General features: G+C 73.0%; 32 protein-coding genes, 2 tRNA genes and 1 riboswitch. Of the genes, 16 read left to right on the forward strand and 18 right to left on the reverse strand.

Going from position 1 to position 41,056, the window contains the following annotated elements; translation table 11 throughout:
* The coding region (locus R7226_RS18445) for a YceH family protein (RefSeq protein ID WP_318598714.1) at window positions 1-627 on the reverse strand (627 nt) is incomplete at its 3' end.
* Window positions 628-700: 73 nt separating this feature from the next.
* Here R7226_RS18445 and R7226_RS18450 point away from each other — a divergent pair.
* From R7226_RS18450 to R7226_RS18460, 3 genes are all read left to right on the forward strand, one after another.
* Window positions 701-1,003: a hypothetical protein gene (locus tag R7226_RS18450; RefSeq protein WP_318598715.1), complete on the forward strand. Its 303-nt coding sequence runs from the start codon at window positions 701-703 to the stop codon at window positions 1,001-1,003.
* A 14-nt stretch (window positions 1,004-1,017) separates the two neighbouring features.
* Window positions 1,018-2,217 carry an aminopeptidase gene (locus R7226_RS18455; RefSeq protein ID WP_318598716.1) on the forward strand — a complete coding sequence of 400 codons (1,200 nt, stop codon included), beginning with the start codon at window positions 1,018-1,020 and terminating at the stop codon, window positions 2,215-2,217.
* A 53-nt stretch (window positions 2,218-2,270) separates the two neighbouring features.
* A tRNA-Ser gene (locus R7226_RS18460) sits at window positions 2,271-2,359 on the forward strand.
* Between the two features lie 18 nt (window positions 2,360-2,377).
* Here R7226_RS18460 and R7226_RS18465 read toward each other — a convergent pair.
* From R7226_RS18465 to atzF, 3 genes are read right to left on the reverse strand one after another with little or no spacing between them, the layout of a single operon-like run.
* Complete coding sequence (locus tag R7226_RS18465) at window positions 2,378-2,725, reverse strand: type II toxin-antitoxin system PemK/MazF family toxin (protein WP_318598717.1); 348 nt, start codon at window positions 2,723-2,725, stop codon at window positions 2,378-2,380.
* Window positions 2,725-2,940, reverse strand: a complete 216-nt coding sequence (locus tag R7226_RS18470) for a ribbon-helix-helix domain-containing protein (RefSeq protein WP_318598718.1) — start codon at window positions 2,938-2,940, stop codon at window positions 2,725-2,727. The genes R7226_RS18465 and R7226_RS18470 overlap by 1 nt, the downstream gene beginning before the upstream one ends.
* Window positions 2,941-2,962: 22 nt before the next feature.
* Window positions 2,963-4,774 carry an allophanate hydrolase gene (gene atzF / locus R7226_RS18475; RefSeq protein WP_318598719.1) on the reverse strand — a complete coding sequence of 604 codons (1,812 nt, stop codon included), beginning with the start codon at window positions 4,772-4,774 and terminating at the stop codon, window positions 2,963-2,965.
* A gap of 18 nt (window positions 4,775-4,792) precedes the next feature.
* Here atzF and R7226_RS18480 point away from each other — a divergent pair, with 18 nt between their 5' ends.
* The 4 genes from R7226_RS18480 (at window position 4,793) to uca (ending at window position 10,922) form a co-directional block, all read left to right on the forward strand.
* Window positions 4,793-5,557 (forward strand): GntR family transcriptional regulator, encoded by a 765-nt coding sequence (locus tag R7226_RS18480; RefSeq protein WP_318598720.1) that lies wholly within the window; start codon window positions 4,793-4,795, stop codon window positions 5,555-5,557.
* A 174-nt stretch (window positions 5,558-5,731) separates the two neighbouring features.
* A complete protein-coding gene (locus R7226_RS18485; RefSeq protein WP_318598721.1) occupies window positions 5,732-6,574 on the forward strand; it encodes an urea amidolyase associated protein UAAP1 in 843 nt (280 codons plus the stop codon).
* Window positions 6,571-7,227 (forward strand): urea amidolyase associated protein UAAP2, encoded by a 657-nt coding sequence (locus tag R7226_RS18490; RefSeq protein ID WP_318598722.1) that lies wholly within the window; start codon window positions 6,571-6,573, stop codon window positions 7,225-7,227. The genes R7226_RS18485 and R7226_RS18490 overlap by 4 nt, the downstream gene beginning before the upstream one ends.
* Window positions 7,228-7,304: 77 nt before the next feature.
* Window positions 7,305-10,922, forward strand: coding sequence for an urea carboxylase (gene uca / locus R7226_RS18495; protein ID WP_318598723.1), 3,618 nt, complete (start codon window positions 7,305-7,307; stop codon window positions 10,920-10,922).
* Window positions 10,923-11,207: 285 nt separating this feature from the next.
* On the opposite strand, the gene R7226_RS18500 is transcribed toward uca, so the two are convergent.
* A complete protein-coding gene (locus R7226_RS18500) occupies window positions 11,208-11,435 on the reverse strand; it encodes a hypothetical protein (protein ID WP_318598724.1) in 228 nt (75 codons plus the stop codon).
* Between the two features lie 64 nt (window positions 11,436-11,499).
* A complete protein-coding gene (locus tag R7226_RS18505; protein ID WP_318598725.1) occupies window positions 11,500-12,177 on the reverse strand; it encodes a sterol desaturase family protein in 678 nt (225 codons plus the stop codon).
* Window positions 12,178-12,359: 182 nt separating this feature from the next.
* Between R7226_RS18505 and R7226_RS18510 the strand changes: the two genes are divergently transcribed.
* Window positions 12,360-13,184 carry a hypothetical protein gene (locus tag R7226_RS18510; protein WP_318598726.1) on the forward strand — a complete coding sequence of 275 codons (825 nt, stop codon included), beginning with the start codon at window positions 12,360-12,362 and terminating at the stop codon, window positions 13,182-13,184.
* A gap of 382 nt (window positions 13,185-13,566) precedes the next feature.
* A complete protein-coding gene (locus tag R7226_RS18515) occupies window positions 13,567-15,105 on the forward strand; it encodes a calcium-binding protein (protein ID WP_318598727.1) in 1,539 nt (512 codons plus the stop codon).
* A gap of 61 nt (window positions 15,106-15,166) precedes the next feature.
* Here the strand turns inward: R7226_RS18515 and R7226_RS18520 are convergent.
* The 5 genes from R7226_RS18520 to R7226_RS18540 all read right to left on the reverse strand — a co-directional run bounded on the left by R7226_RS18520 (window position 15,167) and on the right by R7226_RS18540 (window position 22,780).
* Window positions 15,167-15,238 (reverse strand) — tRNA-Val (locus R7226_RS18520).
* A 63-nt stretch (window positions 15,239-15,301) separates the two neighbouring features.
* Window positions 15,302-16,471 carry a glycosyltransferase family 4 protein gene (locus R7226_RS18525; RefSeq protein ID WP_318598728.1) on the reverse strand — a complete coding sequence of 390 codons (1,170 nt, stop codon included), beginning with the start codon at window positions 16,469-16,471 and terminating at the stop codon, window positions 15,302-15,304.
* Between the two features lie 125 nt (window positions 16,472-16,596).
* Entirely contained in the window at window positions 16,597-20,271 is a 3,675-nt protein-coding gene (locus R7226_RS18530; protein WP_318598729.1) for a LamG-like jellyroll fold domain-containing protein, read from the reverse strand.
* 69 nt (window positions 20,272-20,340) lie between these two features.
* Window positions 20,341-21,561 carry a hypothetical protein gene (locus tag R7226_RS18535; RefSeq protein ID WP_318598730.1) on the reverse strand — a complete coding sequence of 407 codons (1,221 nt, stop codon included), beginning with the start codon at window positions 21,559-21,561 and terminating at the stop codon, window positions 20,341-20,343.
* Window positions 21,562-21,658: 97 nt separating this feature from the next.
* Entirely contained in the window at window positions 21,659-22,780 is a 1,122-nt protein-coding gene (locus tag R7226_RS18540; RefSeq protein ID WP_318598731.1) for a GNAT family N-acetyltransferase, read from the reverse strand.
* Between the two features lie 20 nt (window positions 22,781-22,800).
* Between R7226_RS18540 and R7226_RS18545 the strand changes: the two genes are divergently transcribed.
* Window positions 22,801-23,922 (forward strand): glycosyltransferase family 4 protein, encoded by a 1,122-nt coding sequence (locus R7226_RS18545; RefSeq protein ID WP_318598732.1) that lies wholly within the window; start codon window positions 22,801-22,803, stop codon window positions 23,920-23,922.
* 45 nt (window positions 23,923-23,967) lie between these two features.
* Here the strand turns inward: R7226_RS18545 and R7226_RS18550 are convergent, their stop codons facing one another.
* From R7226_RS18550 to R7226_RS18560, 3 genes are read right to left on the reverse strand one after another with little or no spacing between them, the layout of a single operon-like run.
* Window positions 23,968-25,008 (reverse strand): 50S ribosomal protein L11 methyltransferase, encoded by a 1,041-nt coding sequence (locus tag R7226_RS18550; RefSeq protein ID WP_318598733.1) that lies wholly within the window; start codon window positions 25,006-25,008, stop codon window positions 23,968-23,970.
* A gap of 22 nt (window positions 25,009-25,030) precedes the next feature.
* A complete protein-coding gene (locus tag R7226_RS18555) occupies window positions 25,031-26,227 on the reverse strand; it encodes a GNAT family N-acetyltransferase (protein WP_318598734.1) in 1,197 nt (398 codons plus the stop codon).
* Between the two features lie 10 nt (window positions 26,228-26,237).
* Window positions 26,238-27,740, reverse strand: a complete 1,503-nt coding sequence (locus tag R7226_RS18560; RefSeq protein ID WP_318598735.1) for a flippase — start codon at window positions 27,738-27,740, stop codon at window positions 26,238-26,240.
* 108 nt (window positions 27,741-27,848) lie between these two features.
* Here R7226_RS18560 and R7226_RS18565 point away from each other — a divergent pair, with 108 nt between their 5' ends.
* Both R7226_RS18565 and R7226_RS18570 read left to right on the forward strand, forming a co-directional pair.
* A complete protein-coding gene (locus R7226_RS18565; RefSeq protein WP_318598736.1) occupies window positions 27,849-28,892 on the forward strand; it encodes a glycosyltransferase in 1,044 nt (347 codons plus the stop codon).
* A 16-nt stretch (window positions 28,893-28,908) separates the two neighbouring features.
* Window positions 28,909-30,024 (forward strand): glycoside hydrolase family 5 protein, encoded by a 1,116-nt coding sequence (locus R7226_RS18570; protein WP_318598737.1) that lies wholly within the window; start codon window positions 28,909-28,911, stop codon window positions 30,022-30,024.
* Window positions 30,025-30,052: 28 nt separating this feature from the next.
* Here R7226_RS18570 and R7226_RS18575 read toward each other — a convergent pair whose 3' ends face one another.
* Window positions 30,053-30,850: an FkbM family methyltransferase gene (locus R7226_RS18575; protein ID WP_318598738.1), complete on the reverse strand. Its 798-nt coding sequence runs from the start codon at window positions 30,848-30,850 to the stop codon at window positions 30,053-30,055.
* 123 nt (window positions 30,851-30,973) lie between these two features.
* On the opposite strand from R7226_RS18575, the gene R7226_RS18580 reads away from it, so the two are divergent.
* Genes R7226_RS18580 through R7226_RS18590 form a run of 3 tightly spaced genes read left to right on the forward strand, consistent with a single transcriptional unit; the run spans window position 30,974 to window position 35,147 of the window.
* On the forward strand, window positions 30,974-32,512 hold the full coding sequence (locus R7226_RS18580; RefSeq protein ID WP_318598739.1) for a polysaccharide biosynthesis tyrosine autokinase: 1,539 nt from the start codon (window positions 30,974-30,976) through the stop codon (window positions 32,510-32,512).
* A gap of 9 nt (window positions 32,513-32,521) precedes the next feature.
* Entirely contained in the window at window positions 32,522-33,949 is a 1,428-nt protein-coding gene (locus tag R7226_RS18585; RefSeq protein ID WP_318598740.1) for an O-antigen ligase family protein, read from the forward strand.
* Between the two features lie 10 nt (window positions 33,950-33,959).
* On the forward strand, window positions 33,960-35,147 hold the full coding sequence (locus R7226_RS18590; RefSeq protein ID WP_318598741.1) for a glycosyltransferase family 4 protein: 1,188 nt from the start codon (window positions 33,960-33,962) through the stop codon (window positions 35,145-35,147).
* A 61-nt stretch (window positions 35,148-35,208) separates the two neighbouring features.
* On the opposite strand, the gene R7226_RS18595 is transcribed toward R7226_RS18590, so the two are convergent.
* Window positions 35,209-37,131 (reverse strand): hypothetical protein, encoded by a 1,923-nt coding sequence (locus R7226_RS18595; RefSeq protein ID WP_318598742.1) that lies wholly within the window; start codon window positions 37,129-37,131, stop codon window positions 35,209-35,211.
* Between the two features lie 8 nt (window positions 37,132-37,139).
* Window positions 37,140-37,214: riboswitch (cyclic di-GMP riboswitch) on the reverse strand.
* 298 nt (window positions 37,215-37,512) lie between these two features.
* Here R7226_RS18595 and R7226_RS18600 point away from each other — a divergent pair.
* Complete coding sequence (locus R7226_RS18600) at window positions 37,513-38,478, forward strand: NAD-dependent epimerase/dehydratase family protein (RefSeq protein WP_318598743.1); 966 nt, start codon at window positions 37,513-37,515, stop codon at window positions 38,476-38,478.
* Between the two features lie 39 nt (window positions 38,479-38,517).
* On the opposite strand, the gene R7226_RS18605 is transcribed toward R7226_RS18600, so the two are convergent.
* Together R7226_RS18605 and R7226_RS18610 are read right to left on the reverse strand one after the other, a co-directional pair.
* On the reverse strand, window positions 38,518-39,678 hold the full coding sequence (locus R7226_RS18605; protein WP_318598744.1) for a glycosyltransferase: 1,161 nt from the start codon (window positions 39,676-39,678) through the stop codon (window positions 38,518-38,520).
* A complete protein-coding gene (locus tag R7226_RS18610) occupies window positions 39,675-40,847 on the reverse strand; it encodes a glycosyltransferase (RefSeq protein ID WP_318598745.1) in 1,173 nt (390 codons plus the stop codon). Before R7226_RS18610 ends, R7226_RS18605 begins: the two co-directional genes overlap by 4 nt.
* Window positions 40,848-41,056 lie beyond the last annotated feature (209 nt).

Consider the following 41,056-nt stretch of genomic DNA (forward strand, 5'->3'; position numbering starts at 1 on the left):
CGCCGCGGGGCCGGCGGCGGGCGCGGCGGCCGCGGGAACGGAGGCGGATGCCGTGTACGCGGCGGGGCCGGACGCGGCCGGCGCCGATGACGCGGCGACGGGAGCCGGGCGCATCGGCGGCGCGGTCGCGACCTGCTCGGCCTCCTCGCCGCCGAGCAGCTGCTGGTAGCGCTCCTCCTTTTGCCCCGGCCGCCGCTCCAGGCGCGCGACGCGGCCGGCGGCGATCAGCGCGTCGAGCGTCGCGTGGACCGCGGTGAGGTCGTCGAAGTGCTGCATCCGCTCGACGCGCTGCTTCAGCTCGCCGGGCGTCTGCGGGCCGCGCAGCATCAGCACCGCCAGCAGCGCGATCTCGTCGCGTCTGAGCCCGAGCGCCTCGTCGAGCAGGTGGCGGTACTTGGCGGCGCGACTTCCGTGGCCGCTGGTCAGGCGCGTCCAGCCGCGGCGGTAGAGGTGCTGCAGCGCGTCGCGGATGACGCTCTCGTCGTACTGCACGACCGGGTCGCGATTGGTCGACTGGTTGCAGGCGAGGCGCAGCGCGTTGAGCGAGAGGGGATAGGCGTCCGGCGTGGTCCGCTGCTTCTCGATGAGGCAGCCGAGCACGCGGATCTCGACGGCATCCGGATCCATGCGCGGGAGACTACGGCAGCGCGCGCGGGCGCACGAGGCGCCGCGGACGCCGGACCGGTAGCGTTCCGTGGTGATGGCTCGACGTCTCCTCCCTCTCGCCCTGCTGGCCGCGCTCGCGATCGGCGGCTGCTCCTACGGCACGAAGGCCGACATCACGCCCGAGCAGAGAGAGGCGCGCGCGGAGCTCGTCCAAGCTGCCAAGGGGTTCGACGATCACGAGCTCTCGCGTCTGTGCAGAGGCCTCTACCCGAGTGACTTCCTCACCAACGAGGATGACTACCCGAGAGAGGACGAGGACCACAGAACGCCCGCGGAGACCGACGAGATCAGAGCACTCGTCGCCAGAGCGGGCTGCGACGTCCCCTCGCCGAAGTAGCCGCTGAGCACGCGATGTCCGACGCCACGACGCTTCAGCGCCTCGCGGAACTGCTCGTCGGCTTCGGCGCCAATGTGCAGCCGGGCCAGGTCGTCGCGGTCAGCTCGGAGATCGGCAAGGAGCCGCTGACGCGCGCCGTCGCGGCGAGCGCGTACAGAGCCGGCGCCAGCTTTGTCGAGGTCACCTACTCCGACATCCACGTGCGCCGCGCGCGGATCGAGTTCGGCAGCGACGAAGCGCTCGAGACCGTCCCGCCATGGCTCGGCGAGCGGATCCTCAGACTGGGCGACGCGCGCGCAGCTCGCATCGCGCTGACCGGCCCGGTCGAGCCGGGCCTGCTGGAGGACCTCGACCCGGCGCGCGTCGGGCGCGACAAGTCGCAGGCGCTGCGCGAGGCCGGCAAGGTCGTCAACGAGCGCACGACCAACTGGACGATCGGCCCCTGCCCGACGCCCGGCTGGGCCGCGCTCGTGCACCCGTCGCTCGAGCCCGACGCGGCGCTCGCGAAGCTGTGGGAGGAGATCGTCCACGTCTGCCGCCTCGACACCGACGACCCCGTCGCCGCGTGGAGAGAGCGGATGGCGACGCTCGTCGCCGTCTCCGGCCGCCTGACCGACGCCCGCTTCGACGCGATCCACTTCGAGGGACCGGGCACCGACCTGACGATCGGCCTGCTGCCGAGCAGCAACTGGATCAGCGCGGCCTTCGAGACCGCCGCCGGGATCCCGCACGCGCCGAACCTGCCGTCGGAGGAGGTCTTCACGACCCCCGACCCGCTGCGCGCCGACGGCATCGTGCGCTCGACCAAGCCGCTGCTGGTCGGCGGCGCGACGATCAGAGGGCTGACGGTCCGCTTCGAGGGCGGCCGCGCCGTCGAGATCGACGCCGAGCAGGGGGCGGAGACGCTGCGCGAGCTGACCTCGCACGACGACGGCGGCGTCCGCCTCGGCGAGGTCGCGCTGGTCGACCGCGAGGGGCGCATCGGCCCGCTTGGGACCGTCTTCTACGACACGCTGCTCGACGAGAACGCCGCCAGTCACATCGCGCTCGGGCGCGGCTTCGACTTCGCCGTCGGCGAGGACGACGTCGCGCGCGTCAACGACAGCCTGATCCACATCGACTTCATGATCGGCGGCGACGACGTCGACGTGACCGGCATCACCGCCGCCGGCGAGCGCGTCCCCGTGCTTCGCGGCGGCGCCTGGCAGGTCTAGCGAGCGTCGCGGGCGCCCGGCCTGTACCCTTCACCGTCGCCGTAACACAGCACGGAGAGGTGCCGGAGCGGCTGAACGGGCACGACTGGAAATCGTGTGACCGGGGTAACTCGGTCCGAGGGTTCGAATCCCTCTCTCTCCGCTTTTCTCGGGCGCGTCGCTACAGCGCCAAATGCAGTCGCAGCGCCTCGTCGAGCGAGGTCATCGTGCCGGCAGGGAGCCGCCCGAGCAGGGGACCGATGCGCTCGGTCGCAACTGAGCGGACCTGTTCGGCTTGGGCCTTCGAGTCCAGTGAGAGGCCGCTGCTGCCGGCCGGGATCAGCACCTGGAAGGGGTAGACGCGGGTCACGTTCGAGGTGACCGGGACGACGGTGAGGACGCCGCGACCGAGTCTCGCCGCAGTCGCGTTGGCGGCATCGTTGCTGACGATGATCGCCGGGCGCCGCTTGTTCGCCTCGGCGCCGCGAACCGGCTCGAACTCGACCATCCGCACGTCCCCGCGGCGCATCAGAGCCCGTCGCCGGTGGTCGACTCCCATGCCTCGGCGTCGCCGCCTTCCTCCCACTCCTGCCAGGCGGCGCCGTAGGCGTCGTTCAGCTCGGACAGGCGCAGGGCACGTATCGCCTGCTGGAGCGCAGCTGAGCGAGACGGGAAGGCATGCGTCGCCGCGTATTCGTCGAGGAAGCGGACGTCATCGTCGGGCAGGCTCACGCTGAGCTTCATACCGCCGATGCTACCAGCGGTACTACCCGCTCGCCACAGTCTCGCCAGCGGTAGCTGCCGTGTAAGCCCGCCAGCCGCCGTGGGCGGTGATGTCGGGGGCGTCGGGGAGGACGTCGGGGGAGCAGAGGAAGCCGGTCACGAGGCGGCCGTCGGCGAGGCGGACGGGGCCGAGCGAGAGCGGGAAGGCGAGCAGCGTCAGCAGTCTGCCGAGACCGGCGGGCGGGAGCGCCCACAGCTCGCCCGCGAGGCCGCCGGCGCCGGCCGGGTCGGCGACGAGGCCGGGGCGCGGCGGGGCGAGGTGGGAGAGCGCCAGCATGCGGTAGCCGGTGTCGGTCGTGACCGGGTCGAGCGGACGGCCGCCGAGGCCGCGCAGCTGCGGCTCCAGCGGCATGCCCGACATGTGCGCGCCGACGACGAGCAGCTCGATCTCGTCGGTGGGGGCCGCGCCGGAACCGGGGGCGGTTGCCGCGAGGGCGTCGGAGGCTGCGGCGGCAACCTCCTCGCCGGTGAAGCGCGCGCCGATCGCCAGCAGCGCACGGTCGGAGAAGGCGGGGCCGAGCAGCATCGCGCTCGCCGGGCCGCCGTCGGCGCGCAGCGGGCCCGGCAGCGCGAGCGCCGCCAGGTCGAGCAGGTTGGCGTTGTGGGTGAAGCGGCCGAGCAGTGCGTTGCGCGCAAGCGGTTCGGCGGCGTCCTCGGCGACCGTCACGAGCGTCGGGATCGTCGGCAGCGCGATCGCGTCGAGGCGCTCGCGCGCGAACAGGGCGCGCGTGGCGGCGCGCAGCGCCTCCAACTCGTACTGCGCCTCGAACGCCGCGACCGCCGACGGCTCGAACCCTCTGACGATCAGCTCGCGCGTCACCGGCAGCACCTCGTCGAGGTGCTCGCGTATGAACGTGCCGACCGCCGCCGCCCGCTCTGCCACCCACGGGCCGCCGTACAGCAGCTCGCCGGCGCGCATCAGCGGCGCCGCGTCGACCGCGACGACCTCGGCGCCGCGCGCCGCCAGCTGCTCGCAGGCGGCGGCGAAGGCATCGCGCGCGAGCGCGTCGCCGGCGAAGTCGGCGGGCGAGAGGGCGGGGACGCCGACGCGGGGCATGGCGGGCGAGGCGGCCGGCGCGGCGACGCCGAGGTTGGGCGCCGGGGAGGCGACGACGGACGGCGCCTCCCGGCTGAACGGATCCTCGGGATCGAACGCCGCGATCACGTCGAGCACGCGCGCGGCATCGCGCACGTCGCGGGCGAAGATCGAGACGCAGTCGAGCGAGCGGCAGGCGGGTACGACGCCACCGGTCGAGACCAGGCCGCGCGAGGGCTTCAGGCCGACGATCCCGTTCAGGGCAGCCGGCACACGACCGGAGCCGGCCGTGTCCGTGCCGAGCGCGATGTCGACGGCTCCCCCGGCGACCGCGATCGCCGAACCGGAGCTGGAGCCGCCCGGCACGAGCGTCGGGTCGAGCACGTTGCGCGGCGTCCCGTACGGCGAGCGCGTGCCGACGAGGCCGGTCGCGAACTGGTCGAGGTTGGTCTTGCCGATCAGGATCGCGCCGGCGTCGAGCAGCAGCTGGACCGCGGGCGCGGTGCGGGACGCGACGCGCGCGAACGCGGGACAGGCGGCGGTCGTCGGCCAGCCCTCGACGTCGATGTTGTCCTTGACGCCGAAGGTCATGCCGAGCAGTGGCAGCTCGGCGGGGTCGGCCGCGGCCAGCTCCACGGCGCGGGCACGCAGTTGCGCCTCGTCCGCGAGCGCGATCCACGCGCCCGCCTGGTCGGGGGCCGCGGCACGTTCGCGCGCCGCGAGCGCCACCGCTGTGAGATCGATCGTTCCGTCGGCCATTCGTCTAAAGTATGACCAATGCGCGATCCTGTCCAGTCGTCTTCGCAGAGCGGTGTCGAACGGTTGGAGACGCGCTCGCTGTCGGAGCGAGCGCGCGACGCGCTGCTGGAGGCGATCCAGGCTGACCGCTTCCCCGACGGCCGCCTGCCGCCCGAGGCCGAGCTGTCGGTGCTGCTGGGCGTCAGTCGCACGACGCTGCGCGCGGCGCTGACGAGCCTGGAGGCCGACGGCGTCGTCTCGCGCCGTCGCGGCCGCGGCACCTTCGTCAACACGCACCTGCTGCGCTCGACGATGCGGCTCAACCGCCTGATCCCGTTCACCGCCCTGATCGCGCAGTGCGGCCACGAGCCGTCGGTCGATCCGCAGGAGCATCGCTTCGCGACTGTCCCCGCAGAGGCCGCCGGACCGCTCGGAATCGCTGAAGATGCAGCATGTCTGATCGTCGAGCGGCTGCTGCGCGCCGGCGGGGAGCCGGTCATCAGGGTCAGTGACACGATCCCGCTCGGCCGCCTCAGAGTGGCGCCGTCGGAGATCCGCGAGGCCGATTCCACCTTCACCTTCGTCGAGCGCAACTGCGTCGCCCCGATCGACTACGCGACCGCCGAGATCGTTCCCCGCGTCGCCGTCGAGGGCGACCCGATCGGGCTCGAGCTGGCGGCCGGGGAGCCGTACATCGAGCTGATCGAGACGCACTTCTCGCGCGATCACGAGACGATCGCCTTCTCGCGCGTGAGCGTCAACGACCGCTACGTGCGCCTCTCGCTGCTGCGCCGCGACGCGTAGCCGCCCGCTTTCGCCAGATGGCGCAGCGCCCGGGTCGGATCTTCGTCCATATGTAGAACCAGTCCGACCTTGGTCATACCTATCCTCGCTAGGTATGACCAATCAAGCAGAGCGGCTCCCCCGGTCCGCTGCGCGGCGGGCATGGGCGACGGCCGGGCCGGCGGAGGCCAGCAGATGAGCTCGACGACGGCGACGACGCACGGCGCCCGTGACCATGCGCGCGCCCAGGCCGGCGCGACGGCCGAGGCGATGCCGGTGCTGCCGGCGCGCTCGGCGAGCGGCCTGCCAGACGGGGTTCCGCAGGAGCGGCTGACGTGGGCCGAGACGGTCGCCGGCGGCGGCTACGCCAGCCGCGTGCTGGCACGCGGCACGACGCTGCGGCTGACCGACCTGCACGGCGACGCGTGCGCGCATGTGCTGCTCTACAACGCCGACCAGCCATGGGAGCGGCTCAACGTCGCCGACACCGTCAAGGTCCCGTGGCAGGCCTATCTCGGCGCCGGCCACCCGCTGCTGTCCGACCAGGGGCGCGTGCTCGCGAGCATCGTCGCCGACACCTCGGGCCACCACGACGCACTCTGCGGCACCTCCAGCAGGGACGCCAACGCGCGTCGCTACAGCGCCGACGGCGGCCTCGCCCACGGCCCCGCGCCGGCCGGCCGCGAGCTGTTCGTGCTCGCTGCCTCCAAGCACGGCCTCGCCCCGCGCGACATCCCGCCGAGCCTCTCCTTCTTCCAGGGCGTGAAGGTCGAGCCCGACGGCGCGCTGCGCTTCGACGGCTCGGCCGGCGCCGGCGCCCACGTCGAGCTGCGCGCGGAGCTGCCGCTGGTCGTGCTCGTCGCCAACGTCCCGCACCCGCTCGACGGCCGCGACAGCTACACCTGCTCGACGCTGGCGCTGCACGCCTGGCGCGACCGCCCGACGCAGCCCGGCGACCCGCTCTGGAGCGCGACGCCGGAGTCCGAGCGCGCCTTCCTCAACACCGCCGACTACGCCGACGCGCGGGGGCTCGCATGACCCCCGCGGAGCCCGCTCAGGAGCAACAGCTCGGCACCCTCCCGGACGGTGCGATCGTGCTCGACGAGACCGTGCCGGCGCGCGCGCCGTGGTCGGCCGTCGTCGAGGCGGGGCAGCTGCTGAGCATCGTCGACCTCGGCGGCAACCAGGCGGTCGACTGCATCCTCTACGACGCGCACGACCGCGAGCAGCGCTACAGCGCCGCCGAGACGATCGCGCAGCAGGGCTCGATCTTCCTCACGACCGGCAGCGTGCTGCGGACGTTCGAGGGCACCCCGCTGATGACGGTCGTCGCCGACGAGTGCGGCCGCCACGACACGCTCGGCGGCGCCTGCAGCAAGGAGTCGAACACGCTCCGCTACGGCCACCACACCAAGCATCAGCACGCGTGCGTCGAGAACTTCCTGCGCGAAGGCGCGAAGTGGGGCCTCGGCAAGCGCGACCTCGTCTCGAACATCAACTGGTACATGAACGTGCCGGTCGAGCCGGACGGCACGCTCGGGATCGTCGACGGGCTCTCCTCACCTGGGCTGACGGTGACGCTGCGGGCCGAGCGCGACACGCTCGTGCTCGTCTCCAACTGCCCGCAGGTCAACAACCCCTGCAACGGCTTCGACCCGACGCCGGTGCGGATGGTGGTCACGCAGCCGTGAGCATCGAGGATTCGGAAGTTCCCGGTCGCGGTGGTCCCGTGGCGGGCCGTCGTGGAACTTCCAGTGCAAAGCTTGCTTTGCTCGTCGCCAACCGCGGCGAGATCGCCTGCCGCATCATCCGCAGCGCGCAGGCGCGCGGTCTGCGCACCGTCGCGGTCTTCTCCGACCCCGACCGCGGCGCGCCGCACGTCGCGCTCGCCGACGCCGCCGTCCACGTCGGAGCGGCACCTGCGCGCGAGTCGTACCTGCGCGCCGACCGCATCCTCGCGGCGGCGCAGGCGAGCGGCGCCGGCGCGATCCATCCGGGCTATGGGCTGCTGTCGGAGGACGCGGCCTTCGCGCGCGCCGTCGAGGCGGCCGGGATCGCCTTCGTCGGACCGACGCCCGAGCAGCTGGAGCAGTTCGGCGACAAGCACCGTGCGCGCGAGCTGGCGCGCGCGGCCGGCGTGCCGATGGTGGAGGGCAGCACGCCGCTGCCCGGCGTCGCGGCCGCGCTCGCCGCGGCGGCGGAGATCGGCTATCCGGTGATGCTGAAGGCGACCGCGGGCGGCGGCGGGATCGGGATGGCGCCCTGCCACGACGCCGCCGAGCTGGCCGACGCCTTCGCGCGCGTCGAGCGGGTCGCCGCCGCCAGCTTCGGCGGCGGCGGGATCTTCCTCGAGCGGTGGGTCGCGCGTGCCCGCCACGTCGAGGTGCAGGTCTTCGGCGACGGCGCCGGCCGCGTGCTCGCGCTCGGCGACCGCGACTGCTCGCTGCAGCGGCGCAACCAGAAGGTGATCGAGGAGGCGCCCGCTCCCGCCCTCCCCGACGCGCTGCGCGAGCGGCTGCACGCTGCCGCCGTGGCGTTGACCGCCTCGGTCGCCTACCGCTCCGCCGGCACGGTCGAGTTCCTCTACGACGCCGAGCGCGAGCAGCTCTCGTTCCTGGAGGTCAACCCGCGTCTGCAGGTCGAGCACCCGGTCACCGAGGAGGTGCGCGGGATCGACCTGGTCGACTGGATGCTGCGGCTGGCGCAGGGCGACGCCGGGATGTTCGACGCAACTGAAGCGCCCGCCCGGGCGCTCGCCGCGCACGCGGTCGAGGCGCGTGTCTACGCCGAGGATCCCGCGCACGACCACCGGCCCAGCGCCGGCCTGCTGACGAACGTCGAGCTGCCCGCCGATCTGCGCGTCGACGGCTGGGTGACGACCGGCACCGAGGTCTCGACCGCCTACGACCCGCTGCTGGCGAAGCTGGTCGCGACCGGCGCCACGCGCGCCGAGGCGATCGCGCGACTCGCCGACGGCCTCGCGCGCACCCGCATCGACGGCGTCCGCACCAACCTCGGCCTGCTGCGCGCGGCGCTCGCCGCCCCCGACTTCGCCGCCGCCCGCCACTCGACCGCCACGCTCGCGACCGTCCACGACGACGAGCCGCGAATCGAGGTCGAGCGCGCCGGCACGCTGACGACCGTGCAGGACTGGCCCGGTCGCATCGGCTACTGGATGGTCGGCGTGCCGCCGTCGGGCCCGATGGACGACCGCTCCTTCCGTCTCGGCAACCGCGCGCTCGGCAACCCCGAGGGCGCCCCCGGCCTCGAATGCACGCTCGACGGGCCGGCGCTGCGCTTCACCGCCGCCACCACGGTCTGCGTGACCGGCGCGGAGGCGCAGCCGCTGCTCGACGGCCAGCCGGTCCCCTGCTGGGAGCCTGTCGACGTACCGGCCGGAGGGCTGTTGGAGGTCGGCGCGCTGCGCGGCCGCGGCCTGCGCGCATACGTGCTCGTCGCCGGCGGCCTCGACCTGCCGCGCCACCTCGGCAGCGCCGCGACCTTCACGCTCGGCGGGATGGGTGGCCACGGCGGCCGCGCGCTGCGCGTCGGCGACGTGCTGACGCCGGGCGGCGCGCCGAGCGGCACGCGGGAGCAGGCTGAGGCGATCGCGCTCCCATCCGACGGTGCCTGGGAGATCGCCGTCACCGAGGGGCCGCACGCCGCGCCCGAGTTCTTCACGCGCGCGGACGTCGAGCAGTTCTACGCGACCGCGTGGGAGGTCCACTTCAACTCCGCCCGCACCGGCGTGCGGCTGATCGGTCCGCGCCCGCGCTGGGCGCGGCCCGACGGCGGCGAGGCCGGCCTGCACCCGTCCAACATCCACGACACGCCGTACGCGATCGGCGCCGTCGACTTCACCGGCGACCTGCCGATCCTGCTTGGTCCCGACGGCCCCAGCCTCGGCGGCTTCGTCTGCCCCGCGACGGTCGTGACGGCGGAGCGCTGGAAGCTCGGTCAGCTGCGGCCGGGCGACACGGTCCGCTTCGTGTCGGTCGCCGAGGAGGCAGCGGCGGAGCTGCGCGCCGCGCTGCCGGCACCGGCGTCCGCCGCGCGCCCTGCCGCGCCGCCGCGCCGCCCGCTCCGCGCCCTCGCCCCGGCGCCCCGCGACGACGGCATCCTCGCGCGGCGCGACGCGACGCCGGACACACCGGCCGTCACGTACCGCCGCGCCGGCGACGACAACCTGCTCGTCGAGTACGGGCCGATGGTGCTCGACCTCGGGCTGCGGATGCGCGTCCACGCGCTCGCCGAGCGGATCGCCGCCGAGGCGCCGCGCGGGCTGCTCGACGTGACGCCGGGGATCCGCTCGCTGCAGCTCCACGCCGATCCCGACCTGCTGCCGCCGCGGCGGCTGCTCGCGCTGGCGCAGTCGCTCGAGCTGGAGCTGCCGGCGACGCGTGAGCTGCAGGTGCCGAGCCGCACCGTCCACCTGCCGCTGTCGTGGGACGACCCCGCCACGCGCGAGGCGACCGCGCGCTACATGGCCGGCGTGCGCGCGGACGCGCCGTGGTGCCCGTGGAACATCGAGTTCATCCGCCGCGTCAACGGGCTCGACAGCGTCGAGGACGTCCACCGCACCGTCTTCGGCGCCGACTACCTCGTGCTCGGCCTCGGCGACGTCTACCTCGGCGCGCCGGTCGCGACGCCGCTCGATCCGCGCCACCGCCTCGTCACGACGAAGTACAACCCGGCACGCACGTGGACGCCGCAGAACGCGGTCGGGATCGGCGGCGCCTACCTCTGCATCTACGGCATGGAGGGGCCCGGCGGCTACCAGTTCGTCGGGCGCACGGTCCAGATCTGGAGCGGCTACCGCGCGGCGGCGGCCTCCTTCGAAGCGGACACGCCGTGGCTGCTGCGCTTCTTCGACCGCATCCGCTGGCATCCGGTCGCGGCCGACGAGCTGCTGGAGCTGCGGGCGGAGATGGACGCCGGCCGGCTGGAGCTGGAGATCGAGCAGGGCAGCTTCACGCTCGCCGACCACCTCGACTTCCTCGAGCGCGAGCGCGACGACATCGACGCCTTCCGTGCACGGCAGACGGAGGCGTTCGCGGCCGAGCGCGCCGCGTGGCAGGCGGCCGGCGAGTTCGATCCCCGTCCCGAGCCGGTCGCGGCCGTGCCGGGCAACGGCGCCGGTGCCGGCGCGCTCGTGCTGCCGCCGGGCGCGGTCGCGATAGAGGCGCCGCTGTCGGCCAGCGTCTGGCTCGTCGAGGTCCGCCCCGGCGACCGCGTCGACGCCGGCCAGCGACTGCTGACGCTCGAGGCGATGAAGATGGAGACGGCGCTGGAGTCGCCGGTCGCGGGCGAGGTCGTCGACGTGCTCGTCGGCGTCGGCGACCAGGTCAGTCCGGGCACTTCGCTCGTCGTCGTGCGCGCGAGCTGATCGCGCGCCCAGGTGCCGCCGGCGTCCCGGCTCCGCAAGGGGAGTAGGAGCCGGGACGCCGCAGGTGCGGCGTGTCGGGAGGCGCGGCTTCGCCCGCCGTGGGGGAGACGGCGGTTCGCGGCGTCGCAATCGGCTCGCCTGCACCGAGCGCCCCTGACGGCGACGAAGCTACCCGACTTCCGGAGTGTCGCCAATGGCGATGGCGCCGGCCGTACGACAGCCGCCATCGAACAACTCGGATGTGGGAAGCGGTGTGGCGTCGCGCGCCGGTCGCGCGCCGGTGCCTCAGCGCGGGATGCGGCGCTGGAGCGCTCGCTCGATCCGCTCGACGCGGCCGCGCAGCTCCTCCAGCTCACGATCCTGACGGTCGACCTGGGGCAGCTGCGAACTCTGCGCCAAGCGCGCGATCGTCGCCTCGCGGATGTACTGCGCGGTGGCGATGCCGTCCCGCTCGCAGACCTCCTTCAGCTGAGCCCATGTCTCGCCCGAGAAGCGGACCGTGGTCGTGTGCACGGACCCACGCTAGAGCGTGAGTCGGGGAAATGGAGGGCCGATATCGCCTGTCGTACGACAGCCGCTATCGCTGTGTGGGATTCCGCCGAGAACCGCCTGTTGCGGTCCCGAAGACGTGATCCCAGAATGGCGCGCTGACGCCATACCCCTTGTCGTGCTCCCTGAAGTGGTGGCGCATGTGCGCCTCGTGCAGCTTGCGCGGGATCCACGCCGTCGGCTTGCGGCCGCCGGGCAGGTGGTGGAGGTAGTAGTGCGTCAGGTCGTAGAAGAGGTAGCCGCCCCAGAAGCCGGCCGACGCGGCGTACGCCTCGGGCGTGCCGAGCACGGCCACGAACAGCGCGAAGAAGAGCGCCGCGAGCGGCACGCTGACCGACGGCGGCATCACGAGCCGCAGCGGGTCGTTGGGGTGGTCGTGGTGGACGCCGTGGATGATCCAGTGCAGCCGCGCTCCGATGCCCTCCTCGGGCTCGAAGTGGAAGACGATCCGATGCAGCCAGTACTCGGTCAGCGTCCAGAAGAGGTAACCGCCGGCGACGAACAGCGGGATCTGCCACAGCGTCATCTGGTCGATCGAGAGCGCCAGCGCGATCGCGATCGCGGGACCGAAGATGAAGGCCGGAACGCTCCAGTGGACGCGCGAGAGCTTGTCGAGCAGGTTGGACTCGAACATGCGAGGCGACGCCTTCAGGATCTCTGACCGTCTGAGGCCGGCCAGCTCGTCACGGCGCGGATAGGTCGCCATCGTCGATCACGCTCCTTTCGTCCCCTTCGTGGTGCAGCGCGTGAGGGCCCCCTAACGATACTCCTCGCGTGAGAAGGGGCAGGCCGCTGGCGTCCTGACTCTGGATGAGGACGAGCCTATCGAAGGGACCGGGCGCACGAACTTCTTCCCACGCGGGCCAGATCTCGGGGTAAGCTCGGTACATGCGTGTTTTTCAACCGATCCGCGGCGCCGCACTGCTGGTGCTCGTGGCGGCCGGCGGCCTCCTCGGCGCCTCCGCGCCCGCCGGCGCGAGAACCTCAGTCGCGCTCAGCGGCGCGGTCACGCCGGCGCTGACCGGCTTCCCGACGACGCCGCAGAACGTCAGGCTGACGATGGAAGGCCGCATAGTCGGCGACGACATCGACGGCGTCTTCCCGGCGACGACGACGAGAATCGTGATGTCGTTCACCCACGGCGCGCGCGTCAACGGCAGATACTTCCCGAGCTGCGATCCGGTGCGGCTGGCGGCGCTCAGAGGCGCGCCGAGAGCGTGCCCGCGCGGCTCCAAGATCGGCGAGGGCTGGGCCTTTGGCACCGCGATCAGCGTCACGGCGAGACTGAAGATGGACGTCTACAACGGCCCTGGCGGCCGCTCGATGCTGTTCTACTTCGCGACGGACAACCCGGTCGTGATCCGCGACATGATCAACGCGCCGTTCACGGCGCTGCGCGGCGGCAGATACGGCTTCCGTCTGACACTGCCGGTGCCGCCTGGGCTGCAGGAGCTCAGCGACGGCATGGTGACGTCGCTGAGACAGTTCAAGGCGACCGTCGGCGGGATGACGGTCAAGGTCAGAGAGCGCGGCCGAGTCGTCAGACGCGGCTTCATCGAGGCGATGACCTGCCCGCCGGGCGCGCTCGTGACGGTGCGCGGCGAGTTCACCTTCCAGACGGCCCCGCCGGCGGCGACCGACTCCTACCTCGGCTGCGGCCAGGCGCCGCCGTTCGGGCCGGAGTTCCCGGCGTCGGTGCCCGGCTCCGCCTGAGCGGCGCCGGCGCGGACGGGGCGGGACCGGCCCCGGAAATCCCGGTCCCGCCGCGTCGCTCGCATCCCTCCGAATCCCGCAACGGACCACACCGAAAGAAGGGCGAAGGGCCGAGCCCAGTTGCCTGGACCCGGCCCTTCAGAGGAGGAGATGGACATGATGATGCGCCACTCGGGGGCCGCTCACCTTGGCCCGATGGCGAAGGTTTCGTGGTGATTTCTCTCCGCCGTACCGGCCGCGCTCTCGCTCGCTGACCGCGCTCGCGCCGCGTCCGGCCGCGCATTCGCGTCCGCTCTGACCACGCTCGCTTCAGGCGCGAGACCCTCCAGTAAGGTGGCGCGCCGGGAACGAATCCCCCACATTTCCCGCGAAAGGACTCGCGATGCCGTTCAGATCGCCTGCCGTGCCCCGCATGCTGGCGCTGAGCGCCAGTGCTGTGCTCACCGTCCTCCCCGCAGCGCCGGCGCTCGCCGCGCTCTCGGACACGCCCCCTCGCGTGCAGGCGACGACCGTGACGAGAACATTCGACTTCACCGGCAGCCCGCAGCAGCTCGATCTGCCCGACGACGTCAGATCGGTCCGCGTCGAGGCGGTCGGCGGCAGAGGCGGCGGCAACTACGGCCAAGGCCAGTGCCAGGGCGGCGGTGCCGGCGGCCGCGGCGCGCAGATCGTCTCGACGGTGCAGCTGCCCGCCGGAACGCGCTCGCTGCAGATCTTCGTCGGCGGCAACGGTGACAACGGCCACACGATCGGCCCCGCGACGGGCGGTTGGAACGGTGGCGGCGCCAGCGGCAGCGGCCTCGGCGCCGGCGGCGGAGGCGGCGGCGCCTCCGAGGTGCGCACCGCCGGCGCGAACCCCTCGCGCCTGGTCGTCGCGGCCGGCGGCGGTGGCGGTGGCGGCTGCGCCGAAGAGCACGTCGGCGCCGGCGGCGACGGCGGCGCCAACGGCGGCAACGGCGGGACCTCGCTCTTCTACCAGTCGTACGGGCGCGGCGGCGGCGCCGGCACCAACGCGAGCGGCGGCGGCCGCGGCGGCGACAGCCCGGGTGCCGGCGACGGCGTCGGCGGTGCCGTGCTGGTCGGCGGTCGCGGCGGCTACACCGTCGTCGGCAGCTCCGGCGGCGGCGGGGGCGGAGGCTACTTCGGCGGTGGCGGCGGAGGCGGGGGCGGCGGCGGTGGTGCCGGCGGCGGCGGTGGCGGCAGCAGCTTCAGCGTCGCCGCCTCCAGCGGCGGCACCGGCGATCGCGCGCGGGTGACGGTCAGCTGGGAGCAGGCGACGCCTCCGAGCGACCCCCGCCTCGAGTGCAATCGCGGAGTCTCGGGCCGTGTCGGCGAGAGCTGGACGGGCGACAGAATCCACATCTGCAACGCCTTCGGCTATCCGGTCGTGCCGCTGTCGATCGTCGACGGCGCGCTGCCGCCCGGAATCACCTACAGCCGCTTCCCCGCGCCGGACGGCATCTGGGTCGTGCTGCAAGGGACGCCGACGAGGGCCGGGACGTTCAGATGGACCTTCAACCTGCCGGTGCGGGGCGGCTCGGGATACACGATCCCGATCGAGGCGACGATCGCGCCGGTGACGGCCAGCCGCCGCGGCGACACGCTGACCGGCAGCGCGCGCGCCGAGACGATCGACGGCAAGGGCGGCAACGACCTGATCGACGGTCGCGGCGGCGACGACCGCCTCTTCGGCGGCGCCGGCAACGACCTGCTGCTCGGCGGAAAGGGAGACGACCGGCTTCACGGCGGAGCGGGGATCGACCGGCTCGACGGCGGCCCCGGCGCCGACCGCATCGACACCCGCGACGGCAGCCGCCGTCGCAACGCCGATCACGTCAGCTGCGGCGCCGGTCGCGACCTCGTGATCGCCGACCGCGGCGACAGGGTCGCGCGCGACTGCGAGAGCGTCAGACGCGGCTGAACGGCCTGCTCGAAACGACGAAACCCCGCCGCCGGCGGGGTTTCACGTTCGTCCTGCTGGATGGGCGCGGGTGGTTTCGAACCACCGACCTCTCGCGTGTGAAGCGAGCGCTCTCCCACTGAGCTACGCGCCCTCTGACCCGCATTGTATGGGTCGCGCGCCTCGCGTGCTGAGCCGCGGGCGCTGCCGCGTGGGCTCAGCGGCGCGGCGCGGCCAGCAGCCGTTCGTAGAGCGCGATCGTCGTGGCGGCGATCGCGTCCCAGCCGAAGCGTTCGTCGGACATCGCGCGCCCGGCCTCGCCGCGGGCGCGGCGCTCCTGCGGGCCGGCCTCGATCACCGCGCGCAGCGTCTGCGCCAGCGCCTCCGGCGTCGCCGCCGGGCACAGCCAGCCGCTGCGGCCGTCCTCGACGTACTCCGGCAGGCCTCCGACGGGGTACGCGACGACCGGCCGCGCGTAGCCGTAGGCGAGCAGCAGCACCCCGCTGGCGCTGGCGCGCTGGTACGGCAGCGCGGCGACGTCGGCGGCGGCGAACAGCGGCCCGACCTGCTCGCTCGGGACGAATCCCTCGCGCACCGTCACGCGCTCGCGCAGGGCCGGCTCGGCGAGCAGATCAGCGACCTGCGCCAACACCCCCTCGTCCTTGCCGGCGAGCACGACGTGCAGCGCGGGCAGCTCGCGCGCGGCCAGCAGCAGATCGCGCACGCCCTTGTCAGCGCGCAGCTGGCCGAACAGCAGCGCGACCGTCGCGTCTGCCGGCAGCCCGAGCGCGGCGCGCGCCGCGGCGGGGTCGGCGTCCGGCGCGCCGCGGCGGGCAAGGCCGCCGTACTCGCCGTGCGGGATCACCGTCGCCTTCGAGGCGGCGAGCGGCGAGAGCAGCGTGCGGTCGAACTCGGAGTGGACGATCAGCCCGGCGGCGCAGCGGTCGGTCAGCTCGCGCGAGCGGGCGTAGGCGCGTTCGCCGCGTTCGAAGGTGTTGTGCGGCGTCCACACCAGCGGCCGTCCGGCGGCGCGCACCAGCAGCGCCTGCAGCGCGCCGAGCGGCGCCCACTCGCCGCCCTGCACGTGGACGACGTCGGCGGCCCGCGCCAGCCGCAGCACCGGCGCGTTCGCGGCAAAGTGGGTGGCGCCGTTGACCGCCTTCGACAGCCGCAGCCGCCGCACCGCGCGGCCGGCGGCGCTGCTCCCGCGCACGTACGGGAAGAGACGGTGGAGGCGAACGCCGGGGGCCGGGGGATAGCGATGGTCACGCGCGGTCGCGACGTCGACCTGCCAGCCGGCGCGGGCGACCGCTGCCGCCAGCTCGCCGCTGTAGTCGGCGACCCCGCCGCCGCCACCCTCCTCGACCAGCAGCAGGCGCCGGCTCATCGTCGTCCTTCGCGCGGTCGCACCGCGCGGAGGTTAGATGGTCGGCGCGGCGGCCGCACCACGCGGCGCGCCCGTTCGTCGCGCCTGCAGCACGCCGCGGCGCGGCCGCATGCCGCGCCGCTCGCTCAGCTTCTCGTGCCGGCGTCGTAGTGCGCTCTGACGCGCGTGGCGTCGAGCACCGTTCTGTAGACGGCAACCTCGTCGACGGTTCCGTTGAACCACTCCGAGCCGCCGTCCCATGAGGCGATCGTCAGCGGGTTCGCCGTGACGGTCGCCGCGCCGGTCTGCGCGCGGCTGGTGACCTGCGTGCCGTTGACGTACAGCCGCTGGTTGACGCCGTCGTAGGTCGCAACGACGTGGTAGGTCGTGCCGGTCACGATCGCGCCCGCCGCCAGCTGCAGCCGGCGGCGCATGCCGCTCTGCATGACGGTGAACTCCAGTCTCGTGCCGTTGAACTGGAGCGAGTACGCCTCCGGCTTGGTCACGACCGAGGCGAAGCTGCCGCTCGACGGGATTCTCGTCGGCTTGATCCACGTTTCGAGCGTGATCGCACTGGTGAGGTCGAGCGAGTTCGCGTCGGCGACTCTGACGGAGTTCGATCTGCCGTTGAAGGTGACGGCGGAGTTGCCCGTCACGGTCGGAAGCAGGCCGGTCGCGCCGAGCGTCGGGCTGCCGACGTACGTGCCGCCGTTGGCGCCCTGCACGTCGGCGGCGACAATGCCCGAGCTCTCGCCCAGCCGCCACCACGAGACCGGCGCGTCGGCGCTGACGACGCTTGCGTACGAGGTCGCCGCCGGCGGCGTCGCGGAGACCGCGTTGGACCATGCCGAGCTGGTGTCGCCGGACTCGGCGCGGACGCGGTACCAGTAGGTCGTGCCGGCGCTGACGGTCGTGTCGGCGTATGACTGGACGTTGGCCGCGAGCGGGATCGTCGTCGGCGAGGAGAAGTCGGAGCTGGTGCTGCGCTGAAGCGTCTGACCGCTTTCGGCGCTGGCGTTGTCGCTCCAGGCGACGTCGATTCTCGTCGCCGAGGCGGCCGTCGCGGTCAGGCCGCTGGGGGCGGCGAGCCCCGGCTTGCCGGCGTTGTAGTGGGCGGCGATCCGCGACGCGCTGAGCGCCGTTCTGTACAGCGCGACCTCGTCGACCGTGCCGGCGAACCACTCGTTGATGCCGTCCCAGCTGCCGATTCGCAACGCGTTCAGGTTGCTGTCGATCGGGCCGCTGCGAGCGGTCGTGGCGACCAGCACGCCGTTGATGTAGAGCCGCAGGGCGCTGCCGTCGTAGGTGCCCGCGAGGTGATAGGTGTTGCCGGCGACGATCGCGCCGGCCGGCGCTCTCACGCGAACGTTCTGGCCGGCCTGCACGAACAACAGCTCAACGTACGGTCCGTAGAACTCGAGCGTATAGGCATCGGTCTTCGTGACGATCGAGCGGTAGACGCCGGTCGCCGGGATGCTCGTCGGCTTGATCCACGCCTCGATCGTCAGCGCGCCGGTGATGTCGAGCGTGCCGGTATGGCCGGCGCGGACCTCCGACGATCTGCCGTTGAAGCCGGCGGCGACGTTGGTCGTCGAGGCGAGCAGGCCGGGGACGCCCTGCGTCACGGCCGAGTACTGGCCGGGGTTGGCGACCGTCTCGTCGCCGGCGATCGTGCCGCTCGTCTCGCTCAGCCGCCAGTAGGAGACGGGGAGGTCGGCGAGCACCTCGGCGCGGTAGGAAGCCGGCTCCGGTGTCGAGGCGTGCACGACGTCGGACCACGGCGAGGACTCGCTGTCGGTGACCGCCTTGACGCGGTACCAGTAGGTCGTGCCCGCGGCGAGGCCGCCGTCGAGCAGCGTCGTCGTGTTGGCGGCCAGTCTCTGGCTCGTCGGCGACGTGAACGCGGCGTCTCTGCTGCGCTCGACCACGACGCCGGTCTCACCGGTCGAGTTGAGATGCCATCTCAGCTCGATCTGCGAAGTCGAGGTCGCGGCCGCGGTGAGGTTGTCGGGCGCATCGAGCGTCGCCGTCGAGGCGGCGTCGAAGTGCGCTCTGACCTGCGCGGCGCTCAGCGTCGTGCCGTAGACGGCGACCTCGTCGAGCGTCCCTCTGAAGAACTCCAGCGTGCCGTCCCAGGAGGCGAGCTGCAGGGGGTTGTTGGTGACCGACGCGGCGCCGGTCAGCGCCACGGTCGCGACCTGCGTGCCGTTGACGTACAGCCGCTGGTTGGCGCCGTCGTAGGTGCCGACGACGTGGTACGGGCTGCCCGCGACGATCGTCCCGGCCGGGGCCTGCACGCGGCGACGGGTGCCGCTCTGGATCACGGTGAACTCGAGTCTCGGCCCGTTGAACTGGAGCGTGTACGACTCGGCCTTCGTGAGGATCGAGGCGAAGTTGCCGCTGGACGGGATGCTGCTCGGCTTGATCCACGCTTCGAGCGTGATCGCCGATCTGAGGTCGAGCGAGTTGGAGTCGTTGACCCGGACCGTGCCGTTGACGCCGTTGAACGCGGCCGACTTGTTGCCGGTGTCGCCGCCGATCAGCGACGGCTCGCCGTAGGTGACGGTCCCGCCGTAGATGCCGGCGTTGGCCGACTGCTGGTCGACGGCGGGGCTGCCCGACTGGTCAGCGAGCCGCCACCACGAGACCGGCGCGTCGGCCGCGACGGCTCTGCCGTAGGCCGATGTCGGCTGTCTCGGCGGCGTCGGCGGCTGGTAGTCGATCGTGTCGGTGATGACCGGGCTCCAGCGGCCGGCGTTGTCCTGGAAGAGGATGCAGACGGTGCGCTCGCCGGTGCCGTCGTGGCCGCCGTAGCTTCTGTTCGCCAGATCCCAGTTGAGCGTCTGGTAGTTGGAGTCCTCGGAGGTGTTCGAGAAGGTCGCCCAGGTGACGCCGTCGTTGGAGACTCTGACCGTTCTCACTCTGCTGACGTCGTCGCGGCCGAGCACGTCGAGGCGCACCTGCGACGTGGTCGTGACTCTGTCGACGTGGTTGATCGTGACCGTGCCGCTGGGAGCGTCGCTGTCGACGATCTGGCCGCCGGAGATGACGAAGGTCGTCATCGCCTCGTTTCTGAGCGGGCTCTCGCGGTCCGCGTCGCCCATCCCCTCGCTCTCGGCGACGAGGTTCTCAGGGTCGGTGACCGAGCGCAGCACGTACGTGCCGTCGGCCAGTCTGCTGGTGCCGAGGTCGACCCACTGCTCGGAGCGGTAGTAGTCGTATGTGTCGCCCCAACCGGTCGAGAGGCCCTGCGCGATCACGTTGTTGGCGTCGGGCATGCACTTCTCCGGCGGGTACTGCTCCGGCCAGACGGCGTACGGCGTCGTGAGCGCGAACTCCTCGTCGGTGACGCAGCTGGTCGTCTTCGTGCCGACGAGGTCAGGCGCGCCGACCGTGCGGCCGCTGGCGACCCACGCGTCGAACTCTCTCTTCGTCCACAGCTGGTACTCACCCCAGTGGTCGAAGTGGTAATGAACGTGGACGTCGTGGTAATAGAGCGTGCTGCCCGTCAGCAGGATGTCTCTGAATCCACCGAGGTCGTCGTAGACGCGCTGATAGGCCTGGCCTGACGGCGGATTCAGTCTCTGATTGATCGTCGCGCGGATCTCGACCGGCCCCTCGCCCGCGTTGTAGACGGTGTTGGAGAAGCGCAGGACGTTGTGAATCACGCCCGATCTGTCGACGCTGACGTCGGTTCTGTCGAGCTGCAGGTTGCGCGGCGGCATCGTCCGCATGTCGGGGTAGAGCGTGGTCGCGGCCTGGGCGGCGGCGGGCACGGCCAGCGCGACGCCGGCAAGCAGGATGATGAGGAATGAGCGCATTTTGGATCTCTGACAGTGAATCCGACACACCGCTTTGTCAAGCGGTAGGCGGTGAGGTGCGAGAGTTCGCTAGCGGTCCTTGCGCAAACGCGCAGGTACGCGCCGCCCCGCGATCGTGCTGACCCAGGCCAGCCCGGGGCCGGGATCGCGCATGTTCAGCACGCCGACCTCGCCGGCTCCGAACCACGGCCGCACCAGCTGCGCGGCGAGCGCCGGCCGCCGCCACGCCGGCACCTCGCGCAGCAGGCCCCTGCAGACGCGCACGTCGATGTCCGGCACCACGATCCGCACGCCCTCGCGCGGCGTCGGCGCCGGGCCGAGCGGCCGGCCGGCGAGCGCCGCGACCAGCCGCGGCGTCGCCTCGGCACCGCAGGCGTCGCCGAGCCCCCACTGCGCGGGCATCCGCACATTGACCTCCAGGAACCAGCGCTCGCCGGTGACGGCGTGGCGCTTCGTCTCGACGCCGGCGACGCCGACGAAGCCGGCTTCGTCGAGCACGCGTCTGGCCAGCGCGGTCGTCTCGACCAGCGGCGAGGAGACGCCGAGCGCCGTCGCTCCGAAGCCGCGCGGGTACTGACGCAGCTTGCGACAGCCGAACGCGACCGGGTAGCTGCCGTCGGCGAGCCGCACGAGGATCGCCTCCTCGACATCGTCGTCACCGCCCGGGATGTACTGCGACAGCAGCATCCCGAGACCGTCGGCGAGCGGCTGGGCGAGCAGCTCGCGCGCCTTCGCGGCCTCCTCCACCAGGAAGGTGCGCTCCTCCCCGTACCTCATCCGCCACTCGTGCGACAGGATCGGCTTCACGACGCACGGCCACGGCGCCTGCGCGAGCGCCGCCTCGAGCTCGGCGGCGTCGTGGATGCTCGTCGTCCACGGCACGTTGACGCCGGCGCGGCGCGCGATCGCGTCAGCCGTCTGCTTGTCCATCAGCGCGAGGTGGCTGCTGCCGCGCGCACGCTCGAACGCGAGCAGGTTGGCCGGCAGCTCGTCGCGCGCCTTGACGAGCAGCTCGCTGCCGCGGTCGGTCGCGGGCAGCACGACCGTCTCGCCGCTGCTCGTCGCGATGCTGCGCAGCGCCGCCAGCCAGCCGGCGCCGCCGTCGAACGGCTCGACGACCGACTCGACGCCGCGGCTGCGCGTCTCCCACGAGTGGCCCGGCTCCGTCACGACCGTCACGCGTCCCCCGCGCGCGACCATGCGGCGCGTGACCGCCAGACCCGCGCTGTGCGGTTCCAGCACGACCACGTGGGGCCAGGGGACCGGCGGAGGGGCAGCGGGGGCGCTCATCATCTGATCGGACATCCGGGGTTTGGCGGCGGGAGTCTAGGGCAGCGTCAGCGGCTGCGCCATTGCTCGAAAACCCCGTGGAGCAGGAAAAAGAGCGTCAACGCGCCCGGCGCACGAGGCGCCGGATCTGCTCTTGGCGCGTCGGCGGCATGCGGCGGACCGCCTCGCGCGCCGCGTAGCGCAGGTGCTTGGGCGCACGCCACAGGCGGATCGCCGGCCACTGGCGGCCGCGCGGATAGAGCGTGCACCACAGCAGCGGGCGGTCGCTGTCGGCCAGTCGCTGCTTGTACTCGCTGGTGCCACCGCCGAGGTCGCCGTGCAGGACCCCGTCGGCGGCGCCCTGCTCCAGCGCGACGAGCATCGCCTTGTTGCCGGGCCACACGTGCGCCCAGGCGGGATCGAAGCCGCCGCTCCAGAAGGCCATCGTGTCACCGGCGCGCAGCGCCAGCTCGGCGCCGATCGGCCCCGTCGGCGCCTCCAGCAGCACGACGCCGATGCGCTCGTCGGGCAGCGCGCTGGTCGCCTCGGCGATGATGCGGCCCGACTCGGCGGGGACGGCCGAGCCGCCCTGCTCGTCCCAACGCTGGTGGTGGAGCCGCATCAACGTCTCGACGGCCGCCGGCTCGCGCGTGACGCGCGTCTGAACCTGCTCCTCGGTGAGCCGTCTGTCAGCCCGGCGCGTTTGCTTGCGGTAGCCCTTGCCACGGCGCGCGAACCAGCCGTCGAAGTCGCCGCCGACCTCGATCCACGGCGCCTCCATCTCGACGTCGCGGCGCTGCTGGGGCTTCAGGCGGCCCGGCCACGCGGCGCGCAGCAGCGCCGGCCACGGGTCGTCGCGATCGACCCCCTCGAAGACGACCGCGGCCGGCGGCGGGTCGAGCGTCTCGAGCGCCTGCGCCAGCGGGCGCGCGACGGCCTGCTCGGTGCCGGCGCGCGCGAGCACGCCGATGCGGTGCGAGAAGCCGGCGGCCAGCAGGCGGTACTCGGCGAGGCCGAAGCGGCCGACCTGGGCGAAGAAGGGCGCGACGGCGACCAGCTCGCCGTCGTCGTGGACCAGCACGACGCGCAGCCGCGTCTCGCCCGTGCGTCCCTCGCGCCACCACGCGAGCATCCACGCCGGCGCGCAGAAGGGCCGCCCGTGCGCGACCGCCAACGCGTCCCAGGCTTCGAGATGGGGCGCGAGCGCGGCCGGGTCGTCGATCACCTGGGTGCTGAGCACTCCGGATAGTATGCCGGCGCGTGTCCGCGAATCGCATCGTCTCCCTCCAGACCACGAGCGAGCGCGGCGGCGCCGAGTACGCCAACGCCGATCTGCTCGAAGCGCTGCGCCAACGCGGCCACGACGTGCTCCTGCTGACGAACGTGCCGGACATCGCGGCCAAGACGCAGGTGCCGGTGCAGGCGATCGACCTCGGCCCGAAGCTGTCGCGCCGCAGCATCCGCCGCGTCGCGCTGGAGACGCCGCGCACGCTGTGGCGGATCGCGCGAGCGCTGCGCGCCGCGGGACCCGTCGGCGTCACCTTCGTCCACTTCAAGAAGGAGCAGCTGCTCGTCGCGCTGCTGCCGAGACGGCTGACCGGCGAGATCGTGTGGGCCGAGTGGGGGCCGGTGCCGCCGAACCTGCGCAGCGGGATCCCGCGCCGGCTGTACGCGCTGGCCGCGCGGCGAGCGCGCGCGATCATGGCCGTCTCCGAGGGGACGCGGCAGACGGTGATCGACGCCGGCGTGCCGGCCGAGAAGGTCGTCGTGGTGCCGAACCTCGTCGACGTCGACGAGGTCGAGTTCGACGCCGCCGCGCGCGAGCGGCTGCGCGCGGAGTGGGGCGCCGGCGAGCAGACGACGGTCTTCGGCTGCATCTCGCGCTTCCAGGTCCGCAAGCGCAACGACGTCGTGATCGACGCGATGGAGCACCTCGACGGCGACGTGCTGATGGTGCTCGCGGGCGAGGGCGACCAGGAGCCGGCGCTGCGCGAGCGCGCCGCGCCGTTCGGCGACCGCGTCCGCTTCGCGCCGAACGTGCGCGGCCACGTCGAGGCGTTCCTGTCGGCCTGTGACGCGCTCGTCTTCGCGCCCAGCCCGACCGAGGGCGCGCCGCGCGTGATCGTGATGGCGCAGCTCGTCGGGGTGCCGGTGATCGCGACCGACCCAGAGGGAGCGCTCGGCCTGATCCCGCCCGGTGGCGGCACGATCGTCTCGCCCTCGCACGACCCCGCCGCGCTCGCGGCGGCGCTCGCGGAGTACCGCGACGATCCAGAGCGGCGCCGCCGCGAAGGCACGACCGGCCGCGCCGAGATGCGCGCCTCGCACGATCCCGAGCGGACGCTGCAGGCCGTCGAGCGCGCCTTCGGGCTGCGGTCCTAGCCGGACGCGCGGCGCTCGTCGCGCCGCGCCCGGACGGTTGCCGGCCTACTCGCCGCCGGCGGGGTGGACGGTGACCGTCCACTCCCACGTCGACGGCGCCGACAGCTCCTTCGCCGCCAGCGCGAACTCCAGTTCGTCGCCGGCTCTGACCGGCCGGCTCTCGACGCGCAGCAGCGGCCCGCCCCAGTGCGTGTACGGGTCGGCCGGGCTGGAGCTGATCGCAAGCTCGTCGTCGAAGGCGGCGGTGAAGTAGACGACGAAGCCGTCGAGGACCCCGTCGCTGACGACCTTCCGCCGCCACGAGATCTGCTGCGGCAGGTCGGCGGTCGTGGCGGTGTGCAGGTCGACCGAGACGACCGCCTCGGTCGCCGTCAGGAACTGCTCGAACGGGAAGGGCCGCAGCACGGTGTAGTGGTAGGACTGCGGCTCTCTGCGCGCGAACGGCTCGAGCGCGCGGAAGTCGATCCCGTGCAGTCTCTGCTGCCACGCGTACGGACGCCGCGCGCCGTCTCTGACCTGCACCGGCTCGATGTAGAGCGCCAGTCTCGCGGGCAGGATCAGGCCGCCCGGCTTGAGCACTCTGTCGCGCAGCTCGCCGACGTTCTCGACGACGCGCTCGTCGAACAGCGCCTCGCCGATCTGCTCGTGGACGATCACGTCGACCTTCTCCGGCAGCTCGAACTCGCTGCTGTGCATGCGGTGCAGCTGGACGTTGTCGATGTCGTTGTCGGCGGCGACCGCCTCGGCCGCGTCGGCCATCGGGCCGTGCTCGATCGCGTGCACCTGTCTGGCGCCGGCGCGCGCGGAGAAGAAGGCGAGCACGCCCGAGCCGGTGCCGAGGTCGACGACGACGTCGCCGTCTCTGACGTGCTTCTCGATCGCGGCGTGGTAGGTGTCGACGCGGATCGGGTCGCCCAGCATGTGGTCGTGCTGAGCCATCCCGCCGAAGAGGTTGCGGTTGCGCAGCGAGTAGACGAGTCTGCGGACGCGGTCGTTGCGCGCCGCCGCCTCGTAGGTCTTGCCGAGCAGGCTGCGCGCGGCCGCCTTCGCTCTGGCCGCGTGGTCGTTCGTCCGTGTCGGCGCCATGGCGCCGGATCGTAGCGCGTCGTCAGGCGTCCGACGAGGCGCGCGATATCCGTCTGCGCAGGTCGCGCAGGCGGTCGCTCTGCTCGTCGTCGAGCACGCGCTTGGCGAAGTCGCGCAGCTCGCGCGAGGCGACCATCGGCGCCACGCGCGCGAGGGTCAGCGGCAGCCGCCGGCCGGGCAGCAGCAACAGGCTCCAGGCGACCGGGTCGCTGCCGTCGGCGAAGCGCAGCTTGTACGGCTGCTCGCCGGGACCGAGGTTGAGGCGCTGGTCGCCGCGCTCGAAGCACTCCTCCAGCGCGTCGAGGATCCCCAGCATCGCGGGACGCAGGCGCGCGTGGCGCTCGTCCCAGCCGCCGTTGCAGTAGACGACCTCGCCGCCGGCCTCGCCGAACAGCTGCGCCGAGATCGGCTCGCCGTCGAGCTCCAGCACCCGCAGGCGGAAGCGACCGCTGTCGAGCAGCTCGCGCCCGACCTGCACGAACAGCTCCTGCTGGCTGGCGACGTCCGAGAGGCTCGACGAGCCGCGCCCCTCCCAGCGGCCGAGGTGCAGTCTCAGGAAGCTGGCGACGTCGTCGGCGAGCGTCTCCTGGGTCGCGGCGCGCGAGATCCCGCCGGCTCTGGCGAAGTCGCGTCGCATCCGCCGCATCTGGCCGCGGAAGTTCGAGCTCTTGGAGGCGAGCCAGGCGTCGAACGAGCCGGCCGCGAGCGAGACGGTCGGCCGGCCCTGGACCCAGTACTGGCGCAGCACGGGGCGGACGCGGCCGGGCCACTGCAGGCGCAGCGCGGTCGGCCACTGCGTTGCGACCGGCATCCCCTCCAGCGCGATCGCGTCCGGGCGCGGCGTCGCCTCGGCGAGCACGCCCGCGGCGGCGGCCGCGACCTCCCACTCGCGCCCGGGGACGGCGAGCGGGCTGATCTCCGGCGTCGCGCCGGTCAGCAGGCGGTAGTCGACGCGGCCGCGCGGCGGCTGCTCGGTGCAGAACGGCACGAGTCCGACGAGCGCGCCCTTCTCGCGCACGGCGACGACGCGCGGCACCGTCTCCGGTGCGCGCAGGTTGCGCCACTCCGCCAGCACCCAGCCCGGGGCGGCGAGCGGCATCCGCATCGCGACCGCGAGCGCGTCCCACTCCGCCGTCAGCGCGTCGAGCGCGGCGTCGTCGGTGAGCAGCTCTGCGTCGAGCTGACCGGACTCGCGTGCCGCTCTCTCGAGGCCAGACACCCCTGGCACCCTACGCGACGGCGTCGTCGGCCGGGGCAGAGCCGCGCAGCGAGCGCAGCTCGTCGAGCTTGACGACGCGCAGCGCGAAGAGGCCGCCGACGTAGACGAGCAGGCCGATCAGCCCGGCCGGGAAGAGCCCGAGGAAGGCGGTCAGCTCCATCGCGCCGACCATCACCGCGGTGACCGCGACGACACGCGCGATCCGCCATGGGACGATCGGCAGCCGCAGCGCGAGCAGCGCCGTGCCGAGCATCAGCACCATCGTCAGCCACTCGGTCGAGACGGTCGCCCACGCCGAGCCGTAGGCGCCGTGCGCGGGGATCAGCAGCAGGTTGAGGCCGACGTTGGCGAGCGCGCCGATGCCCGAGTAGAGCGCCAGCCGCCAGTGCAGGTTCAGCAGCGGCGCGAGGAAGCCGGCCATCGTGCCGTAACAGATCGAGACGAAGGCGATCATCAGAATCGGCAGCAAGCCGGCGGTGCGCGCGAACTCCGGCCCGTACAGCAGCTCGACGATCTCGTCCGAGAGCGCGACGGTGACGGCGAGGATCGGCAGCGAGATCACCGCCATGTAGTCGGCGCAGATCTGCACCAGCCGCCGCACGCGCGCGGGATCGCTGCGGTGGACGGCCGACAGCACTGGGAAGAACGACGACATCAGCGCCGCCGGCAGGAACATCAGCGGCGTGAGGAAGCGGTAGGCGGCACCGTAGATGCCGGCCTCGTCGGGGCCTGAGATCTGCAGCAGCAGGACGGCGTCGATCTGGTAGTAGACGGTGATCAGCACGCTCGCGATCCCGAGCGGGATCGCCGTGCGGCTGAGCTGGCCCCACAGCTTGCGACCCTCGCGCCAGGCGATGTGCGCGTAGCGGCGCGTCGTCCAGATCTGCAGCCCGGAGATGATCGCAAGCACCACGACGTAGGCGATCGCGAACGCCACGACGGTCGCGCCGGTGAGATAGAAGGCGAGGCAGACGCCGAGCCAGATGAAGCTCTGCAGCACGCTGAAGGAGAGCGCGAGCCCGGAGCGCAGGCGCGACTGGAAGACCGCCATCAGCGCGTTGGCGCCGGTCGAGAAGATCGTGAAGCAGAGGATCCAGCCGACCAGGTGGCCGTCGCGGTGGTTGTCGAGGAAGATCGGGATCGAGGCGGCGCAGATGATCGCCGCGATCAGCGACAGCATCCCGCGCGCGCCGGCGAGCGCGCCCAGCCACTCGGCCTCGCGCTCGGGCTCGGCCGACATCTTCTGCATCGCGACCGTCGTGAAGCCGAGGTCGGTCAGCGCCGCGAAGATCCCGACGTAGGCGCCGACGGCGCTCCAGACGCCGAAGCCGTCGGGGTCGAGCGTGCGTGCCGCGAGCGACACGGTGATGACGCTGATCGGCATCGAGATGCCCCGTGCGATCAGCTGGATGACGACGTTGGAGGCGATGCGCTGGCCGCCGGCAGCACCGGCCTCTCCGGCAGCGCCCCCGTGCAGCAGGCGCCGCGGGAGCGCTCGAAGCTGACCGATCATGTGTGGAATACTCTCGCACCCTTGCGCACTCTCGTCGTCCTGCCCTTTTCGCTCCGGGCCGAGGGAGGAGCTGCCGAACGCTGCGCGATCGGTCTGCTTCGCGGTCTCTTGGAGCTTGGCGTCGACTGTCAGGCGCTCGTCGCGGAGACGCGCGACGTCGTCGACGACGCCCCACCGGCCGATCTGCCGGTGGAGGTCATGCAGTTCGAGCACCCGTCGCTGCTGCGCACGCGCGCGCAGCGGTTCATAAAGCCGCACGACCTGTTCGCGCATACGCCCTTCCTCGGCCGCGTGCGGCAGCTCGCGCGCGAGGCCGACGTCGTCCACTGCGTCGGCCTCCAGAGCGCGACGCTGATCCCGCGGATCGACCGTCCGGCGCTGGCCCAGATCGACTGCGACTCCAAGCGCGACCGCGACATCGGCAGGCCGTGGACGGCGAACGGCAAGACCGCGATCGAGCTGCGCCGCGCCGAGCGGCGCGTCTTCCGCCAGGCCGACTGGCTGCTTGCCAGCTCCGACGAGGTCGCGCGCGACTTCCGCCACCGCGCTCCCGCCGGCACCCACATCGCCGTCGGCCCGCTCGCGCTCGATCCGCGGCACTACGAGGGGCGCGCGCCGCTGGAGCAGCCGGTCGCGGGCTTGATCGGGACGGCCGAGTGGCCGCCGACCGCCAACGCCGTCGAACGGCTGCTGCGCGACGTCTGGCCGCTCGTGCTGCGTGACCGGCCCGGCGCGCGCCTGCGTCTCGCCGGCCACGGGATGGTGCGCGAGACCTTCGCGCACCTGCCGGACCTGCCCGGCATCGAGTGGTGCGGACGCGTCGACTCGGCGACCGACTTCCTGCGCGGGCTGGGGCTGCTGCTGTACCCGCTCGGTCGCGGCAGCGGCGCGAAGATCAAGGTGCTGGAGGCGCTCGCGCTCGGCCTCCCGGTCGTGACGACGCCCGACGGCGCGGAGGGGGTCATGGGCCGCGGCGGGCTGACCGTCGAGACCGACGACGCGCGTCTGGCCGGCGCGGCCGTGACGCTGCTCGACGACGTGCAGGTGCGCCGCGCCGCCGGGGAGGCCGCCTACCGCACCTTCGTCGAGCACCACGCGCCGGCGCCGGCCGCTGCGCCGGTGCTCGACCTCTACCGGCGCATGGTCGCCTGAGCGGGTGGGTCGCGTCGTGCTCGCCGCACTCGTGCTCGGAGCTTTGGCGTTCATCGCCGGCAGCATCGGCGGCGACGGCCGCGCCCCGGCACCGGTCGTGCTGCCGGCGGTGCCGGCGAGCGCGCCGCCGCTGAACGTCGGCCTCGTCGCCAACTCGCTCGGCGTGCGTGGCAACCACCGCGCCGCCGAGCAGGCGCGCGTGCGCACCGCCGGGGTTCGCTGGATCCGCGAGGAGCTGCCGTGGAACATGGTCGAGCCGTGGCGCGGCGCACGCCGCTGGCAGCGGACCGACGAGCTGTTCGTCTCCGCCGCGCGGCGCGGTCTGCGCGTGCTGCCGCTGCTGCTCGGCTCGCCCCGCTGGGCGGCCGGCGACGATCTCTCGCTGCCGGCAAACCCCGACGACTTCGGCGCCTTCGCCGCGCGCGCTGCCGCCCGCTACGGCCCCGGCGGCAGCTTCTGGCGCGCCCACCCGCGGCTCGACGCGCGCCTGGCCCCGGTCTGGTTCGAGCTGTGGAACGAGCCGTACCTGGAGGCGTTCTCAGTCGGCGGCGTCGACCCGGCGCGCTACGGCCGGATGGTGCGGTCGGCGCTGACGGCGGGCCGCGGCGCCAATCCGCGCGTCAGATGGCTGATGGCGGCCGACCTCGTCTACGAGACGCCCGACGGCACGCGCGCCGACTGGCTCGACGCGCTGATGGCTGACGACCCCGGGCTGCTCGCCAGCGTCGACGGCTTCGCCGTCCATCCCTACAGCTTCTTCGCGCCCGGCGAGGAGGACGACACCTCGCCGCCGTTCCGCTTCGCCCGCGTCGGCACGATCGCCGACGAGCTGGCCGCGCGCGGCGCCTCGCGCCAGCCGCTGTGGATCACCGAGCTGGGCTGGAGCACCTGCGACCGGCGCCCCGACTGCGTCGACGAGCACGAGCAGGCACGCCGGCTCGCGCTCGCCTTCACGCAGGTCCGCACGACGTACGCACGGCGGGTGCGGGCGCTGTTCGTCTATCACCTGCGCGACTTCCCCAACCGCGCCGAGAGCGACCGCGAGGCCCACTACGGGCTGCTGCGCACCAACGGCTCGCGCAAGCCGGCGTGGTCGATCGTGCGGGCGGCGGCGCAGGCCGCGTCGCGATAGCGCCGCGCGCGGGCGGGTTCGGTTCGCGCTAGGTGGCCGGGACGGCCACGAAGTTCCAGATCGGCTCCGGGAAGACCGCCTCGAAGCCGTCGCGCGTGTACGGGCCGGTGCCCTCGAAGTCGAAGATCCGCAGGCCGGCGCCGTCGAGCAGGTCCCACAGCTCGCCCGGCTTGGAGCCGTACAGGTCGGCGCCGCCCATGCCGTGCTCGAACAGCACGTACGGCTTGTGGCGCGTGAGCGTCTCGGCGGCGCCGCGCATCACCAGCAGCTCCGCGCCCTCGACGTCGATCTTGATCAGCGACGGGACGTAGCCATCCGGCAGCGCGTCGTCGAGCTTCTCCAGCTTGACGGGGATCCGCTCGACCTCCTGCGCGTCGGCCGGCAGGTCGGCGCGGCGGCGCAGGCCGCTGTAGGCCGGCGCGTTGAGGACGTGCGTGAACTCGGCCTCGCCGGCGGCGTCGGACGCGGCCGCTCTGCGCACGTCGACGCCGGGAAAGCGCGCGACGAGGTCGGCGTTGAGGCCGGGGATCGGCTCGTAGGCGATGTGTCTGCCCAGCGGCGCGACCTTGACGATCGTCTCCAGCGTGGCGCCCTCGTTGGCGCCGACGTCGATCGCGTTGGAGTTCGTCCGCAGCAGCGACGACAGCAGCAGGTGCATCGCGTGCTCGTCGCGCAGCTCGCGTCGCCAGGCGGGATCGAACGCCGAGCGCGCCTCGCGCACTCTCGCGACGAACTCGCGCGCCTGCTCCTCACGGCCGCTGCGGATGACGGCGGCGCGCGCCCCGCGCTTGACGGCGGAGAGGCCGGATTCGATCGGAGAGCCCATGATGGCGGCGGATGGTAGTACAGGCGTCCGGCGCATCGCTACCGGCCGGCCGGTCGACCGCGTACGATTTCCGGATGCGTCGCCCTTCCTCGCTTGGTCGCAATGGCTGAAGCAGCCTCCCCCTTGGCCGAGACCGAGAGCGGTCGCGACGAGCGCGACACGCTCGCGACGGCGCTGCGCGTGCTGCGTCGCCGCTGGCTGATCGTCGTCGGCGTCGTGATCGTCTGCATGGCGGCCGCCGGCGCCCGCTACGCCAGCACGACGAAGAGCTACGAGGCGACCGCGAACGTCGCGTTCGACGTCTCTTCCCTGCCTGACGCGGCGCTGCAGGTCAGCCGCGGCAGCGGCGATCCCGAGCGCGACGCCGCCACGAACGTGCTCGTCGCATCCTCCTCGCAGGTCGCCGAGCTGGTCAGAAGAGAGCTGAGATCGCCGGCCGACCCGCAGACGCTGCTGAGCGCGATCGACGTCGAGGCGGCGCCGAACGCGAACGTGCTCGACATCACCGCCAGCACCAGCGACGCGGTCTACTCGGCGAAGCTGGCCAACTCGTTCGCAGATCAGTACATCGAGTTCGAGACGGCGTCGCAGCTGTCGGCGATCGACGCCGCCGAGAGAGACCTGCAGACGCAGATCGACGCGCTGCCGGTCAACTCGCCCGATCGCGCCACGCTCGAGCAGTCGCTGCAGCGCCTCAACGGCCTGCGCGCGGTCGCGACCAGCGGCTCGCAGGTGATCGGCCGCGCCAGCCCGCCGGGCTCGCCGTCGGGCTCCAGCCTGCCGCGCACGCTCGTGCTCGGCGCGATCCTCGGCCTCGCGCTGGCGCTCGCGATCGTCTTCCTGCTGGAGTCGCTCGACCGCCGCGTCACCTCGATCGAGGAGCTCGAGCGCGAGTACCGCCTGCCGGCGCTGGCGGCCGTGCCGCAGGACAGCTTCAAGCCCCACCGCGGCGCCGTCCGCGACGCGCAGCTGGAGCCGTATCGGATCCTGCGCAGCGCGCTCGACTTCGCCGCGGTCACGCGTGAGCTCGACACGCTGCTGGTGACGAGCGCGATCTCGGCCGAGGGCAAGACGACCGTCGCCGTCGAGTTGGCGCATGCGATCGCGCTGACCGGCCGCAACGTCGCGCTCGTCGAGTTCGACCTGCGCCGCCCGACGCTCGCGAAGCGCTTCGGGCTCGACCCGCGCGAGGGCGTCACGAGCGTGCTGACCGGCCAGGAGGACCTTCAGGACGCGCTCGTGCGGCCGCTGCACGACCTGCCGAACCTCGCCGTGCTGCCCGCCGGCCAGCTGCCGCCCAACCCCTCCGAGCTGCTCGGCGCGCCGAACGTCGCCGAGCTGCTGGAGGAGCTGGCCCACAGCGAGGGCACGGTGATCGTCGACGCGCCGCCGCTGAACCCGGTCGCCGACGCGCAAGTGCTGCTCAACAACCCCGCGATCGACGGCACGATCATCGTCGCGCGCGCCGGTCACACGACGCGCGACGACGTCCGCCGCGCCGCCGGCACGCTCGCCCGCCACGTGCTGCAGCCGGTCGGCATCGTCGTCACCGGCATCCGCGACGGCGGCCGCTCCGCCTACGCCGCCGCCGGCCCCGGCCAGGCGGTCTTCGAGCCGGCGCGCGAGAAGAGAGCGTCGCGGGGGCGCCGCACCCGGCCGTAACCCTCGCGCATGGCCGCGCGACGCCCTCAGATTCGTTCCGCAGCGAGCATCCAGTCCGGGCTGCTGGCGGCCGGCATCACGATCGCGGCCGGCGCGATCGCGCTCGTCGGCGCGCGCAGATTCGGACTCGTCGGCGTCGGTGCGCCGCTGCTGCTCGTCGGCGCCGTCCTGCTGCTGCTGCGGCCGGTCGCCGCGGTCGCGACCGTCGGCGCCGTGACGATCTTGCTGGAGGGACCGGCCTCCGACGCGCCCGGCCAGCGTCTCTACGAGCAGGTCTTCGCGTCGCTGACGCCGCTCGACCTGTTGGTCGCGGTCGCCGCGATGGCGGTGCTAGTCGACGCCGCGCGCAGCCGCCGGCCGCTGCGGCTGCCGGCGGCGCTGGCGCTGCCGTTCGGGCTCGCGCTGCTGGCGATGGCGGCCGGCGTCGTGACCGCGACGGGCGTCGGGGTCGGGCCCAGAGACGCGCTGCTGGCGTTGCGCATCCCCTTCCTCGTGCTGCTGCTGGCGACGCTCGTCGTCAACCTCGGACTTGACCGCGAGCAGGCGACCAAGCTCGTCGTCGGGCTGCTCGCGCTCGCGATCGTGAAGGCGATCCTCGGCGTGCTGCTGGTCGCCTCCGGCGGCGGGACGCAGATCGAGGGCGAGACGACGATGACCTACTACGAGCCGACCGCCAACTGGCTCGTGCTCGTCGCGCTGCTGGGGCTGATCGCGGCGCTGCTGGGCCGCACGAGACTGCCGACGTGGGCGCTGCTGGGGCTGCCGCTGCTGATCGCCTCGCTGGTGCTCTCCTACCGCCGCTCGTTCTGGATCGCGGCGGTGCTCGGGCTGGTGCTGGTGCTGCTGCTGGCGACCACGCCGAGCGGCCGGCGAATGCTGCTGCCAGTCGGCCTGCTCGTCGCCGCGGCGGTGTGGGTGCTCGGCTCGGTCGGCTTTCAGGCCCAGACGCCCCTGGCCAGACGCGTCGAGTCGTTGGCGCCGGCCAGACTCCAGGCGAACAAGGAGGACCGCTACCGCCTGGATGAGCGGGCCAACGTCGTCGAGGAGCTGCGCGACCATCCGATCACCGGGCTCGGCGTCGAGGTGCCGTGGAGAGCCCGCGCGCGGGCGCTGCCGCTGGAGCACGAAGGGGGGCGCGACTACGTCCACTTCGCGGCGTTGTGGTGGTGGCTGAAGCTGGGGATTCTCGGAGCGGTCGCCTACGTCGCGCTGCTGCTGAGCGCGCTGCTGCTTGCGTGGCGCAGCTGGCGGCGCAACGAGACGCCGGTGCCGCGCTGGTTCGGGCTCGCCTCGTTCGCGGCGGTGATCGGGCTGGCGGTGATGGAGACGACCGCGTCGTTCACCGGCGTCGACACGCGCTTCAGCATTCTCTTCGGGCTCCAGCTCGGGCTGCTGGCGCTGTTCGCGCAGCCGCTGCGCGGGCGCGGCGAGGGATAGGCTGCCCGCCGTGCGGGTGCTCTCGATCGGCAATCTCTATCCGCCGCATTTCGCCGGCGGCTACGAGATCCTCAACCGCGGCGTCGTCGAGGATCTGCGCGCCCGCGGCCACGAGGTGCGCGTGCTCGTCAGCGACCGTCGCACCGGCGGTCGCGGCCCTGACGACCCCGACGTCCACCGCACGCTGCGCTCCTACTGGGAGGACGAGGAGGGCGTCGTGCGGCGCGGTCCGCTGCGCCGCCTCGCGCTGGAGCGCGCCAACGCGGCGACGCTGCGCCACCACCTGCGCACGCTGCAGCCCGAGCTGGTCACATGGTGGGGGATGGGCGGCCTCTCGCTGTCGCTGATCGAGCAGGTGCGGCGCGCCGGGATCCCCGCCGTCGCGGTCTTGATGGACGATTGGCCTGAGTACGCGCCGGCGACCGACGGGTGGCTGCGCCAGTTCGCGACGCGGCCGCGGCTGGGGCGCGTCGCCGAGCGCCTCACCGGCCTGCCGACGCGGATCGACTACGCCCACGCGGCGACGTACGTCTTCATCTCGCGGTCGCTGCTCGAGCGGCTGCCGCCGATCGGCCCGGGCCGGGTCGTCCACCCGGGCATCGACAAGCTGTTCCTCGATCCGCGCCCCGCGCCGACGGAGTGGGGCGGCCGGCTGCTGTCGATCGGCCGCATCGACCCGCGCAAGGGGGTCGGGACCGCGATCCAGGCGCTCGCCGAGCTGCCCGAGGCGCGCCTGACGGTCGCGGGCGACGGCCCGGCCGGCTTCCTCGGCGAGCTGAGAGCGCTCGCGCAGCGCGCCGGCGTCGCCGCGCGCGTCGACTGGATCGGCCCGCGCGGCCGCGCCGAGCTGCCCGACCTCTTCGCATCCCACGACGCCGTCCTCTTCCCGGTCGTGTGGGAGGAGCCGTGGGGGCTGGTGCCGCTGGAGGCGATGGGGATCGGCCGACCGGTCGTCGCGACCGGCCGCGGGGGCTCCGGCGAGTACCTGCGCGACGGCGAGAACTGTCTGCTGCACCGGCCCGAGCAGCCCGGGGAGCTGGCGCGGCAGGTGCGGCGGCTGGCCGGTGACGACGCGCTGCGCGAGCGGCTGCGGGCCGGCGGGCTCGAGACTGCTGGCCACTTCACCGAGCGCCGCTTCCACGACGAGCTGGCGGGGCTGTTCGAAACGGTCGCGAACGCAAGAACGCCGCCCCGGTGAGGGAGCGGCGTTCCTGGACCTGCGGTGAAGCAGCGGCGGGCGTGCCCGCCGCTCGAGGGACCTAGTTGGCCGCCAGCAGCGACTTGACCTCGTTGGTGTAGTCGCCCTTCGCCGTGTTGTTGTCCTTCAGCGCGCCGAAGTAGTGCTCGCGGCCGCTGGTCGCGCCGCTGGCACGCTGATCGTGCGCCTGGTAGAGGTAGAACTCGCGCAGGCGGCTGCCGTAGCGCGACTTCATGTTGTTGATCGTCGAGCGCAGCGTCGACGCGGCGGACGAGTACGTCATGCACTTGTCGTAGCCGTAGTTGTCGTCGAGGCAGCGGCCGTTGTCGGTCGCGAGGCCCCACTCGGTGATGTAGAGCGGGAGCTTCGGGGAGCCTCTGGCCTCGGTGTACTGGATCGTCTGGTCCAGACGGGTCTGCCAGTCGGGACCGTACGGGTGGATCGTCCAGCCGGAGACGTAGCTGCCGAGATCGGGGACCGCGGCGAACATGTTGTTGACCCAGTAGCTGCCGGCGCCCGAGGGCTCGCCGATCGCGATCAGGCCGATGCCGGTGTTGGCCGCCTTGATCGACTGGGCGGCCTCCTTGGCGCGCACCGCGTAGTCCTTCGCGCGCTGCTGGTAGGAGGCGATCTGGCCGAAGCCGCCCTTGCCGTACGTGTCGGAGAACTGGTACGAGTAGCTCGTCTCGTTGCCGAACTCGATCTCCGTCGGGCGGACGGACGTCGGGTAGCTCTTGCCCTGCCAGAAGGTCCCGTTGGGGCCGAACTCCTTGGCCCAGGTGCCGAGGTTCTGCGCCTCGGAGCTGGACGGGATGCGGCCGTAGAAGCTCGCCAGCAGGAGCGGACGGATGCCGTTGCGGGCGTACAGGTCGATCGTCGAGCGCATGCTCGAGGCAGACGTGCCGATCGTGAACTCCAGGCGCGCGGTCTTGGCGCCGAGGTTCTTGATGAAGTCGTACTCGTAGGTCAGCGCCGAGCCGGCGACGAGGCCCATCGAGAAGCTGCCGTTGCTGGTCGGCGGCGTCGTCGGGTTCGTCGGGGTGGTGGGGTTGGTCGGGTTCGTCGGCGTCGTCGGGTTGGTCGGGGTGGTGCTGTCAGCAGGGTACGTTATGGAAACTTCCGGCGCCCAGGAGCTGCCCTCGACGGCGGTGCGCACGCTGTAGCGCACGGTCTTGCCGGGAACGACGGCGGGCGTCGTGGAGGTTCCGCTGACGGCCGAGTACTGGTCGGCAGCGCCCGGGACCTTGCTGACGAAGACGTACGTGCCGACGTCGCCGACCTTGTTCCAGCGGACGGTGTTGCCCGACGTCGAGAGGGCCGGGGCGGCCTTCGTGTCGACGCTGGGGGTCGTCGGCGTGGTCGGGTTCGTCGGCGTCGTGGGGTTCGTCGGCGTCGTCGGCTCGGTCGGAGTCGTCGGTGTCGACGGGTACGTGACCGAGACCTCCTTGGCCCACGCGCTGCCGTTGACGGAGGCGCGGACGCTGTAGCGGACGGTCTTGCCGGGGACGGCCGGCGGGGTGATCGAGGTGCCGCTGACGACGCTGTACTTGTCGGCGGTGCCGAGCACCTTCGTGACGAACACGTAGGAGTTCGTGCTGCCGACGGCGTTCCACTTCAGCGTCGTGCCGCTGACGGTGATCGTCGGGGCGGCGACGGTGGCGGCCGCGGTCTTGGCGCGACGGCCGAGCTTGGCGAGGTTGCGCTGCGCTCTGGCGAGGCGGGTGCCGGCCTTCTGCAGCGCGCCGCGCTGCTTGGCGCAGGCTCTGCTCTTGGCGCCCTTGCGGCGCTCGCAGGCCTTCGTCTTCTTCGCAGCAGAGACGACGGCGCGGTCAGCGACCTTGTAGGCCTTCGACGCCTTGCGCAGCGCCGGGGACGTCTGCGCGGCGGAGGCCTGGGCAGCGACGACGGACGAGCAGCAGATCGCCAGCAGGGCGACGAGCAGCAAGCGCAGCGACAGCCGCGCTCGTATGGGGGAAGCGAGCATCGGTCTCCTTCGGAAGCTGGGCGATCTCGTTGAGACCCCTGGCTTTGCGGACCCACCTCACGGTGGGGGTGCCTTTATCGGGATGTGCACGTTGCTCGACTCCGAGCCGAGCAAGACCGCTCCGACCTGTGGTGCGGTCCGGCCTCACAGTAACCGTCGGATCGACCCGCGTCAGACATCAGGCGCATGGCCACTTCTGGACGCATGTCCGGTGAGCCGCACCTCCCGAGTGGCACCTCCGCCGTCGTCGTCATTTCCGCCGCGGGCGATTTCAAGCGAACGCGAGCGTTTTTGCACTGGATTGCTGAACTTTGCTTCTCGCCCGTCCCGTCGGGGATCGCGCGCATTCCGCGACGGCATGACGCGGTAGCCTGTGCGGCCGTGTCAGGAACGAGCGCATCTCCGCAGTCCGCCGTCGTCGTGACGGGCGGCGCCGGCTTCATCGGCTCCAATCTGGTCGATTCCTTGTTGGCGCGCGGCCACCGCGTCGTCGTGCTCGACAACCTCTCGACCGGACGCCGCGACAACCTCACCGAGGCGCTCGAACGGGGTGCCGAGCTGCACGAGATCGACGTCACCGACGCCGCGGCGGTCTCAGAGCTGCTGCTGCGCGAGCGTCCGCGTGCCGTTTTCCACCTCGCCGCGCAGATCGACGTGCGCCGCTCCGTCGACGATCCCGCCGCCGACGCGCGCGTCAACGTCGAGGGGACGGTCAACGTGCTGAGCGCCGCGCATGCGGCTGGCGTCGGCCGCGTCGTCTACTCCGCGACCGGCGGCGCCGTCTACGGCGAGGCGGAGACGATCCCGACGCCCGAGGAGGCGCCGGCGCTGCCGCTCTCCCCGTACGGCCAGTCGAAGCTCTCCGGTGAGGGCTATTGCGCGCTGTTCGCGCGGCTGCACGGCCTCTCGACCGTCGCGCTGCGCTACTCCAACGTCTACGGCCCGCGTCAGGACCCGCTCGGCGAGGGCGGCGTGATCGCGATCTTCTGCGGCGCCTTCGCTCACGGCCGCACGCCGACGATCTACGGCGACGGCGAGCAGACGCGCGACTACCTCTACGTCGAGGACGTCGTCGCGGCCAACCTGCTGGCGGCCGACGGCGACGTGACCGGCTGCTTCAACGTCGCCACCGGCGTCGAGACCTCGGTGCTGGACCTCGTCGCCGCCTTCCGCGGGCTCGACGGCGGCGAGGGCTTCGCGCCGGTCCATGCGCCGGCGCGCGCCGGCGAGGTGGTGCGCAGCTGCCTCGACGCGACCCGCGCTCGTGCCGCGCTCGGCTGGGAGCCGAGCGTCGACCTCGCCGCGGGGCTCTCGCGCACGCTGGCCTTCCAGGCCGCCGTCGCGTAGACGACGCGCCGGCGTCCGCCGCCGCGCGCTGAGGCCCGCCTACGCCGACACGAGCGGCTCGATCGCCTCGATCGAGTAGCGCTGTTCGGCAAGCGCGCGGCCGCGCCGGCCCAGCTGCTCGTCACCGTCGCGCAGCTGCGCGGCCAGCGCGGCCGCGAACGCCTCCGCGCCATCGGCCAGGCGGCAGTGCTCGCCGTCGCGGACCGCCAGCCCGGCGGCGGCGTGAGCAGTCGCGACGATCGGCAGCCCGTAGGCGAGCGCCTCGACGAACTTCAGCGGCGAGCCACCGCCCTGCAGGAGCGGCACGACCGCGACCGAGACGTCGGCGTAGGCGTCGGCGATGTCGTCGACGAAGCCGACCGTCTCGACGCGCTCGTCGGGCGAGGCGGGACCGTCGAGGCCGGCGCCGACCAGCCGCAGCCGCGCCTCGGGGACCTGCTCCCACAGCCGCGGCAGCACCTCGTCGAGCAGGAAGCGCAGGCCGTTGCGGTTGGGCTCGTAGCCGAAGTTGGCGACGAAGACGATCCGCCGCGCCGCCGGCGCCGGCTCCACCGGCACGATCCGCGCCACGTCGACGACGTTGGGCACGACGCGCACGCGCGCGGCCGGGGCCAGCTCCAGCGAGCCGCGTTCGTCGGCCTCGCTGACCATCCACGTCTCGTCGGCGCGCAGCAGCAGCCTGCGCTCGAAGGCCGCGAGCGCCTGTTCGCTGCCGACGCCGGGCGCGTCGAGCGTGTGACGGAAGCTCGATTCGAGGTTCGACGCGCTGTAGACGAGCGTTCGCGCGCGCGGCAGCGGGAACATCGCGGCGCCGGCCGTCGGCCCGTCGGCGATCACGCGCGCCCGCGCGCCGCCGTCGCCGCGCGCGCCGCCGTGCGCGGCGTCCTCGCGGGCGGCGAACCGCTCGGCCGCCGCGACCAGCTCAGGCGAGACGCCGCGCGCGAAGTCGTTCGGAACTCCGCGCGCGCGGGCACGCGCGTACGCGAGCGCGCGCCCGAGGCCGCGCGACGGCTGCACCGGATGCAGCTCGATCCCGGGGATCGCGCGGAAGGCGGCGTCGGGCTCGGCCGCGCCGAACTGCGCGTAGACGAGCATCAGCCGGCCGGAGGTCGCGGCGAGCGCGCGCGCGATGCCGTAGGTGCGCACGGCGCGGCCGGACTCGCGGACCGGCGTGTGGGTCGTGACGAGGACGTCGCTCACAGCGCCGCCACCGCCTCCCCGATCTCGGCCAGCCGCGCCTCCCAGGAGTGGGCGGCGGCCGCGCGCGAGCGCTCGGCCCGCGCCTGCGCGCCGTCGTCGGCGAGCGCGCGCTCCAGGGCTTCCGCGAGACCCGCGGCGTCGCGCGCGGTCGCGACCTCGGCGACGTCGGCGAGCGCCGGCAGCGGCGTCGCGACGACCGGCAGCCCAGCCGCCAGGTACTCGTAGACCTTCATCGGGAAGACGCTCCCTGTCAGCTCGTTGATGGCGTACGGGATCAGGCCGGCGTCGGCGCCGCGCAGGACCGCGGGCAGCTGCGCGTAGGTGCGCTGGCCGAGCAGGTGGATGTTGGGGACGTCGTCGAAGGCGGAGACGTCGGTGCGCGGGTCGCCGACCCCGACCGGCCCGACGAGCGCGAACGACCACTGCGGCCGGCTGCGCGCCAGCTCGACCAGCAGCGCGACGTCGAGCTTGGTCGCCACGACCGCGCCGGTGAAGACGATCCGCGGCTGCGGCAGCCGTTCCAGCGGGGCGTCGACGGGGCCGGGCTCGAGCGCCTGCGCGAAGGCGGCCGTGTCGGCGACGTTGGGCGCGTTGAGGACGTTGCGCGAGAGCGCCCGCATCCGCTCGGCCAGCGCTGGGGCGCTCGCCAGCACGAGGTCGGCGCGCCCCGCGAAGCGCTCCTCCGCGGCGCGGAAGCTGGCGCCGTCGATCCCCGGCTGCGCGGCGATGTCGTCGACGCAGTGATAGACGACCAGCGCGGGGTCGAGCGCGTCGAGCAGCGCCTCGGCCTGCGGCACGTACGCCCACAGGATCGGCCGCTGGAAGCCGAGTCTGCGGGCGGCACGGCGCACCAGCCACGGCAGCAGCCGCGCGTTGAGCGCGCGCACGGCGCCGAAGCGGTGCAGCGGCACGACCAGCGGCGAGAGCACGTGCAGCCCGTCGGCCTGCCGCGGCGGCGCGACGCCCCGTCGCAGCCGTCGCGCGATCCGCTTCAGGTCGCGCCCGGCGATCTGCGGCGCACGCAGCCCGAGCGACTCGATGAACAGCACGCGGTTGTCGCGCGCCAGGCGCGACATCAGGTGGTGCTGATTGGTCCACAAGTCGGTGTCCCAGTCGGCGAAGCCGACGCAGACGATGTCGCGGCCTCGCAGGCCTGCACGCTCGTTCACGCGCGGGATGATCGCATCCGCCGCGGGCGACGCCGCCCGCGCGCCCTGTAGTCTCGCGCCGGTGAGCCTCGCCGCCAGCGCAGACCGCAGCGCCGCCGCCGGCCTCCGCGCCCGCGACGAGCTGCGCACCGCGCGGCTCCTGTTCGACGCCGAGCTGGCCGACGGCAGCCTCGCGCCGGCCGCGCTCGACGCCTGGGCCGACCGCCGCG

Origin of the sequence: Conexibacter stalactiti (assembly GCF_033542075.1) — a bacterium.
GTDB lineage: Bacteria > Actinomycetota > Thermoleophilia > Solirubrobacterales > Solirubrobacteraceae > Conexibacter > Conexibacter stalactiti.

Bases quoted from the DNA above. Each gene is read 5' to 3' on its own strand.
- R7226_RS18530 (WP_318598729.1), bottom strand. From the start codon at position 20,271: ATGCGCTCATTCCTCATCATCCTGCTTGCCGGCGTCGCGCTGGCCGTG.
- R7226_RS18535 (WP_318598730.1), bottom strand. From the start codon at position 21,561: ATGAGCGCCCCCGCTGCCCCTCCGCCGGTCCCCTGGCCCCACGTGGTC.
- R7226_RS18560 (WP_318598735.1), bottom strand. From the start codon at position 27,740: ATGATCGGTCAGCTTCGAGCGCTCCCGCGGCGCCTGCTGCACGGGGGC.
- R7226_RS18515 (WP_318598727.1), top strand. From the start codon at position 13,567: ATGCCGTTCAGATCGCCTGCCGTGCCCCGCATGCTGGCGCTGAGCGCC.
- R7226_RS18490 (WP_318598722.1), top strand. From the start codon at position 6,571: ATGACCCCCGCGGAGCCCGCTCAGGAGCAACAGCTCGGCACCCTCCCG.
- R7226_RS18550 (WP_318598733.1), bottom strand. From the start codon at position 25,008: ATGGCGCCGACACGGACGAACGACCACGCGGCCAGAGCGAAGGCGGCC.
- R7226_RS18480 (WP_318598720.1), top strand. From the start codon at position 4,793: ATGCGCGATCCTGTCCAGTCGTCTTCGCAGAGCGGTGTCGAACGGTTG.
- atzF (WP_318598719.1), bottom strand. From the start codon at position 4,774: ATGGCCGACGGAACGATCGATCTCACAGCGGTGGCGCTCGCGGCGCGC.
- R7226_RS18505 (WP_318598725.1), bottom strand. From the start codon at position 12,177: ATGGCGACCTATCCGCGCCGTGACGAGCTGGCCGGCCTCAGACGGTCA.
- R7226_RS18450 (WP_318598715.1), top strand. From the start codon at position 701: ATGGCTCGACGTCTCCTCCCTCTCGCCCTGCTGGCCGCGCTCGCGATC.
- R7226_RS18585 (WP_318598740.1), top strand. From the start codon at position 32,522: ATGGCCGCGCGACGCCCTCAGATTCGTTCCGCAGCGAGCATCCAGTCC.
- R7226_RS18465 (WP_318598717.1), bottom strand. From the start codon at position 2,725: ATGCGCCGCGGGGACGTGCGGATGGTCGAGTTCGAGCCGGTTCGCGGC.
- R7226_RS18525 (WP_318598728.1), bottom strand. From the start codon at position 16,471: ATGAGCCGGCGCCTGCTGCTGGTCGAGGAGGGTGGCGGCGGCGGGGTC.
- R7226_RS18455 (WP_318598716.1), top strand. From the start codon at position 1,018: ATGTCCGACGCCACGACGCTTCAGCGCCTCGCGGAACTGCTCGTCGGC.
- R7226_RS18595 (WP_318598742.1), bottom strand. From the start codon at position 37,131: ATGCTCGCTTCCCCCATACGAGCGCGGCTGTCGCTGCGCTTGCTGCTC.
- R7226_RS18470 (WP_318598718.1), bottom strand. From the start codon at position 2,940: ATGAAGCTCAGCGTGAGCCTGCCCGACGATGACGTCCGCTTCCTCGAC.
- R7226_RS18575 (WP_318598738.1), bottom strand. From the start codon at position 30,850: ATGGGCTCTCCGATCGAATCCGGCCTCTCCGCCGTCAAGCGCGGGGCG.
- R7226_RS18510 (WP_318598726.1), top strand. From the start codon at position 12,360: ATGCGTGTTTTTCAACCGATCCGCGGCGCCGCACTGCTGGTGCTCGTG.
- R7226_RS18485 (WP_318598721.1), top strand. From the start codon at position 5,732: ATGAGCTCGACGACGGCGACGACGCACGGCGCCCGTGACCATGCGCGC.